A 57261-nucleotide genomic window follows, 5' to 3' on the forward strand; every position below is an offset into this window, starting at 1 on the left:
TCGCGTCGGGCCGTGGCGGCCAGGGCGCAGGACGGCAGAACCCCTACGGCGCCTCGCGCTTCGACAATGTCGGCGCGGAAAAATCCGGCGCCTTTTCCAACACCTATGCCACGCCCGGCTGGCAGCGCGCGCAGGCCAACCGCACCGAGGCCACCGACCGCAACTGGGGCTCGCGCTCCGGCCATCAGGTCGAGCGCATCGGCTATGGCGAGACCGACAGCGGCTACGGCGCCGGCCGCACCTCGGTCAAAGGCCGCACCATCGACGGCGAACTGGTCGCCAAATCCGTCGCCGACACGCCGTCAGCCTTTAGTGTCGGCGACCGCGTCTTCCACCAGAAATTCGGCAACGGCAACATTTCCAACATCGAAGGCAACAAGCTGACCATCGACTTCGACAAGGCCGGCCAGAAACGCGTGCTCGACGGGTTCGTCGCGGCGGTGTGAGCGCCCGCTTGTCCTGTTGTCCTACAAGCGACCACATTGTTGTAGTCTGGCGGAGCCCTCCCCGCCTCGTCATCCACGGGCGGAGCAAGGAGCGTAGCGACGCAGCGTAGACCCGAGGATCCATCCCGCGTCTTCAACGCGTTGCCACGGTGCGGAATCCTGCGCAGCTGCACTCCAAGGTCGCGGAATGGATTCCAGGGTCTACGCGACGGAGCTTCGCTCCTGCTCCGCCCTAGAATGACGAAGCGACGGGCGTCTGCCCAGTCGTCGGGGCATGCGGTCCGCAACATGAGCGTCCCCGTCAATTTAGCCCGCCCTCACCTGTACCGCGCCTGGTTCCACTTGTGCCCCAACAGCGACAGGATGATGATCAGGCCGTTGAAGAACTGGACGTAGAAGCCGCTCAAGCCCGCCGCCACGACGCCGGTCTGGATGAACGACACGGTGACCGCGCCGATGGCGCCGCCGGCAACCGTGCCGATGCCGCCCCAGGTCGGCGTGCCGCCCACGAACACCGAAGCCAGCACCGGCAAGAGATAGCCGTCGCCCGCGGTCGGCCACCAGGTGAAGTTGATCATCACCGAAAACGTGCCGGCGATCGCGGCCCCAATGCCGGTGAAGATGAACACTTTCACCCGCACGCGCTTGACGTCGATGCCCATCTGCTGGGCGCTGTCGGGGTTGTCGCCGACCACCCTCACCTGCGCGCCGAAGCGGTGCCGGTTGTAGAGCATTGCCGACAAAATGACGAAGGCGAGTGCCCAGAAGACCTGTACCGGAAAACCCCACACCTGACCGGAGAAGATGGTGTACGCCCAGCTGTCGCTGAGACCGGTCAATGCCGTCGATCTGCCCTCGTTGATGATCTGGATCAGCCCACGCAGCAGGAAATTCATGCCGAGCGTGGCGATCAGCGACGACAGCCCGCCATAAACGACGAGCGACCCAACGAGGAAGCCGAGCAGCGTGCCCGTGAGAATCGCCGCTGCGATGCCGAGAAACGGATCATAGCCGGCCTGCACCACCAGCGCGAACACCCAGGAGGCAAAGCCCATGGTTGCGGGAAACGACAGGTCGATCTCGCCGCAAGTGACGACGAACACCAGCGGCACCACCACGAACAGCGCAACGGGCAGCGTGGTCAGCACGGATCTGTAGAGATACCAGGTGGTGAACACGGTCGGGTTGGCGATCAGGAACGCCGCCATCATGATGATGAACACGGCGAGCGTGCCGAGCGCTGCGCGGTTGTCGATGACGAAACCGCGCAGCCAGTGGTCGGACGGGTGCTTCCACTCGGGTCGGGCTGCCTTGCCGCCGAGAGGGCTCTGCAGATCGGGTTCCATGGTCTTGCTCATCGTGCTGCCCTCTCCGCGTCGCCGGCCTCGTGCAGCCCCGGCAATCCGCCGGGATGCGCAACGTCTTCCATGAAGTTGATCAGCTCTTCGGCCGACTTGACCTCGGTGCGATCGGCGGTCAGCGCCACCTTGCCGCGGTCAATCACCACGAAGCGGTCGGCGATGTCGAAGACGTGATGGATGTTGTGGCCGATGAAGAGGATCGAGCGCCCGCTCGCCCGCACCTGGCGCACGAAATGGAAGACCTTGGCGGTCTCGGTCAGCGACAGCGCCGTCGTCGGCTCGTCGAGGATGATCAGCTCCGCCTGCTTGTAGATGGCGCGCGCGATCGCCACGCCCTGGCGTTCGCCGCCGGAGAGCTGGCCGACGATCGAATGCGGCGTGAACACTTTCGAGGTAAAGCCGATCTCGCGCATCAGCCGGCTCGCCTCCTCTATCTCTTTATTGACCTTCAGAAAGCCCATGAAGCCGGTGAGTTCGCGGCCCATGAAGATGTTGCGCACGATGGTCTGCTGCACGGCCAGCGCCCGGTCCTGGAAAACCGTCTCGATGCCGGCGTCGCGCGAGCGTGCCGCACTCCAGCCGGTCACCGGCTTGCCGCGCACCAGGATCTCGCCGCTGGTCGGCTTGACGACGCCGGACAGGATCTTGATCAGCGTCGATTTGCCGGCGCCATTGTCACCGATCAAGCCAACCACCTCGCCGCGGTCGACCGAGAGATTGACCCCGCCCAGCGCATAGACCTGGCCATAGGATTTGCTGATGTCGCGCAGTTCGATGATGCGTTCGGCCATGGCGATCCTCGCTCCTGTGGTATCATCCCGGCCTGGTGCCGGCGGTCCTGCCGGCCGGGCTTGCGCCCAGCCGGCAGTTTGGGAGGTCAGCGCAGCGCCTGCTTGGCGAGCTCGGCGACGATCTCGTAATTCTGCGGCGTGACGAAGCCCGCCCCGGTGTCGACATTCATCGGCGCCAGGCCCAGCACCACCTGCTGGCAAAGGCTGAGGATCGGCAGATAGCCTTGCAGAAACGGCTGCTGATCAGCCGTCAGCTGCACCCAGCCGCCCTTGAACGCCTCGACGATCTGCGGGCTGGTATCGAAGCCGAAGTTGAAGATGTCGCCGGGCTTGCGTCCTGCCGCCTGCATGTAGGTGGCGACGTTGCCCAGCATCTGGCCGCCGGGATAGCCGACCGCCTTGACGTCGGGATTGTTGAGCAGGGCCGCGGTGATCACCGGTATCGCCAGATTGGGGTCGGACGCCCATTCGCCGCTCGGCGGCGACGACAGCTGGATGACCTCGACGCCGGCTTCCTTGAGTGCTGCCACCGTGCCGCGCTCTCGCGCGCCGCGGGCCTCGTTCTCGAACGGACCGATCATGATTGCCTTGTCGCCGGACTTGAGCTTCCCGAGCTTGAACGCCTCAGTGCCGAGCGCGCGGCCCTGCTGCTCCTGCTGGGCGCCGACATAGCCGCCGCCGAACGCGTCCACCACCTTCGGCACCGGCACGTTCTGGTACATCATCTTGATGCCGTCCTTATGCGCCTGTTCGGCCAGCGGCATGATCGCGGCGTCGCCCGGATGGCCCATCATGGCAATGCCGTTTGGCTTCACGGCGACGGCCTCACGCAATTGCTGCACCATCTTCTCGACGTCCCACTGCGAGAAGATGTAGTCGACCTTCGGCCCGAGATCGGACGCCGCCTGCTTGGCGCCATTGTAGACGATGGTGCCGAAAGCGTCGCCCTCGGCGCCGCCGACGAAAAAGCGGATGTGGACATCCTTGCACCACTGGGCGTCGAGCGCCTGCGCCGGCAGAGTGGAGATGGCAGCGCACAGCGCCGTGGCGGCGGCCACGACGGTCGAGCGCAGAAGTGTCGTTCTCATTGCGATGCTCATGCACGTTCCTCCCTTTTGTCCTCGGTGAGCCGAGGGGTTCGTCGTTCGCTTTTCGGCAGTGCTTGTCGGCAGTGCTTGGCAATCTGTCAGGCCGGCTCCTCCCACCGGCCCTCGGTCACGCTGGGTTCGGCAGGTAGGTCGCTCCTCCCCGGCATTGCTTGAGGTATTCCAGCCCGCGCACCTGGCCTGTGATTTCGAGATCGCCGCGATAGACCGGGTCGTGCCAGCCCTCGATGTCGATGGCGCCCTTGTAACCGGCCAGCCGCAATTCGCTGATCACCCGCGTCCAGTCGCTGTCGCCAAAACCGGGCGTGCGCATCTGCACGAAGGGCAGCTTGCCGAACACGCCATGCTCGCGGATCACATCCCAGCGCACCGTCGCGTCCTTGCCGTGGACATGGAAGATGCGCGGCGCCCATTTGCGGATCTGCGGCATCGGGTCGATGAGATAGACCAGCTGATGGCAGGGCTCCCATTCGAGGCCGAGATTGTCGTCGGGCAATTCGTTGAACATCAACTCCCAGGCATCGGGATTGTGGGCGATGTTCCAGTCGCCGGCCGCCCAGTTGCCATCCATCGCGCAATTCTCGAAGGCGATGCGCACGCCCTTGTCTGCGGCGCGCCTGGCCAGCGGACCCCAAATCTCACGGAAGCGCGGCAGGCTGTCTGTCAGCTTCTTGCCACGCAGACGTCCGGTGAAGCCGCTGACGATCGAAGCGCCGAACAGATGCGCATTGTCGATGACGGTTTCCCAGGCCGCGAGCACGCCGCGATCGACCTCGCCATCCTCCAGCGGATTGCCGAACACGCCGATCGACGACACGGCGACATCGGCATCGCCGATCGCCTCGCCAATCTCACCGGCGAGCCGCGCCAAATCCTTGCCGCCCAGCGTCTGCCAGAAGAAGGGCTGGATGCTCTCGAAACCGAGCGGCAGAATCTCTTTGATGTAGGCGGCGGGGTCTTCGAGATTGGCCCGCACCATGGTGCCGATCCGGATGTCGAGAAGCGGGTTTGGCATCATGATGCTTCCTGTGTGATTGCGACGCGCCGTCCGGTCTCGGCGCTTTCGATGGCGCCGAAAACCATGGCCAGGCTTTTGATGTTGTCGCTGCCACGCGTTTCCGGCTCGCTACCGGTCTCGATGGCGTGGATGAAATCCTTGATGACGCCGAGATGACCGCCGATGCGGTCGGCGGGATCGAGCGGCGGCACGATGATGGGCTGGGTCAGGTCGAAAAGGCCGTCGCGGACCGACAACACAACTTCGGCCTTCAGCCCGTCCTCGCCGTCCCAGACCAGGCTGCCGTGCTCGGCGACGATGCGCCATGTGCTCTCCCAACTGGTGCGGAAGCCCGCCGCGCACCAAGAGCCTGCATAGGTGAACCGCTTGCCGCCACCGAGATCGAAGATAGCGCTGGCCGAGGAACCCTGCCGGTACCAGGAATTGGCCGGCTCCCATTCCTGGCAAAAAACACCGGCGGGATCGCCTGCGACCATGTAGCGGGCGGCGTCGAATGTGTGGATCGCCATGTCGAGCAAGAGCACATGCGCCATCTCCTCGCGAAAGCCGCCGAAATGCGGCGCGACGAAGAAGTCGGCATGGATGCTGGTTGGCTTGCCGATGGCGCCGGAGTCGAGAAAGCGCCTGATGCGCCGGACATTGGCGACGTAGCGGCGGTTCTGCACCACGGCATGAACGCGCCCTACCTGGCGCGCCGCGTCGACAATGGCGCGGGCATTTTCCGGGGTGTCGGCGAGCGGCTTTTCGGTGAGCAGATGGCAATTATGGGCAAAGGCGGAAAAGGCGACGTCGCGGCGGGCGCCAGGAACCACGACATCGAACACCGCGTCGGGCTTGGTCTGGTCGAGCACCGCGTCGAGGCTGGTGCCGATTACCGCGCCGTCGAGCCCGTATTCGTGCGCCCTCGCCTTCGCCCGTTCGGCGTCGAGATCGACAAGGCCGACAATGGCCAGCCCGTCGATCTGCCTCGCGGCATCGAGCCAGGCCTTGCTCATCGCACCACAGCCGACGAGGACGGCATTCATCATCCGGCATTCCTCCCGTCCGGCCCCTCCAGACCGAATGTCACGGCATTGACGGCACCACCGTAAACGTTTCTCCGTAAACGTTTACGAGAACACACCCGATGGCCTAGAATGTCAATCGGCTGCCCGCGAAAATCATCCCGAAGCCTTGGCCTGAGCGGCAGCCGGTGCTAGCCAAGGGTCGGGGGAGAGAAGTCCTTGGCGTCCAGCATCCATGACCTCGCGCGTCACCTGAACATTTCGATCGGCACCGTGTCGCGGGCGCTGAACGGCCGCGCCGACGTCAATGCCGACACCCGCCAGCGCGTGCTCGCCGCCGCCAAGCAGCTGAACTATTCACCCAACCAGTCCGGCCGCAGCCTGCGGCAAGGCGCCACCCATTCGATCGCCTTCATGCTGCAACCGCATCCGGGGGACCAGCAATATGGCGAACCGTTCTTCATCCCGTTCCTGATCGGTCTGCAAGGCCGGCTTGCCGAGTATGGCCTGGATCTGATGGTCGTCATGGGTGAGCCCGGTCAATATCAGCAGGACAGGCTGCGCCGAGTGGTTGAGACGCGCCGGGCCGACGCGGTCGTGTTGGCCAACACACGGCGGGAAGACGATCGGATCGACTATCTCAGCAAGGCCGGCTTTCCCTTCGCCACGCTTGGCCGAAGTCAATCCGGCGACGACACCTATCCTTCGCTCGATATCGATTTCGAGAGGGCGGGTGATGAAGCCGTCGACCGGCTGGTCGCGCGCGGCCACCGCCGCATTGCCGCCATCCGCCCTTCGCTTGATCTCAACTTCGGCTACCTGTTCCTCGACGGCTACCGCAAGGCGCTGAAGCGGCATGGTATCGAAGTCGACCCCGGCCTGATCGCCGACGGCTTCATCAACGAGGCCGGAGGCTACCAGGTGACGCCGCGCGTGATGCTCTCCAAGGACCGGCCCACAGCCATCATCTTCAACAATGACGCAATGGCGCTCGGCGGCTGCAAAGCACTGGCCGAGATGGGCATCAGGCCCGGCCACGACATCGCGGTGATCGTCATCGTCGACACGCCGCTCTGCCGTTATTTCTCGCCGGCGCTGACCGCCTTCCGTCCGTCGCTGGAGCCGATGGGCCGGCGGCTGGCCGAAATGCTGCTGGCCTCGCTTCCCGCCTTTGCCGGCCCGGAAGGTCCGCGCATCATCCGCGAAGTCTGGCCGCTGGAGCTGATCGCCCGCGACAGCGATTGATCCGCCGCGGAGGAAGGCCGGCGGGCCTCAATCCACCTTCTTCTCGCCCCGCTCGCCGCCTTGACGATGTCGCCGGTGGTGAACAGGATTTCCTTCAGTTCCGTGCGCCAGTCTTTCTTCTGGCGCAGCAGGAATTCCAGATCCATGCCGAAATGCTTGAACTCCTCGCCTTGCGCGTTCTTCATGATCGCCTTGGCCTGAGGGTCTTTCTCGACCGACATGCGCTGTTCGTACCAGCTGATCGCCTCGGCCTCTTCGATCAACGAGGTGATCATGCGGGCAAAGGTCCGCACCTCCTGCGTCAGTTCTTCCGGTGGCTCGTGATACTGATCGAAACCCATTTATCCCTCCTGGGCCCGGGGCTCGACCGGCCATCGCAGGCGACGCTTGGGCTCGCGTGCAACGGATCAGGCTGGAAAATGGTTCCGGAGCGCGTGCGACACGGTCTGTCACGCAACTATCATCTTCGCGTCCTAGACCGCTCATCGGTGGGCGCGGCATCGTCGATTGCGGCGGCTTCGTCATCCGGCCGTTCCGGCCCGTTCCGTCACAAAGAGGTTATCCCATGAAAAATCTGCACCGAACCGTGTCGCTCGGCGCCGCATTGGCGCTGTTTAGCGCCCTGACCCCTGCCCTTGCCGACAGCACCGCCACCGTTGGCGGCTTCGTCAACAAGGGCCTGGTCGGCGTCGGCCGCATTCCGGCCGATCAGAAGGACAAGTTCGGCGAGACCTTCGGCTCCGGCTCCGGCATGTCGATCGACGCCGCAAGCTGGACCCATGGCGCGGATGGCTACAAGGGTTCGCTGTGGCTGCTGCCGGATCGCGGCTACAATGTCGTCGGCACCACCGACTACCGGCCGCGGCTCAACACTATTCGCATCGAGTTCACGCCGACCGCACTGGGCGCCACGCCCACCGCCGGCCAGGAAAGGACCGGCGTCAAGGCGACGCTAGCCGATTCCCTGCTGCTCACCGACGACAAGGGCGCAGACGCCACCGGTCTCGATCCGCTCAACGGCTTGCGCGCGGCCAATGGCGACCTGCCGATCCTGCCCGAGGCCAATGGCAAGCTGGCGCTCGACAATGAGGCGATCGCGCGGCTGCCCGACGGCACCATGTTCATCTCTGACGAATACGGCCCCAACATCTACCGCTTCTCGGCCGACGGCCATCTGTTGTCGGCAACGCAGCCGCCCGCCGCTTTGGTGCCGATGCGCAAGGGCGCGCCGAACTTCGCCTCCGACAATCCGGGCCCCGGTGCAGCCGAACCCGATCCGAAGGATCCCGAAACCGGCCGCCAGAACAATCAAGGCCTCGAAGGCATGGCGCTGACGCCGGACGGCAAGTCGCTGATCACTGTGCTGCAGTCGGCGCCCCGCCAGGATGGCGGCGATTCGCCCGCGACGCGCCAGAACACCCGCGCGCTGGTCTACGACGCCTCCGACCCGGCCCATCTCAAGCTGGTGCATGAATATGCCGTGCCGCTGCCGGTGTTCAAGGACGCCAAGGACAAGACCAAGGTCGCCGCGCAGAGCGAAATCGTGGCGCTGTCCGACAAGACCTTCCTGATGCTGGCGCGCGACAGCGGAAACGGCCAGGGGGTGAAGGGCGATACTTCGCTGCTGCGCCAGATTTTCGTCGTCGACGTCTCTGGCGCCACCGACATTGCCGGCGGCGCCTTCGATGCCGCCGACAAGCCGCTGGCGCCCAAGGGCGTGCTCGACCCCTCGGTGACCCCGGCCAAGCTGACGCCGTTCATTGACATCAACGACAACAAGGAACTCGGCCGTTTCGGCCTGCATGACGGCAAGCCGAACGACAAGAACAATCTCTCGGAGAAGTGGGAAGCAATGTCTGTGGTCAGCCTGCTCGATCCGGCGCTGCCCGACGACTATTTCCTGTTCGTCGGCAACGATAACGACTTTCTCACCCAAGACGGTTTTCAGGTCGGCGCGCCCTACAAGGCCGATGACGGCGCCGATGTCGACACCATGTTCCTGGTCTATCAGGTCACGCTTCCGGGCCTCGCCAACAAGTAGCCGTATACGGAAAGGCGGACGCGCCCGGCGCGGCCGCCTCTAACCGTTTGTCGGCGATCAGCGATGCCGTGAAGGCACCTATTTCAAAATCTCCGCATCCCTTGGCACGCCGGCATCGATCGGCTCGGCGGTCCGGCTCGACACAGCCATGATCTTGCCCGCGGCCGACAGGTTCGGGCGCACATAGACCTGGGCTACGCCGTTGACCCGGCTGTAGAGGTCGATGATGTCCTGGTTCATGAAGCGCACGCAGCCTGACGACGCGTTCTTGCCGATGGAATCCCATTCCGGCGTGCCGTGCAGCCGGTACATCGTGTCCTTGCCGTCGCGGAACAGATAGAGCGCGCGCGCACCGAGCGGGCTCTGCGGTCCGGGCGGCATGCCGTCCTTGTATTTCGCCAGTTCCGGCCGGCGCTGGATCATTTCGGGCGGCGGCGTCCACACCGGCCATTTCTTGCGCGCCTGGATCACGGCGCTGCCGGTCCAGCCAAACCCGGCCTTGCCGAGGCTGACGCCATAGCGCATTGCCTTGCCGCCGTCGCGCACCAGATAGAGAAAATGCTCGGATGTATCGACGACGATCGTGCCGGGTTTTTCGCCGGTCGGATCGTCCACGATCTGGCGCACGAATTTCGGATCGAGCTTGGCGACGGGGATTGCCGGCAATGAAAAGCCCTCATCGACGCGCGCCGAATACATGGTGGCGGCATCGCCGAAAGCGGGCTCGGGTGCGGGTGCCGGCGCCGGCGTCGGCGGTACTGCCACATCAGTGGTTGTGCAGGCCGAAAGTGCCAAGGCAGCGGCACCCAAAGCGGATGCTCCCAGAAACGCGCGCCTATTCAGGCGCTCGGAAAATAATGGATTGTCGGACATGATCCCCCCGGTTTGCGGCCCCTCGCGGCGATGACCCATAGCCCATTACGCAAGCTTTGAGAACCTGATCGCCTCAGCCGCGTTAAGCGTGATGTTCCGATGCCGCATCGACCTTGTCCGTTAAATCGGCGATCATTGCCGGGCGGACTTTGAGATGAACCTTCGCCGAACAGCCCATGGACGAAAAAATACCACCGCGCCGGCGCACCGGCGATCTCACCAGCGGCCCAATCCCTCGCACGCTGCTGTTGTTCGCGCTTCCGGTGCTCGGTTCCAATGTGCTGCAGTCGCTCAACGGTTCGATCAACGCCGTCTGGGTCGGCCGCTTCCTCGGTGAATCGGCGCTGACGGCGACCTCAAACGCCAATCTGGTGCTGTTCCTGATTCTCGGCACCGTGTTCGGGATCGGCATGGCCGCGACCATCCTGGTGGCGCAATCGGTCGGCGCCCGCGACCTGCCCGAGGCGCGGCGCATCGTCGGCACCAGCGCCAGCTTCTTCTTCCTCGTCTCGGCTATCTTCGCCGTCTGCGGCTGGATCTGGGTCGACGCCATCCTCAACACACTGGGCACCCCGCCCGATGCGCTGCCGCTGGCGCGCTCCTATCTGCGCATCATCTTCGTCGCCGTGCCGATGATGAATCTTCTGTCCTTCGTCATGACGGTGCTGCGCGGTGCGGGTGATTCGCGCACGCCATTTTTCTTCATGGCGCTCGCCGTCGTGCTCGACATCATCCTCAATCCGCTGCTCATTCGCGGCATCGGCCCCTTCCCCGAGCTCGGCATCGCCGGCTCCGCCACCTCGACGCTGATCGGCCAGACGGTGAGCGTGATCGCCATCCTCGTCGTGCTTTATGCCAGAAAGCATCCGTTGCGGCTCGCCGGCGCGAACCTCGCTCTGCTGCGGCCGGATCCGGCGCTGCTCAGGATCGTCGTTTTCAAGGGCGTGCCGATGGGCCTGCAGATGATCGTCATTTCGGCGGCGGCGCTGACCGTCATGGGCATCGTCAACTCCTACGGCTCGCAGGTCGCCGCCGCCTATGGCATCGCGGCGCAGCTGTGGACCTATATCCAGATGCCTGCACTGGCGATCGGCGCCGCAGTCTCGTCGATGGCGGCCCAGAATGTCGGCGCAGGGCGGTGGGACCGCATCGGTCGCATCGCGGCGTCCGGCGTCGGCTTCAACCTGGTGCTCACCGGCGCCCTGGTGGCGCTGCTGTTCTTCTTCGACAGGCCGGTACTCGGCCTGTTCCTTAGCGGGGACAGCACCGCAATCGACATTGCAGCCCACATCAACAAGGTGGCGTCCTGGTCGTTCATCCTGTTCGGCGTCACCATCGTGCTGTTCGCGACCGTGCGCGCCACCGGTGCCGTGATGCCGCCGCTGATCATTCTGGTGATTTCCGTGATGGTCGTGCGTACCGGCTTTGCCTACTTCTTCAGGAGCTACATCGGCGAGGAAGCGCTGTGGTGGAGTTTTCCGGCGGGATCGATCACCTCGCTGGTGCTGGCCGCCGCCTATTATCGCTTCGGCCGCTGGCGCACCATGCACATGATCGAGGACCGGCCGGCCGCCGGCGAGCCGCCCGACACCGGCCTCGGCATCCCGCGCGGACGGGCAAACATGGCGCCCGGGACGCCAAACGGGTGAGGCTCAGCGCGCGTATTTGACGCCGAACCCCAGCGCTACGACAGAGAACAGCGTGATCATGCCGGCGAAGGCCAGGCTTGCCGTCGTCGGAGTGGCCCAACTCGACAGCAGCCCAATGCCGATCACCGGCAGCGCATTGCCGCAGAAGCAGCAGATGAAGAACGCCGACACCAATTCGGCGCGACGCTCGGCAGGTGCGATCTGGTTCACCACCTGCAGGCCGCCGCGATAGCCGAGCGCCGCCGCCACGCCGCACACAGCGGTGGCGGCAACCATCAGGGACATCGACGCGAAAAACTGAGCAGCAACCATCAGCCCTACGGCCGGGATCATCAGCGCCAGCGCGGCCAGCATGCCGGCGCCGCTGGACAGTCGGGTCGTGGCCAGAATGGTCGCGGCCGCAACGATCGACAGTTCAAAGAACAGCGCGCCGGCCTCGGCATGGTTGGCCACATGCAGCTGCTGCACCAGGATGCTCGGCGCCAGGGCTGCATAGAAGCCGACCAGCGCCATGGCGCCGAAGCCGGTGACGGCCGGCGCCACGAAAGCGGCGCGGATATCAGCGGGCACCGACAGCCGCGGCCGCAACGAAACGTCGGCCAGCCTTCCCGGCCGCGAAACGGTTTCCCTGGTGCGCCAGATCAACAGCGTCACCGCCACGAGCAAGGCAAGATAGACCGCAAACGTTAGTCTCAACGGCCAGGGCGCATATTCGGCGAGCAGGCCCGATGCCAGCGCGCCGAGGCCAAGGCCAACGAAGTTGGTGCTGGTGGCGATGATTGCCGCGCGCGATTTGTCCTTACCCTCGATCAACTCGGCAAGCCAGGCCGTGCCGGTTCCCGCGCCGATGCCGATGCCAAGGCCGCTCAATATGCGGGCGACATCGAGCCATGCGACATTCTCGGCCAGCAGGAACACCACCGCGCTGACCACCGCTATGGCCATCGACGCCAGCGCCGCAGGACGGCGGCCAATGCCGTCGGACAAGCGCCCGAACATCAGCAATGCGCCGAGATTGCCGACGACATAGACGGCGTAGACCAGCGTCAGCGTGATCTGCGAGAAACCGAAGGCCTGCTTGTAGATGACGTAAAGCGGCGTCAGCACCGTGCTGCCGGCGAACAGAGCGGCGATCATGGCGGCAACCGCGGCCATCGCGGGCCGGCCATCGAATCCGTTGTCGCGCGTCGTGGTCTCGGCATAGCTGGTCATGGCAACCTCCGGCCAATCGCCCAACGCCCAATTGCGCCCCAACGTCCATGTAATGGCGGCCGTTCCACGTGCCGAACTTCATCCTGACAACCTTGTCAGGATGGTCTTGCCCGAAATCCTCGCTTAACGTCTTTCCATCCAGAGGGAGAATCCATGGGAAAAGGCAGAGTCGAGGCATTCACCGATGGCGTCGTCGCCATCATCATCACCATCATGGTGCTGGAGCTGAAAGTGCCGCATGGCCAGGATTTTTCAGCGCTTCTGCCGCTGTGGCCGATCTTTTTCAGCTATGTCTTGTCGTTCATCAATGTCGGTATCTACTGGAACAATCTGCACAACATGTTCCACACCGTCCAAAGGGTCGACGGCCGCGTGCTGTGGGCCAACCTCAACCTTCTGTTCTGGTTGTCGCTGATGCCGGCAACGACGGCCTTCATGGGCGAGAACCATTTCGCGCCGGTCCCCGTCGCCGTCTATGGCATCGACCTGGTGCTGTGCGCGGTCGCCTACACCTTTCTCGCCACCAAGCTGCACCATTTGCACGGCAACGACACCGCCTTCGCCAAGGCGCTGGGCAATGACCGCAAGGGCAAGATCTCGGTGGCCCTCTACGCCGCAGCCGTCCCGCTTGCCTTCGTCAACCAATGGATCGGGGTTGCGATCTTTGTGCTGGTGGCCGCCGTCTGGTTCGTGCCGGACACGCGTTTTTCGCGGGTGCTGGAAAAGTAGCGTAGGACGTCTCTACTTGCGCATCGCCTTCAGCTTTTCGGCAACCGACGCCGCAAGGTCGGCATAGCGCTCCTCCAGCCGCTCGGCCGCCTTGATGATCGAAAAATCATGGCCGAATTTTTCCAGCGCCATGCGCAATTTCTCGACGAACTCGGCCTGTTTTTCGAGTGCCGAAAACAAGGTCTTAACCTGCGCTTCGCTTATGTCCGGATTGGCAAGCATCTGTGGCACCTCGCGGCCCATCTGGTCGCCGGTGGCGGTCTGCTCCTTCAGGATCGCAACCCAGTCGGTCAATCGGCAATCTCCCTGTTCGGCCGCAGCATGCACGGCCGCCGTTGATGCGGTCAACCCGAACACGCGGGACGGCCTTGCACGATGCGCGTCCCGCGCTAAGTTCGGCGCCACCCGAACCCTAGGAAAAAGATCATGACCTCCGACTCCGAAATCCAATCCGCTTTGCCCGCCCTCAGCCGAGGCAACGTCGCCGTCGTCACCGGGGGCGCCAGCGGCATCGGGCTTGCCGCCGCCAAAAGGCTGGCGGCTATGGGCATGAGACTGGTGCTGGCCGACATTGGCGGCGCGCGCCTCGATGCGGCCCGCCAGGCAGTCGCCGCGATCGCCGGCGAGAATGCCGTGCTTGCGGTCGCCACAGACGTCTCGAAGGCCGACGAACTCGGCCGGCTGGCGGAAAAGACGCATGCCGCTTTCGGCGCCGTATCGCTGCTGATGAACAATGCCGGCGTCGGCAACAATCCGGGAAAACCGTGGGAGAACGGCGACGCCTGGAAGCGGCTGATCGACATCAATTTCTGGGGCGTCGTACATGGCGTCGAGGCCTTTGCGCCGGCCATGCTGGCCTCCGGAGAGCCGGGCCTGATCATCAACACCGGCTCCAAGCAAGGCATCACCACGCCACCCGGCAATCTCGCCTACAACGTATCCAAATCGGCATTGAAGACGTTCACCGAAGGCCTGGCGCACGCATTGCGCAACGAGCCGGGCGCGAAGGTCGCGGCGCATCTTCTCATTCCCGGCTTCACCTTCACCGGCCTCACCGAAGGAGCGGTCGAAAAACCCGCTGGCGCCTGGACCGGCGAGCAGGTGGTCGACTTCATGCTGGCTTCGCTGGCGCGCGGGGACTTCTACATCCTGTGCCCCGACAATGAGGTGATGCGGCCGACCGATGAAAAGCGCATGGCCTGGGCGATCGGCGACATCATCGAGAACCGGCCTGCTCTCTCGCGCTGGCACCCCGACCATAAGGACGCTTTCGCGGCCTTTATGGGAAACTGATCGTCGAACTCAGCCAAAGCCGAGACTCAGGCGGGCGCGCGTTTTTTCGCGGTGCGCTTTTGCGCGACGGCCTTCTTGCCCGCCAGTTCGGCGAGCTCGTGGTCATGGCGTTTTGCCGCCCGCTCGCATTTGTCTCTGATCTCCTCGACCTCGGATTCGGTCAGGTGCTCGATGCCGATGAAATGATTGTGGCCCTCGCTGACGCGGATCAGTTCGTCGAGCTTGGCCTGAACCGCGGCGCCGTCGCGGTTCTGGGTGTTCTGAATCAGGAACACCATCAAAAAGGTGATGATCGTCGTTCCCGTGTTGATGACGAGCTGCCACGTATCGGAGAAGCCGAAGAATGGCCCGCTTACCGCCCAGACGATAACGATGGCGCAACAGGCGATGAAAGTCGGCGGCAGGCCCGCCAAGTGCGAAACGGTGTTGGCGATTCTGGTAAACAGCTTTTCGATCATTCACATCCTCAACCGTTCAAAGCGCGACGAGCTGACCAAGGCCGCATTCATCGCTCCAACAATAAACAACCGGCAGCCGCTTCCGGTTCCCTGTCGCAGAGGGCATCGCTGGTGCAATTGTATGCACGCCAAAGGCGCAGCGCCGTGAAAAGCCGCCTTATCGGTTTGTTGCCATTAGTCACCATGCAGGCCAAAACCTGTTCGTTCCGCTTCACGGCGGATTTGTCTCCAAGCCCCTTCCGCTGCGCCACCCCCGCATGGCGGAAGGGGTCCGTTGCGTTGCCGCAGACCGGCGGAACTCTTCCCGACACGTGCCGTTCAGAATTTTGGCGCCAGGATTTCGGCCAGCCAGTCGATGAAACCGCGCACGCGCGGCGAGCTCTCAGGAATGCTCTTGCTCCCAACGATCGAGGAAATCCTCAATCGGCAAGGCCTGCATGTCGGGAACCGCTTTGGCGAGTTTCTCCGGCGGCCAGTCCCACCAGGCAAGGCTTTCGATCCGCGCCGCGATCTCGGAGGGAAAGCGCATGCGCAACGGCTTCGCCGGTACGCCGGCGACGATTGTGTAGGCCGGCACATCCCGCGTCACCACCGAATTGGCGCCGACGATCGCGCCATTCCCGATGCTGATGCCGGGCATGATGACGGCGCCATGGCCGATCCAGACATCGTTGCCGATGCCGACCGCCTTGGCCTGCCGCCGCGCGCGGAACGCCGCGTCGACGCCCAGCCAGCGGAAATACTCGTTCGGCCGGTAGCTGAGCTTGTGCTGCGTGATCCGCTCGATCGGATGCTCCAAGGCATTGATGCGGCTGTTGGCGGCGATCGAGCAGAATTTTCCGATCGTCGTGTAGATCGCCTCGGCGTGGCGCTCGAAATAGGAGAAATCGCCGACACTGACCTCGCGCAGCACCACCCGTTCGCCGATCGAGGCATAGCGGCCAAGCTTGCACGCTTTCAGCTCCGCGGTCGGATGGATGCGCGGCTCCGGATCTTTCAGGACGAGGTTTTCAGTACGGTCCATGCGGCGGATTTACCCCCGCGCAATTGCGGAAGCAATTGTCGCGTCGCGATCGGACCCGCAGGCGGGTGGATCGTGCGTCGGCTCCGACCGGCTATTTCGGCTTGCCGCCGGTCCACACCACGTTCTGGCCGAACAGCGGCACGGTCGTCACCGACATTTTTGCCGAGCCGTCCTGCACCTGGCGCGAATGCGAGAGATAGATCAGCGTCTCGTTCTTCTTGTCGTAGATGCGGTTCACCACCTGCTTCTTCCAGATCAGGCTGATGCCTTGCTTGAACACCTCTTCGCCGCCCTCGCTCATGTCGATGTCGCCGATGGTTATCGGTCCGGTCTGGCGGCAGGAGATCGAGGAATCCGATGGATCCTCGAACCAGTTGCCCTTGTGCAAGCGGTCGATGACGCTGCGGTCGAAATAGGAGACATGGCAGGTCACGCCGTCGATCTTGGGATCCTTGATCGCCTCGACGATGATGTCGTTGCCGACCCAATCGACGCCGACCTTGCCGACCTCCTCTGCCGCGGCGGCACCGGCGCCAAGGGCAATGCATGCGGCCAGCGCGCCGCCGATCAGTTTCTGCCCAATCCGTCTCTGCCCAGTCCGTCTTTGCAAGGGAGCCTCCTCAGGTTCGGTTTGCCAGTCTCAGGTGGGATAAGGGCCAGCTGTTTGCAAGGTAGCGTCCAGCCCGGTTGCGGCAACGCGGCATCTTTGCCAAAGCGATCTTGAGCACTATGGTCTGCTCGTCATGAAATTGGAGGGCACTCAGCATGTCGTCGTCTTTGGACCCACATTCTTCGTCGCTCTTCAGTTCAAAGGCAGCACGCTAGATGTACAGCGACGCGTCCCCTCTGATGCGCTTTATCCTTGTTGGCATCATCGTTGCGATGGTCGCCGGGCTTGGTGCAATGACCGTCTTGTCGTACAGGCCTTTCCAGAGTGGCGAACCGTATGGCGCGCCATTCACGCTGGTCGACCAGAAAGGCGCGCCAATCACCGAAGCCGCCTTCCGGGGAAAACCCAGCATCGTCTTCTTCGGCTTCACCCATTGCCCGGAAGTCTGCCCGACCACTTTGTTCGAAATGGCCGGCTGGCTGAAGACGCTGGGCAACGACGGCAAGAACCTCAACGCCTACTTCGTTACCGTCGATCCAGAGCGCGACACGCCGCCGGTGATGAACACTTACGTCAGCAATTTCTCCGACCGCATCGTGGGCATATCGGGCGATCCCGACAAGGTGCACGCCATGGCGAAGTCCTTCAACATCTACTGGAAGAAGGTCGACACCGGCGACGGCGATTACACGATGGACCACACCGCCTCGGCGCTGCTGCTCAATGCCAAGGGCGAGTTTTCGGGCACCATAGCCTATGGCGAAAGCGCCGATACCGCGATCGCCAAGCTGAAGCGGCTGGCGGCAGGCTAGGCATGATCCCGAAACGTGGATTCCGCTTTTCTCGGACAAAAAAGTGTTGTCCGGAGATCATGCTCGAACAAGAGACCAGCTGATGGGTCAGACCAGGCTCCACTTCATCGCTGGAAAGACCGAGGCCGACCGCATCTTTGCCGCGCTCGAACCGGCTTTCGAGGATGAAGGCCTGCCGATCGCCGTGCTCGAAGTCGATGAAGACCGCGACATCTACGAGGTTTCGCTCTACACCGACGGCAATGTCGACGCGGTTGAGGCGCGGCTAAGGGACAGCCTTGCCGGACTGTCCCTGTCGAAGCCGATCGAGCGCGAGGTTCTGCCCGACATCGACTGGGTGGCGCGCTCGCTGGAGGGACTGAAACCGGTGCGCGCCGGACGTTTCTTCGTCCATGGCGCGCATGACCGCCGGAAGCGCCACAGCGGCGAACTCGCCATCGAGATCGAGGCCGGCCTTGCCTTCGGCACCGGCCATCACGGCACCACGGCCGGCTGCCTCGAAATGCTGGAACGGGTCGTGCGCCGCGAACGTCCCAGGAATGCCCTCGACCTCGGCACCGGCAGCGCGGTGCTGGCAATCGCCGTCGCCAAACTGGCGCATATTCCGGTGCTGGCGACCGACATCGATCCGATCGCCGTCAGGGTCGCCGCCGCCAATGCCCGCCTCAACCACGTCAAGGCGCTGGTTGAAACGGTGACGGCGCCCGGCTTCCACCACCCGATCTTCGGCAAGCGCGCGCCTTTCGACCTCATCGTCGCCAACATATTGGCGCGGCCGCTGATGCGGCTGGCGCCTGAGATGGCCAGGCACATCAGCCTCGGCGGCTCGATCGTGTTGTCCGGCATCCTCGAGCGCCAATGCAATGCGGTGATCTCGGCCTATGTCGGCCAGAATTTCCGGCATGTCAGGACCCTGCATCGCGAAGGCTGGGTGACGATCCACCTGAAGCACTGAGACGCAACGCGCTTTGGACCAATCCGAGCCTGTTGCGATTGGCGAAAATCGATTCCGGTTTTCCGAGTCATGCGCTACGGTCGCGCCCGATACAGGAGGCATACCATGTTCCAGACCTTCGATTCCGCAGGCGACCCCAGCGTCGGCAAGCCGCGCGTGACGTTGCTGCGGCGATGGCTGGCGGATAATGGCCTCGACGGTTTCCTGGTGCCGCGCGCCGACGAGCACCAGGGCGAGTATGTCGCCGATCGCTCGGCGCGGCTGAAATGGTTGACCGGCTTCAGCGGCTCGGCGGGCGTAGCACTTGTGCAGCGTGACCGCGCCTTCATGTTCGTCGATGGCCGCTATACCTTGCAAGTGCGCCACGAGGTCGATCTCGACATTTTTGCGATCGAGAGTCTCGTCGACAACCCGCCGGCCTCCTGGATCAAGGACAATCTCGGCAAGGGCGCCAGGCTTGGCTTCGACCCGTGGCTGCACACGATCGCTGAGGTCAAGGCGCTGAAAACCTCGGCCGAGCAATCCGGCGCGACGCTGGTGCCGCTCGACAGGAACCCGATCGACATCATCTGGAAGGATCAGCCGGCGCCGCCCGTGGCGCCGGTCGAAATCCACCCGATCGGCTTTGCCGGGGAACTCGCCAAGGACAAGCTGGCGCGGCTGGTGGCGGCAATCGGCAAGGAGGGCGCGACGCACGCCGTGCTCACCGACCCCTCCTCGATCGCCTGGGCCTTCAACATCCGTGGCGGTGACGTGCCGCACACGCCGCTGGCGCTCGGCTTCGCGATCCCTGCCGCCGACGGCAAGCACCAGCTGTTCATGGACCAGCGCAAGTTTTCGCGCACGGTCGCCGCCTATCTCACCCAACTCGCCGATCTGCACGAGCCCGGCGAATTCGAGGCGGCGGTCGTTACCCTTGCCAAGGGCGGCGCCAAGATCGCGCTCGACCCGGTGCTGGCGGCGGAGAAGCTGAGAATGCTGGTCGAGGACAATGGCGGCGCATTTGTTTCAGCGGCCGATCCCGCCCGCATTCCGCGCGCCACCAAGAACCAGGCGGAAATCGCCGGCAGCCGCGCCGCGCACCGCCGAGACGGGGCGGCCGTGGCGAAACTGCTGTGCTGGCTAGAACGGCAAAAGCCGGGCACGCTCGACGAAATAACCGTTGTCACCAAGTTGGAGGAGGTGCGCCGGCAGACCGGCGAGGAAACGCAGATGCCGCTGCGCGACGTCTCCTTCGACACCATTTCAGGCAGCGGTCCGAACGGCGCCATCATGCACTACCGCGTGTCGCGCGCCACCAACCGCGAGCTGGCAAAGGGCGAGCTGTTCCTGCTCGATTCCGGCGCCCAGTATCAGGACGGCACCACCGATATCACCCGCACGGTGCCGATCGGCCAGCCGACCGAGGAGATGCGCGAGCGCTTCACACTGGTGCTGAAAGGTATGATCGGCATTTCCACGCTGCGCTTTCCCGCCGGCACGCGCGGCTCGGAAATCGACGCGGTGGCGCGCATGGCGCTGTGGAAGCATGGCTGCGACTTTGCCCACGGCACCGGCCATGGCGTCGGCTCCTATCTGGCGGTGCACGAAGGGCCGCAGCGCATCGCCCGCACCGGCACCGAAAAGCTGCTGGCCGGCATGATGCTGTCCAACGAGCCCGGCTATTACAAGGAAGGCTCCTACGGCATCCGCATCGAGAACCTGATCCTGGTGACACCGGCTGAACAGGTGGAGGGCGGCGACATCGCCATGCACGGTTTCGAGACGCTGACGCTGGCGCCGATCGATATCAGGCTGATCCGCACCGACCTGTTGACGCGCGAGGAGTTGCACTGGCTGGATACTTACCATGCCTGGGTGCTGGCCGAGATCGGCCCGATGCTCGACGGCGAGACGCTGGCTTGGCTGGAGAAAGCGACAGCGCCGCTGCCGCACGACGCCAAGATCTGAAATGAGCTTCTTTCTCCCCGTCACTATACGGGGAGGTGAGGAGCGGTCCGCGAAGCGGACGAAAAGCCAATTGCTTGGCTTTTCGAGTGACGAACGCCCGCCAGGGCAATGAGCGGCGGCGCCGACAGTTCGAAACTGTTCCGCGCGCAGGCGCCCTATGCCACAAACTGCCGCGCGAGGACCAGCACCACCGCCCCGGCCAGAAACACCGCCATCAGGCCGCCGCGCAGCGAGACCACAGCGGCGACGACCAGCGCCGCCCATTCCGCCGGTCCGGCGCTAAGTGCGGCGGGCGCCACCAGCGTCGTCAACACTGCGGCCGGCACGGCATTCAAACCCGCCTCGACGCGTGGATGGATGTGGTCGAAGCGCGAGATCACCAGATGGCCGCCGACGCGGGTGAGATAGGTGGCGATCGCGCCGGCAATGATGATCCACAAGGTCGCGCTCATCGTTTTGCCTCCACACCGCTATGGTGCGGCGGCAGGATGACGGCCAGAAGCACGCCTGCAACGGCGCCGATGGAGACGTGCCATGGCGATCCCACAGTTTTGTAGGCAATGATCGACGCCGCGGCGCTGGCGATCACCACCGGCAGCCACAGTGGCCGGTTGCGAAAGCCCATGACCAGCCCGAGGAAATAGATCGGCAGCAGGAAGTCGATGCCGAGCGCATGCGTGTCCGGGATCAGCTTGCCGAACACCGCGCCCAGCGCGCTCTCGATCCCCCAGAACACATAGACCGGCAGGCCAAGCCCCATGTACCAGGCAAAGCCAACGGTCTCGCCGGCTTCGGCCTTACGCTCGGCCACCGCGAATTGCGGATCGGTGAGCACGAAATAGCCCAGCGCTTGGCTGATAACCGGCCAGTGCGCGATTCGCCGGCCGATGCTGGCGGAGTAAAGCACGTGACGGAAGTTTACGGCGAAGATCGACAGCACGATCAGCCATGGCGCGACATGCTGGCCGAACAATTCGATGCCGACCATCTGGCTGGCGCCGCCGAAGATCAGCGCGCTCATCAAGAAAGCTTCGAGAACGGAAAAGCCGTTGTCGACGGCGATGGCGCCGAACAGCAGCCCAAATGGCGCCGCGGCGACAACCACCGGCATCGACAGCCGCACGCCGTCCCAGAAGTCGCTGGCCACGGAATTTTCGCTTAAGGTCTCTGCCGACATGTCACATTCCCATCTCGCGCTGCTATGTAGGAGCCGGCGTTTGAAAAGTCAGACGAATTCGCTTGAGCCAACAAATCAGCGAAACTGATGTTGTAAAAACAAATGAGGGGGTTCGGATGATCGCTTATGACTTCACCGGCAGGCACGCGGTCGTCACCGGCGCCGGTGGCGGTATGGGCGAGGCGATCTCGCTGGCGCTGCTCGATGCCGGCGCCTCGGTCACCGCCATCGACGTCAAGCCGCGTCCGGCGTCGCTTGCCGCCTATGACGACCGGCTCACCTTTGCCCAGGGCGACCTCACCGACGCCGCCTTCGTCGAGCAGACCATCAATGCCGCGGGCCGCGAGCGCGGCGGCATCGATTATCTCGCCAATGTCGCAGGCGTGCTCTGGTTCGGTCGCGACAAATCGGCCCTCGAGATGGACCTCGATGTCTGGGATCAGGTCTTCAACATCAATCTGAAATCCTTCGTCCACACCGCGCGGGCGGTGGTTCCGCATATGCGGGCCGGCGGACGCGGCGGCGCCATGGTGCACTTCTCCACCATCCAGTGGTATCGCGGCGATCCGACCCCGCAGGATGCCTACCAGGCATCGAAGGCCGGCGTCTGTGCGCTGTCGAAGTCGCTCGCCATGCAGTTGGCGGGCGATGGCATCCGCTCCAATTCGATCTGCCCGGGAATGGCGTTGACGCCGCTGCAGGCGCGCTGGGACACCGAAGAGAAACGCGCGGCCGTTGCCAATTATGCGCCGCTCGGCCGCATCGGCACGCCGCAGGACATGGCCAATGCCGCGCTATTCCTGCTTTCCGATGCGGCAAGCTACATCACCGGCATCGAACTGGCAGTCGACGGCGGTCTTTTGATGCGGATGTAGCCGTGCAGTGCGCCGGGCTGATTTAGCTCCGCGGTGCCGTGCCCTGGATCGCCCTGCCCCAGTCAAGCAGCGGCTTGGCGCGCAAGGCGAAATCGACAAGCTCGTCGACCAGCGTCGGCGCGTGAATTCCAGCCGGATCGATCATGTGCTGGACATAGAAGTGCCGGTTGCGGATGGCGTCGACAAGATCGGGTTCGTTGACCTGCTCGAAGCCGCGCGGCGTGCGCTTCATGCGGCCCTCGGTTTCAAGTTCGAAGCCGTTTTTCTTCAGCGTTGAGAGCAGTTTTCGGAACTCGGCCGGCCGGGCGACGATCGCCTTGCGCATCGCCAGCAGCAGGGACGGCTCCGGATTCCACCAGGCGACATCGGCAAAGCAGCGGTCGATCCCGACATAGACGAAGAACACGCCCTGCTCCATCTTGGTGCCATCCGGCGACAGCATGGCCGACAAATGCTGGTTGTAGGGCCGCTTGTCCTTGGCGAAGCGCACGTCGCGGTTGATGCGAAACAGTGACTTCTTGCGGTCTCCGCGCAAGCCCAGACCCGCCGCCGCGAAGCGCTCGGTCAGCGTCTCGACCAGATCGCAGAACGGCTCATGCAACTCGCTGTCGTAAAGCGCGCGGTTTTCCTGGAACCATTCACGGCTCTGGTGGAAGTCGAGCGCCTTGAGGAACGGTATGGCCTTTTGCCCGAACCCTTTGAACGAACCGGCGGTCATGCCTTGCCGACCCGTTGCAGCCATGTGTCCTCGTCGATGACTTCGACGCCGAGTTCGCTGGCCTGCTTCAGTTTGGAGCCAGCGCCCGGCCCGGCCACCAGCAGATCGGTCTTCGCCGACACCGAACCCGCCACCTTGGCGCCGAGCCGTTCGGCCATCGCCTTGGCTTCGGAGCGTGTCATCTTTTCCAGCGTGCCGGTGAAGACGATGGTCTTGCCGGCAACCTCGCTGTCGGTCGACACGGTGACGACATACGGCTTCGGCCTGACCTGTTCGAGCAGTCTGTCGAGCACGTCGTCATTGCGTTCATTGCCGAAGAAATCGCGCAACGCGTCGATCACCGTGTCGCCAATGCCGTTGATGGAGGGGAAGACGCTGTGCGGATCCTCAGCCGCCGCCGTTTCCTTGCCGACGCGGATCAGCTCCTCGATGGTCGAAAACGTCCGGGCAAGCACGGCCGCCGTCGTTTCGCCGATATGGCGGATGCCGAGTGCGAAGATGAAGCGGTCGAGCTCCGGCTCGCGGCGCGAATCGATGGCCGCGAACAGCTTGTCGAGGCCTTCATAATTGCGGTTCTCGACACCGCGCACATTCTTGCGCGCCTTGCCCGATGCCGCCTCGCGCTGCCTAGCCTGCTCCTCGCGCCGCTCAGCCAGCGCCCTGGTGACGGCCGGGCGGCGATCCCTGAGGGTGAAGATATCGGCGGCGGTCTTGACCAGTCCCGAATTGAAGAACAGGTCGATATTCTCGGCGCCCAGCCCCTCGATGTCGAGCGCGCCGCGCGACACGAAATGACGCAGCCGCTCCACGGCCTGCGCGGCGCAGATCAGCTCGCCGGTGCAGCGCCGGCGCGAATCCTCCTTGCCGGTCTTCTCGTTGATTTCGCGCGTCGCCGGCGAGCCGCAGACCGGACAAATGTGCGGGAATTCGTAAGGCACCGCATCAGCCGGCCGCTTGTCGACGACGACGCTGACGATCTGCGGAATGACATCGCCCGCCCGTTGTATGACAACCGTGTCACCGATGCGGACATCGATGCCGTCGCGAATCGGCAAGCCGTTGCTGTCAAAACCCTTGATGTAGTCCTCATTGTGCAGCGTGACGTTTTCGACCACCACGCCGCCGACCGTGACCGGCGCTAGCCGCGCCACCGGCGCCAGCGTACCGGTACGGCCGACCTGGATGTCGATCTTCTGCACCGTCGTCATCGCCTGTTCGGCCGGGAATTTATGCGCAACCGCCCAGCGCGGCTCGCCGGTGACAAAGCCCCAGCGACGCTGCAATTCCAGCTGGTCGACCTTGTAGACGACACCGTCGATGTCGTAGCCGAGCGACGAACGCAGCTCCTCGATCTTGTGGTAGTGCGCGATCAGCTCCTCGACAGACTTCGCCCGCACCATCAATGGGCTGACCTTGAACCCCCATTCGGCGAATTTCTGCACCGAATCATATTGGGTCGGCGCCGGATCCGCTGTCGTATAGCCCCAGGCATAGGCAAAAAATTTAAGATTGCGGCTGGCGGTGACGGACGCATCCTTCTGTCGCAAGGAGCCCGCTGCCGTATTGCGCGGATTGACATAGTCCTGGCCGCCCACCGCCGCCGAGCGGGCCTTCAGTGCCTCGAATTCCGCATAGGTCATGTAGACCTCGCCGCGGATCTCGATGGTCTCGGGCCAGCCCGATCCTTTCAGCTTGGCGGGGATGTCGGCGATGGTCCTGAGATTGGCGGTGATGTCCTCGCCTACAGTGCCGTCGCCGCGCGTAGCACCCTGCACGAACACACCGCGTTCATAGCGCAGCGACGCCGACAGGCCGTCGATCTTCGGCTCGGCCGTAAACGCGATGTCGAGGTCCTTGTCGCGGTCGAAGAAGCGCCGGCCACGCTCGATGAAATCGGTGACGTCCTCGTCTGTGTAGGCCTTGGCGAGGCTGAGCATCGGCACCGCATGGCGCACCTTGGCAAAGCCTTCCGCCGGCGCGGCGCCGACCCGCAGCGAGGGCGAATCCTCGCGCACCAGACCGGGAAAGCGCTCCTCGATGGCAAGATTGCGCCGCCGCAGCGCGTCATATTCTGCGTCCGTAATCGTCGGCGCGTCCTCGGCATGATAGCGCCGGTCATGACCGGCGATCTCCTCGGCCAGCCGCTGGAGCTCATCCGCGGCTTCGCTTTCGCTCAACGATTCGACTGGTTTTTCAGACATGCAGCGGTCCCTGGACAGTGGCGAGGCACCATAAATCAGGATTTCGGAAAAAGCATTCCTGAACAGCGGGATGGAGCCATATCCTGACTCAGTCCGAAAGCCTTGCGACGACTACGCTGCAGCAATATTCTCGCGCAGCAGCCGTTCCGCGGCTGCGCGCGCCTCGTCGGTGATGGTAGCGCCGGCCAACATGCGCGCGATCTCTTCCTGGCGCGCCGCCCGGTCCATTTCGGCGATGCCGGTGGCGACCTTGTCCGAGCCGCCGGATTTGGAGATCAGGAAATGCGTCGCAGCACGTGCCGCCACTTGCGGAGCATGCGTGACCGACAGCACCTGCACGCGCTTCGACAGCCTGGCCAGCCTTTGGCCGATCGCATCGGCCACGGCGCCGCCGACGCCGGTGTCGATCTCGTCGAAGACCAATGTCGGCGCCGAGCCACGGTCGGCCAGCGCCACCTTGAGCGCCAGCAGGAAGCGCGACAGCTCGCCGCCGGAGGCGACCTTCATCATCGGCCCAGGCCTGGTGCCGGGATTGGTGCGCACCCAGAACTCGACCTGGTCGATGCCTTCTTCCATGCGGTTCTCGCCATCGCTGGCCAGTTCGACGATGAACTCAGCCCGTTCCAGCTTCAGCGCCGGCAATTCGGCCATCACAGCCTTGGTCAGGCCGACCGCGGCCGCATGGCGAAGGGCGGAGAGCTGGGCTGCGGAAATATCGTAGGCTTCTCGCGCCGCTGAGGCCTGCTTTTCCAGGACATGCAGGCGCCCCTCGCCGGCATCAAGATCGGCGAGATCGGCGGACATGGTGTCGCGCAGTTGCGCCAAATCGTCAACGGCCACACTGTGCTTACGTGAGGCCGCACGCAGCGAAAACAGCCGCTCCTCCGCCTTCTCCAGCCTCTGCGGGTCGTATTCGGTGGCGCGCAGTGCCGCCTCGACGCCCGATTGCGCTGCATCCAGTGACAGCATCGCCTCGTCCAGCGACTTCACCACATCCTCGAGCAGTCCCGGCGCTTCGCTGGCCTTGCGCTGCAGGCGCCTCAGCAGGCTGGCCAGTTGCGGCAGTGGCGAGGACGGGCCTGACAGCACATCCTGCGCATCGTGTATTTCCGAGGCGATCTTTTCGGCCCGCATCATCGTGGCGCGCAATTCGGCCAGTTGCGTCTCTTCGCCGGGCTGCGGATCGAGCTTTGCCAGTTCCGCCACCGAGGCCCTGAGATAATCGGCCTCGCGCGCCGCCGCCTCGACCTTGGCGCGGTGCCTGACGAACTCCTGCTCGGCGCCACGCCAGTAGCGCCACGCCTCGCCGGTCGCGCGGGCAGCGCCCAGATGGCCGCCAAAACTGTCCAGCAATTCGCGATGGGCGCCGGGATCGACCAGAGCCCGCTCGTCATGCTGGCCGTGGATCTCGACCAGCGCGTGGCCGATGTCGCGCATCAGGGTGACGCTGGACGGCTGGTCGTTGACGAAGACACGGGTGCGGCCATCCGCGGTCTGCAGCCGGCGCAGGATGATGTCGCCGTCATCCTCGATGGCGTTTTCGGCCAGCAGCGCGCGCACCGGGTGGTTGCGCGGCACATCGAAGACGGCAATGACCTGGCCCTGTGCCGCGCCGTGGCGCACCAGCGAGGCGTCGCCGCGCGCGCCAAGCGCCAGCGACAGCGCGTCGAGAAGGATGGATTTGCCGGCGCCGGTTTCACCGGTCAGCACGGAAAGGCCGGGCTGGAAGTCGATATCCAGCTTCTCGATCAGGACGATATCGCGGATCGACAGTCTGGAAAGCATCAGAACCCGGACCTCAAGCAATTCCGGGAAAAGTGCGTAGCGGTTTTCCGTCCGGAATTGCGTAGAACAAAAAGTTAGGACGGTTCAGCGCCTCAATCAAACCACTGAACCGCTGTGAAGCGGCATGCGACCGATGGAGTCGCAGCGCCGCACTATCTTTTTGTTTGAGCGTCGGATCAATCCGAAAAGCGCGTTCCGCCTCAGTCGATGCTCGGGCGTCAGGCGCCGGTGATCAGCTTGCCGGCCTTGGATATCCACGATCCGGCATTCTCGCGCGGCTCAAGCCCGTTGCTCTGCAACAGCTTGTAGGTATCCTTGTACCATTGGCTGTCGGGATAATTGGTGCCGAGCACAGCAGCGGCGGTTTGCGCTTCCGAGGTCAAGCCCATGGCGTAATAGCTTTCGGCCAGACGCGCCAGCGCCTCTTCGACATGGCGGGTGTTGGAATAGTTCTCGACAACGTTGCGGAAGCGCTTGACGGCAGCAATGTATTCGCGCCGCTCGAGATAATAGCGGCCGATCTGCATCTCTTTGCCGGCCAGCTGGTCGTTGGCGAAACGGATCTTTTCCTTGGCGTCGTCGACATATTCCGACGTCGGCCAGCGCGTCACCAGATCCTGCATCGTCTGCACGGTCTGGCGTGCTTCCTTCTGATCCTGGGTGACGTCCTTGATCTGCTTGTAGTAGCTCAGCCCGATAATATACTGGGCGTAAGCCGCGTCGTCGGTCGACGGATAGAGCGTGAGATAGCGCTTGGCCGAGCCGATCGCTTCGTCATAACGGCCGGCGCGATAGTCGGCGAAGGCGCCCATCACCATCGATTTGCGGGCGAATTCCGAATAGGGGTGCTGGCGGTCGACGGCGTCGAACTTCTTGCTCGCCTCATCCAGGCGGCCGGCATTGAGATTGGCAAGGCCTTGATTGTAAAGGACGTCGGCCGGTTCGGTCTGGTCGACATAGGTCGACAGGTCGACGTCTTTCTCGGACGACATGCAGGCCGAGAGGAAGAGCGATGGCACAACCACCGAAAGCGCCAGGAAAACAGCCCGATACGGCGCTTTCGATTGACCAACTCGCTTGAAGAACATGATTGGATTGCGCCCTTTCGGCGTTAGTTCAATGCCTTTCGCATGGCGTTCCCTCAAAACTGATCCCCACTTTTGAGCGACATGCGCCTAACAGACGGCAGCAGCCATAAACCATAACTGCCTTGCCCAGCAACGCTATGTCTAGCCAATCGCACATTTTTGTGGCGGCTTGGTGTTGCCCCGAATGCTACGCACTTTCACTGGCCGGTGATGCTTTCGTGCAACACCGGCCAGCGTTCAGAGAGCCAGAAAATCGTTAAGAATCAGATCACCCAGGGCGCAAAGACAGGGCCGGTGACGGCGCTCATCTCGGCGGTGCGGCCGCGCTCGCGGCGCGTGGTCTCGACGACCTCGAAGGCCGAACGGTCGGACAGAAGCCGCCGCAAAGCAGCCGCATTCATCCGGTGACCGCCGCGATAGGAGCGGAAGCAACCGATGAAACGGGCGCCGGCCAGCGCCAGATCGCCCATCGCGTCCATCGTCTTGTGGCGAGCGAACTCATTGGGGTAGCGCAGGCCGCCCATGTTGATCACCCGGTTGTCGTCGCCGATCACCAGCGAGTTCTCCAGCGAGGAGCCCAGCGCATAGCCGGCCGCCCACAGCCGCTCGACATCCTTCATGAAGCCGAAGGTGCGGGCGCGCGCGATATCCTGGCGAAAGATGTCGGGGTTGATGTCGGAGGCGAATAGCTGGCGGCCGATCGCCGGGCTTTCGAAATCGATCTCGACCTCGAAGCGCGTGCCGCTATAGGGCCTGAACTCGGCCCAGGACGCGCCATTCTCGATGCGGACGGGCTTGACCACCCTGATGTAGCGGCGCTTGACCGCCAGCGTCTCGATGCCGGCTTGGTCGATGGCTTCCACGAACGCCACCGCACTGCCATCGAGGATCGGAACCTCATGACCGTCGATCTCGATGACGATGTTGTCGATGCCGAGCCCGAAAAGCGTCGCCATCAGATGTTCGACGGTGGCGATATGCTCGCCTGCCGGATCGCCGAGCATGGTGCAGAGATCGGTCGCGCCGACTTCAGCAACCAGCGCGCGGAACTCGCGGCTCTCGCTTCCGTTCGAAAGGTGGAAGAGCACGCCGGTGTCGGCGTCCGCAGGGAGGAAATTGACGGTGACCGGTTTGCCGCTGTGAACGCCGGTACCGGTCAGCGTTGCACGCGATTTCAGTGTCGTCTGATAGTCTTGCAAGACAAACCCCATAGCCCAAACGCCTAAGTCCGCTTTAACCCAAAAGGCGCGGCTCTTTTTTATCGGCAGGCAGGGCCACTTCCCCGAATCCCAGCACACCGAAAGTGCTGCGGCAAAGATAATGGTCTGTCAGGGAGACTCCAAATCACGGTTTCTTACTCTGTGTAACCGCGACAGACCTTGAGCGTCACATCGTAACGCCTTGTTATTAAACCCCTTTAAACGTTAACAGGCAGACAATCTCTCGTCTGCCTGTTAACAAGTGTTACATACCGTTAACGGCTCAGTTGGCCTGGCGGCGCAGGAAAGCCGGTATCTCCAGCTGGTCGTCTTCCTGGGTCGACCTGGTCTGCGGCGTCAACCGGCCCTGATCGTCGAGCTGGCCGCGGCGCGGCGCGTAAAGCTGCGGATCCTGGCTGGCAAGGCGGCGCATTTCCGGCGCCGCCTGGCGCAGTTTCGGTTCGCGCGGCTGTGCCGGCTGCAACCGGGCCGGCTCTTCTTCGCGGCGCGTCAGTCCGTTGGTCAGCCGCTTGAGCAGCCCCATCGGCCCGCTGTTTTCATGGTCGGCCGGACGGCCCTTGGCTTCCACCTCGGCCCGCACCACCGGCGGAAAATCCTCCACCCGCGGCATGCGCTGCGGTGCGGCAGCCACCGGCTGCGGCATTTCCCGCAGCGGCGCCGGTTGCATCACCTGCTGCACGACAGGCTGCGGCTGGGCAGGCGGGGCCTGGAAGATCTTGCTCTGCGGGCGGAAATCTTCCGCCTGGGCCATCGGCGCCGGACGAGCCATTGCCGCCGCATTGGCCTCGGCAAGCTGGATCGCCTCGGCCACCGGATCGGCCGCGCGCTGCTCATAGGTCTGCTGCTGGACCGGTGCCGGACGGCCTTCCGCCCCCGAAGCCGCTGGGCGGCTGACCGGCTTCTGCTGCGGCGGCACGGCCCGGATCGAGATCGGCGCCGCGGCAATTTCAGCTGCCGATTTGTCGATGCCGGTGGCGACCACCGAGACGCGGATGACGCCTTCGAGTTCCTCGTCGAAGGTGGCGCCGAGGATGATGTTGGCGTCCTGATCGACTTCCTCGCGGATGCGGGTCGCGGCCTCGTCGACTTCGAACAGGGTCAGGTCGCGGCCGCCGGTGATCGAGATCAGCAGGCCCTTGGCGCCCCTCATCGAGGTCTCGTCGAGCAACGGATTGGCGATCGCCGCCTCGGCGGCGGCCATCGCGCGGCCCTCGCCCGAAGCTTCGCCGGTGCCCATCATCGCCTTGCCCATTTCGCGCATCACCGAACGCACGTCGGCGAAGTCGAGATTGATCAGACCTTCCTTGACCATCAGGTCGGTGATGCAGGCAACACCGGAGTAGAGCACCTGGTCGGCCATGGCGAAGGCGTCGGCAAAGGTGGTCTTGTCATTGGCCAGCCGGAACAGGTTCTGGTTGGGGATGACGATCAGGGTATCGACACATTTCTGCAGCTCCTCGATGCCGAGATCCGCCGTCTTCATGCGGCGCTGGCCTTCGAAATGGAACGGCTTGGTGACGACGCCGACGGTGAGGATACCCCGTTCGCGCGCCGCGCGGGCAACCACGGGAGCCGCACCGGTTCCGGTGCCGCCACCCATACCGGCGGTGACGAAGCACATATGGGTGTTCGAGAGATGATCGATGATCTCATCGATGCACTCTTCCGCCGCCGCACGGCCCACTTCAGGCTGCGAGCCGGCGCCGAGCCCCTCGGTGACATGCGCGCCGAGCTGGATCAGCCGCTCGGCCTTCGACATGGTCAGCGCCTGTGCATCGGTGTTGGCCACGACGAACTCGACACCGCGCAAGCCCGCGGTGATCATGTTGTTGACGGCATTGCCGCCGCCGCCGCCGACACCGAATACGGTGATCCGCGGCTTGAGCTCGGTGATGTCCGGCTTTTGCAGATTGATCGTCATTGTCTCCGTCCTTTGCCTTTCCCGCCGCTTCGCCGCCGCGGCCGCCTATGGGGCTGTCCCCGTCAATTAGAAACTGTCTCTCAACCACTGACTCATGCGATGCAGTTTTCCGCCCGTCCCGGTCATCCTGAGACCGGAAATTCCTTTCGCCGGATGGCTCTCGAAGCTCGCCATCTGCGGATAGATCAGCAGCCCGACCGCCGTCGAGAAAGCCGGCCCCTTGGCAGCTTCCGGCAGGCCCGCCACGCCGAGCGGGCGTCCGATGCGCACATTGCGTCCCAGAATGCGGCGCGCCGCCTCGGGGAGACCCGCAAGCTGGCTGGCGCCGCCGGTCAGCACGACGCGTTTTCCCACGGCATTGCCGTAGCCCGACTTGTTCAGCCGGTCGCGCAACAGTTCCAGCGTCTCGTCGATGCGGGCGCGGATGACGCGCGTCATCACCGAGCGCGGGATCTGCAGCGGCATCTCGCCGTCTTCGCCGATCGGCTGGATCGAGACCAGGTCGCGATCGTCGGCACTGCCAGGCAGCGCCGAACCATGCATCACCTTCAGCCGCTCCGCGGCGTCGAGCGAGGTCGACAGGCCCTTGGCCATATCGAGCGTCACATGATTGCCGCCGATGGCAATGGCATCGGCGTGGACGAATTTGCCTTCCGAAAACACCGAGATGGTCGTCGTGCCGCCGCCCATGTCGATGCAGGCCGCACCCATTTCCAGTTCGTCGTCGACCAGGGCCGCAAGCCCGCTGGCATAGGGCGTCGCCACCATGCGCTCGACCGAAAGATGCGAGCGGTTGATGCAGAGCTCCAGATTGCGCAGCGGCGCGGCATCGCCCGTCAGCACATGCATATCGACGCCGAGTTGGTCGCCGACCATGCCGCGCGGATCGCGCACGCCGCGCTCGGCGTCCAGCGAAAAGCCGACGGGCAGCGAATGGATCACGTCGCGTTCGGCCTTGAGCGCCTGCTTGGCGCCGGCGGCAAGCACGCGCTTGATGTCGGCTTCGTCGGCCTGATGGCCACCGAGATTGATCGTGGCCGAATAGGTTTCGCTCTTCAGCCGGCCCGCCGTCATGTTGACGATCAGCGAATCCACCGTCAGTCCCGCCATGCGTTCGGCGGCGTCGACGGACAGGCGAATGGCGTGCTCCGCGCGGTCGAGATCGACGACCACGCCCGACTTCACGCCTTGCGATTTCTGGTGGCCGATGCCGATCACCTGGATGCGGTGCGAGCGGCCGCGCAACAGCTTGCCGTCCTCGCGCGGCTTCAGTTTCGCCACCACGCAGCAAACCTTGCTCGAGCCGACATCCAGCACGGTGAGCGTGCCGGAACGCCGCGAAGAGGCATCGCTGTTGCCGCCAAGCCAGCTCATATCTTCGTCCCCGACTTGCGCTTCAAATTTTGCGGCTTTTCATTGAGCGCGGCCTGGCGCTGCGTCGCCGCTTCCGGCGTCAGCTGCACCACCAGGCGATCGGAGATGCGCATGTCGACGGCGGCGATATCGCGCGTCAGAAGGCCGTTATCGTGGTCCATCCGAACCAGGTCGGCAATCGCCTGATCCTCGCCATCCTCGGGCAGCTTGATCGTGATGCCGTTTTCCAGCTTCAGGTCCCAACGCCGTTCGCCGATGCGGATATAGCCTTTGACCCGAGCCGCGAGCTCGGGAAATTTCTTGATCTTGGCCACGAAGTCGGGCGCCTTGGCCGGTGCGCCGGTGCCGATGATCAGCGGCAGCAGCGCCTGCTTGCCGCCGGAGAACGGCGCGATCACCGCGCCGGAGCGTTCGATGACCGAAAGCTCCGCGCCCTGCTGCCAGAGCGCGAAGGGCTCGCGCTCCTCGACACGCACTTCCAGCGTATGTGGATAGACCTTGCGCACCGCCGCCACTTCGACCCAGGGCAAGGTATCAATACGTTCACGCGCGGCCTCGGCATCGAAGCCGATCAGTGACGTCCAGCCGTCGAGCTCGAGCCGGTCCAGTATGTCGATCTCCGAAGTCTGGCGGTTGCCGACCACCTTGATCTGGTCGACGGCAAAGCCGGTCCGGGCGGTGATGCTCTGGACGATGTCGTCGGCATGACCGCCGAGAATGGCGCCATAGAGGCTGCTTGATGCAATGAGCGAAGCCGACAGGATGGCCGCGGAAAAGCGCGGCGCGACGAAGTCGCCGCCGCCCAGTCGCGCCAGCACGCGCACCGGCCGGCGCAGCACGCGCGGCAGCACGAAATGGTCGAACGACAACGGCATGCCGAACAGCGCCGGCCCGGCGCCGCCCCTGCCCTTGTCCTGTCCCCATTTCAACGCAGACACGAAGCGTCCTCCACCATCCAACTCAACAATTCGCCAAACGAGTGCCCGGCCTGGGCGGCGATTTCAGGCACCAAAGACGTCGGCGTCATGCCCGGCTGAGTGTTGATCTCGAGCCAGACAATCTCGCCGTTTTCGGAGTGACGGTCGTCATAGCGGAAGTCCGATCGGGAAACGCCCCGGCAGCCGATAGCCAGATGTGCCTTGAGCGCCAGTGTCTGTATTTTTTGGTAAATATTTGATGAAATTTTAGCAGGGATTTCGTGTTTTGATCCGCCGGCGACGTATTTTGAATCATAGTCGTAGAAGGAATGGCCGGTCGGAATGATCTCGCAGACGCCGAGCGCCACGTCGCCCATGACGGCGCAGGTCAGCTCGCGCCCATGGATGTAGCGCTCGACCATGACGGTCTCGCCATATTTCCATTCGGACGAGCCGATGACCTGCGGCGGATGCGACTGCCCTTCATGCACGATGACGACGCCGAAGCTTGAGCCTTCATTGACCGGCTTGACCACGTAGGGCGGCTTCATCGGATGCTTGTTCTGGATGGCAAAGCGGCTGGCAACCTTCGATTCCGCCACCGCGATGCCGGCAGCCTTGGCGACCTTCTTGGCTTGCTCCTTGTTCATGGCGAGCGCCGAGGCGAGCACGCCCGAATGGGTGTAGGGAATGGCCAGATATTCGAGGATGCCCTGGATAGTGCCGTCTTCACCGAACGGGCCGTGCAGTGCGTTGAAGACGACATCGGGCTTGAGTTCGGTGAGCACGGCGCCGACATCGCGCGCAACATCGACGCGGGTAACCTGGTAGCCTTCATTCTCAAGCGCATCCGCACACGCCTTTCCCGAAGACAGAGACACGGGCCGCTCGGACGAGAATCCGCCCAGGAGGACAGCCACATGCTTGTTCTTCATATCCCGTCATCCCTCTCACGGCGGGCCCGCAACCACGCATTCAGCGACCAGATTGAGTCCGAGTCTCCCGGCAGGTTGCCCCCCAGACGGAAAACGCGGTCGACGCGTCGAACGACTCAAATCAGGAAACGCTTTAAGGCAGAGAATCAGAGAGTTGATTCGCTGGCAAGTGCTTATGATTCCGACAGATTCACTTTCCGCGAAAACGGCCCGAAAAAGCGTGTTGTGAGTCTTTGGAGCAACGGTGGCGCTGTTGTTTCAGACCGTTTGAAGTTCAAGCATCACATGAACTTCAGCTTGCGCTAAAGAAGCTGTCCGAGGAATTCCTGCACGGCATGGCCGGGGCGGAAATTGCCGAGCCGCTTGATTTCCCACTGCAGGCGGATGCCTGAATTTTCAAGCACGCGGGCGCGCACCGTCTCGCCGAGATATTCGAGGTCGTATCCGGTCGCTGTTCCGGTGTTGATCATGAAGTTGCAGTGCATCGGCGACATCTGCGCGCCGCCGATCATCAGCCCGCGGCAGCCGGCCTTGTCGATTTCCTTCCAGGCCGAGGTGCCTTCCGGATTCTTGAAGGTCGAGCCGCCGGTCTTCTCGCGGATCGGCTGCACCGTCTCGCGATGCGTCTGGACGGCGTCCATAGCCGCCTTGATCGCCTCCTGATCTTCCAGAACACCTTCGAAAACCGCGGAGGTGAAGATCAGCCCGGCAGGTGCGGCCGAGTGACGATAGGCATAGCCCATGTCTTCATTGCTGAGGGTGTGGAGATTGCCCTTGCGGTCGAGCGCCCGAACCTCGACGACACGTTCCCGCGTCTCGACGCCATTGGCGCCGGCATTCATCCTCAGCGCCCCGCCGATGGCGCCGGGAATGCCGTGATAGAAATGAAAGCCGCCAATACCGGCCTCATAAGCGACGGCCGCGACGCGCTTGTCGGGCGTCGCAGCACCGGCCTTGATGACGGTCGGCGAAACCACCTCGGCCTCGCCAAAGCCCTTGGCCGAAAGCCGGATGACGAACCCTGGAATGCCGCCGTCGCGCACCAGGAGGTTGGAGCCGACACCGACGATGGTGAGCGGGATGTCCTCCGGCACGGCGCGCAGGAAGGCAGCCAGATCCTCCTCGTCGGCCGGCTGGAACAGGGCGTCCGCCAGACCGCCGGCGCGGAACCAGGTGATCTTGTCCATCTCGGCATTGGGCGTGATGCGGCCGCGCAGGCCGGCAAGCCGGTCGCCAAGTTTGTCGAGCAGGTCCTGGCCGCGCATCATGAGACGGTACCGCCGAGTTCCCCAGGCAGCGCATAGGCCCATTGGGTGATGTTGCCGGCGCCCAGGAAGATGACGAAGTCGCCCGGTTTCGCCAACGCGCGGATGACGGGCGAAATCGCGGCAGGGGTTTCGACGTAGCGCGCATCGCGATGGCCCCCGGAGCGGATGCGCGACACCAGCGCCTCCGAGGTCACGCCGTCGATCGGCTCCTCGCCCGCCGCATAGACCGGCGCCACCATCACCGTGTCGGCATCGTTGAAACAGACCGAAAATTCGTCGAACAGATCGTGCAGCCGGGTGAAGCGGTGCGGCTGCGCAATGGCGATGACGCGGCCCTTGGTGGCGCTGCGCGCCGCTTTCAACACCGCCGTGATCTCGACCGGGTGGTGGCCGTAATCGTCGAAGATGTCGACGCCGTTCCACGAGCCGGTGTGGGTGAAGCGCCGCTTGACGCCGGCAAAGGACGACAGCCCCTTCTTGATCGCTTCGGCCGACAGGCCGAGTTCATGCGCGACCGCAATTGCGGCGGTGGCGTTGGAGACGTTGTGGCGGCCGGGCATCGGCAGCCGCAGATCCGATATCGTCGTCTGGCCGCCGGTCTTGCGGTCGCGGATCACCACGTCGAATGCCGAGACGGCACCGGCCATGCGGTGGTTGGTGAAACGCACATCGGCCTGCGCGTTCTCGCCATAGGTGATGACGCGGCGGTCCTCGATGCGGCTGACCAGCGCCTGTACTTCCGGATGGTCGGTGCACATCACGCCAAAACCGTAGAACGGCACGTTCTCGACGAATTGCCGGAACGCCTCGCGCACCTTGTCGAAACTGCCATAATGGTCCAGATGCTCGGGATCGATGTTTGTGACGACGGCGATCTCGGCCGGCAGCTTGAGGAAGGTGCCGTCGCTTTCGTCGGCTTCGACCACCATCCACTCGCCATCGCCCATACGGGCATTGGTGCCATAGGCATTGATGATGCCGCCATTGATCACCGTCGGGTCGAGCCCGCCGGCATCGAGCAGCGTCGCCACCATCGACGTGGTTGTGGTCTTGCCATGCGTGCCACCGATCGCGACCGCCTGGCGGAAGCGCATCAGTTCGGCCAGCATCTCGGCCCGGCGCACGATCGGCAGCAGTTTTTCGCGCGCGGCCTTCAGCTCGGGATTGGATTTCTTGATCGCGGTGGAGACGACAACCACTTCGGCCGCGCCGATATTCTCGGCCTTGTGGCCGACAAAGCATTCGATGCCCTTGTCGCGCAGCCGCTGGACATTGGCGCTGTCGGCCTGGTCCGAACCCTGCACCTTGTAGCCGAGATTGTGCAGAACCTCGGCGATGCCGCTCATGCCGATGCCGCCAATGCCGATGAAATGCACAAGGCCGATGGTCTGCGGCATCTTCATCAATGCGTCCCTTTCCTGAAATCCGAAACGGTTTTTCTGGACGCAATAGCCTCTGTGAGATCAGCGAGCAACCGTGCCGCGTTCGGCCGGCCAGCCGACTTCGCTCCGGCAGCCATGGCCGTCAGCCGCTCGGGATTGTCCATCAGCCCGCCAATGAGAGCCGCGATGCGCTCCGGCGACAGTGACGATTGCGGATGCACCTCGCCGCCGCCCGCCGCGGCAAGGGCGGCTGCGTTCGCCGCCTGATCGTGATCCAGCGCATAGGGATAAGGCACCAGCAGCGCCGGCCGGCCGATGACGGCGATCTCCGAAACTGTCGAGGCGCCGGAGCGCGAGATCACCAGATGCGCCGCGCCCATGCGCTGTGCCATATCGGTGAAGAAGGGCGAGACCTCGACATGGACGCCGAGTGCCGCATAGCCGGCCTTCACCCGCGCCACGTCGTCGGCGCGGGCCTGCTGGGTGATCACCAGCCGCTTGCGCTGCGCCTCCGGCAGAAGTGCGATCGCCGCCGGCATGGCATCGGAAAAGAACTGCGCGCCCTGGCTGCCGCCGAACACCAGGAGCCTGAACGGATCCGCCCCTTGGGATGCCTTATAGGGCGTCTTTGCCGCCTCCAGGATTGGCGGCCTGACCGGATTGCCGGTCGTCACCGTCTTGGCGCCTGTGGCACTTTCATCTTGCGGCAGGAAGCCGCCGGCAATCGCATCGACACGCCCGGACAGCGCCCGGTTGGCGCGGCCCATGACCGCGTTCTGCTCATGGATCAGCGTCGGCAGCTTGCGCCGCGTCGCGGCATAGAGCGGTGGCAAGGTCGGATAACCGCCAAAGCCGACGACCGCATCAGGCTTGATCCTGGCGATGACGGCGGAGGCCTGGCGCACGCCGCGCCAGATCTTCCAGAACGCTCCGAGCAGAGCGACGGGGTTTTTCGAGCCCATCGTCGCCGACTGGATCGGATGGATGGCGGCGGCCGGGAAATGGCCGGCAAAGCGCTCGGCGCGGTCGTCCGTCGCCAGATGCACGCCCCAGCCGCGCTCGATCAGCTCATGCGCCAGCGCCTCGGCCGGAAACAGATGTCCGCCGGTTCCGCCAGCCGCGAGAAGGATGACACCCCGCGCCATATCACTCCGCCGGCAGGGCGCGCTGCGACAGGGCAAAGCCCATCTGCTTGCGCTTTTCCGGTCGCTTGCGCGTCAGCGCCAGCACCATGCCCATCGAGATGGCAATGGCGATCTGCGAGGAGCCGCCATAGGAGATGAAAGGCAGCGTCATGCCCTTGGCCGGCATCAGCTGCAGGTTGACGCACATGTTGATGACCGACTGCAGGCCGAACACGGTGACCAGACCGCCGACGGCATAGCGGGTGAAATCATCATGTTCCTTCAATGCCGTGCTCAAGCCGCGCAGCACGATGAAGGCGAAGATCGACATGATGAAGAAGCACATGATCAACCCGAACTCTTCGCCGGCGACCGAAAACACGAAATCGGCATGCGCGTCGGGAATGACCCGCTTGACCGTGCCCTCGCCCGGCCCGACGCCGAACCAGTGGCCGTTGATCAGCGCCTCGCGGCCCATGTCGACCTGGAACGTGTCGCCTTCGCCGGTCAGGAATTTGTCGATGCGGGCGGCAACGTGCGGGAACACAGTGTAGGCGGCAAACAGGCCGCCGGCGCCGGTGGCGCCAAGCGCGATGATCCATAGCCAGGGCAGGCCGGCCATGAAGAACATGACGCCCCAGGTGCCGGTCACCAGCATGGTCTGGCCGAGATCGGGCTGCGCCACCAGAAGCGAGATGACCAGGATTAGCAGCAGCATGGCAAACAAATTGCCCGGAATGTCGGGCTGGCGCTTGTGTTCTGCGAACAGCCAGGCGCAGACGATGACGAAGGCGGGTTTCAGGAATTCCGACGGCTGGATCGACATGCCGACAAACGACACCCAGCGCCGTGCGCCTTTCACTTCGACGCCGATATAGAGCACGGCCACCATCAGCACCAGCATGATGCCCAGGATGATCAGCGCCATGCGCCGGATCTGCCGCGATTCCAGGAAGGACACTGCCAGCATCACGCCGAGCGCCGGCACGGTGAAGATGATCTGCCTGGTGGCAAAGTGGAAACTGTCGAGGCCGATGCGTTCGGCCACCGCCGGGCTTGCCGCAAAGGACAAGACGATGCCAAGCCCCATCAGTGACAGGAACGCCGCCAGGAACCAGCGATCGATCGTCCACCACCAGGTTGCAACCGGGCTTTTGTCGAGACGGCTTTGCATTATCGTGCCCCTCCGATGGGTTTCACGCCCTCGATAGCATTCGCAGCTTGCCTGAAGGCTTCGCCGCGAACTTCGAAATTCTTGAACTGGTCGAAACTGGCGCAGGCCGGCGACAGCAGCACCACCGCCTCGCCGCTGTCATCCTTGGCCGCGTCTTTCGCGGCATGGTCGACCGCGGCGGCCAGCGTGCCCGAGATTTCATAGGGCACGGCTTCGCCGAGCGTCGCCGAGAACGCGGGCGCCGCCTCGCCGATCAGATAGGCCTTGGCGATGCGCGGGAAGAAACCGCGCAGCGGCTCGATCCCGCCTTCCTTGGGCAGTCCGCCGGCGATCCAGTAGATGCGCAGGAAGCTCGACAGCGCGGGTGCCGCCGCATCGGCATTGGTCGCCTTGGAATCGTTGACGAACAGCACATGATCCTTGCGGCCGACCTGCTCCATGCGATGCGCCAACCCGGGAAAGCTTTCCAGTCCCGTCTGGATCTCGCCGAGGCTCAAGCCGACCCTGAGGCAGGCGGCGACGGCGGCAAGCGCGTTCTGCGCATTGTGCTGGCCGCGCAACGAACCGATGCCTTCGAGGAAGGCGACGCGGCTGTAACGGCCATGCACGGCTTCCATCAGATCGGAGCCATCGGCGAAATAACCGTCGGTCAGCGGCAGCCGCTTGGAGATGCGGATCACCTGTCGGCCCGCCCTCTCCAGCCGGTCGGCGATCTGCGCGCACCAGCTATCGTCGACGCCGACAATGGCTGTCTCGCTGCCGGCGACCAGCCGCTCCTTGATCGAAGCGTAGTGCTGCATGGTGCCGTGGCGGTCGAGATGGTCGGGCGTCAGGTTGAGCAGGATGCCGGCCGTCGGGTTGATCGAGGGCGCGAGATCGATCTGGTAGGACGAACACTCGACGACATAGTCCCGGTCAGCCTGCGGTGGATCGAGCGTCATGATGGCCCGGCCGATATTGCCGCCCATCTGCGTGTCGCGCCCTGCCGATTTGAGGATATGCGCGGTCAGCGCCGTGGTCGTCGACTTGCCGTTGGTGCCGGTGATAGCGATGAACGGCGCATCAGGCGCGCGCGCAATCCGCTCGCGGCAGAACAATTCGATATCGCCGATCACCTCGACGCCGGAGCCACGCGCCAACTCCACCGTCCAGTGCGGCTTGGGATGCGTCAGCGGCACGCCGGGCGAGAGCACGAAGGCCGAGAATTTCGACCAGTCGGCGCCGCGCAGATCGGCGGTCGCAATGCCTTGGCCAGCGGCCTTGGCGACGCTATCGGGATTGTCGTCCCAGGCGAGCACGTCGGCGCCGCCCTCGATCAGCGCGCGCGCCGTGGCGATCCCCGAGCCACCGAGCCCGAAGAGCGAAACGCGTTTGCCCGAAAAGGATGCGGCGGGGATCAAGCGGGTTCCTATCTCAGCTTGAGGGTCGACAGGCCGACCAGCGCCAGGATGACGGCGATGATCCAGAAGCGGATCACCACCTGGCTTTCGGTCCAGCCGAGCTTTTCGAAATGATGATGGATAGGCGCCATCAGGAAGACGCGCTTGCCGGTCATCTTGAAGTAGCCGACCTGGATGATGACCGACAGGATTTCCACGACGAACAATCCGCCGACGATGACCAGCACGATCTCGTGCTTGGTGGCGACCGCGACCGTACCGATCAGGCCACCCATGGCCAGCGAACCGGTGTCGCCCATGAAGATCGCTGCCGGTGGCGCGTTGAACCAGAGGAAGCCGAGGCCGGCGCCGATGACGGCGCCAAGCACGACAGCCAGTTCGCCGGTGCCGGGCACGAAATGAATCTGCAGATATTCGGCGAACACCGCATTGCCGGAGAGGTAGGCAATAACGCCGAAGGATGCCGCCGCGATCATGATCGGCACGATCGCCAGCCCGTCGAGGCCATCGGTCAAATTCACCGCATTGCCGGCGCCGACAATGACGAAGCAGGAGAACGGCACGAAGAACCAGCCGAGATTGATGATGAATTCCTTGGCGAAGGGGAAAGTCAGCGACGATGAGAACGGCGCCTGGCCATTATGCATGATCGCCCAGGCGGCGATGCCGGCGATGACGAATTCCAACGCCAGCCGCGCCTTGCCGGAAAAGCCGAGATGCGACTGCTTGGTTACCTTGAGATAGTCGTCGTAAAAGCCGATCGAACCGAAGCCCAGCGTCACCAAGAGCACCACCCAGACATAGATCGAGGAGAGGTTCGCCCATAGAAGCGACGAGCCGACGATGCCGCACAGGATCATCAGCCCGCCCATGGTCGGCGTGCCGGCCTTCTTGAAATGCGTCTGCGGGCCATCGGCGCGGATCGGCTGGCCCTTGCCTTGCCGCAGCCTAAGCGAATTGATGATGGTCGGCCCGAAGATGAAGACGATCAGCGCCGAGGTGATCAGCGCACCGCCGGTGCGGAAAGTTATGTAGCGGAAGACATTGAAGACCGAGACCTTGTCCGCAAAATCGACGAGCAATGTAAACATACGATTCCGTTCCCCGGACTAGTTCTGTTTCGTGCCTGCGGCTTCCGCCGGATATTTGCCGAGCAAGGCCTCGACCAGCTTTGAAAAGCCGATGCCTTTCGACGATTTGATCATCACCACGTCGCCGGCCTTCAGCGTCGACAACAGCAGCGGCTTCAATTCCTCGGCGCCGGCGCGGTATTCCGTTTTGATCTCGTCGGGCAGGATGTCTGCCAGCGCCCGCATTTCCGGACCGCCGAGAAAGACCGTGTTTGTGCCGGTGCCGACGATCAACTCGGCAAGGGCTGCATGGAGCTTGGCCGAATGGTCGCCGAGCTCGAGCATGTCGCCGAGCACGGCGATGCGCCGGCCCTCGCCCGTGACAGGCGTCGCGTTGAGCAGCGCCATGGCAGCAGCCATCGAGGCCGGATTGGCGTTGTAGCTCTCGTCGATCAGTGTGATCGGTCCCTTGGGGTGGCGAAGCATATGTCGCTTCCCACGGCCACGCTCGGCCGACAGATCGGCCAGTGCCAAGGCCACCTTGCCGATGTCGGCTTCAACCAAATGCGCGGCGCCGAGCACCGCCAGGACGTTCTGTACCATGTGGCGGCCGGGCGCGCCGATGCGCGCCGTCACATCCTGCCCGCCGATCCTGGCGGTGATGTCGGAATGATCGGCATGCAGCTCGCATTTGGTCAGCTTGTAGGTCGACCGTGCATTCTCGCCGAAGCCAAAGACATGTTCGACGCCGGCGGCTCGCGCCATCTTGTCGAGCAGCTTCCAGCGCGCATCGTCGCGGTTGAGCAAGGCCGCACCGCCGGGCTCGATGCCTTCGAAAATCTCGGCCTTGGCCTTGGCGATCTCGTCGAGATTTCTGAAGAAGCCGAGATGCGCGGCGGCAATCATCGTGACGATGGCGACCTGCGGGCGGACCATCTTGACCAGTGGCCGGATTTCGCCGGGATGGTTCATGCCGATCTCGAACACGGCGTAATCGCAATCGTCGGGCATGCGCGCCAGTGTCAGCGGCACGCCCCAATGGTTGTTGAACGACTGCGCCGACGCGTGCACCTTGCCAACGGCCGACAGCACATGACGCAGCGCTTCCTTGGTGGTGGTCTTGCCCGCCGATCCGGTGATAGCGATGATTTTCGCCTTCGAACGCGCGCGCGCGGCGACACCGAGTTTTTCCAGCGCCGCCAGCACGTCCTGCACCACGATCATCGGCGCCGTCAGCCGCCCGAGCGACGGCAACTTGCCCTCAGCAACGACCAGCACGCCGGCGCCGGCCTTGATCGCCGCGGTCGCGAAGTCATGGCCGTCCATCGCCTCGCCCTTGATGGCGAAGAAGGCGTCGCCCGGCTGCAGGCTGCGGCTGTCGATCGAGATCCCCGAAATTCCCTCCGGCATCGGCCCGAGCGGCCGACCGCCCATGGCGTCGACCAGCGCCTCGGAAGTCCAGAGCACGCTCATGCGGCCCGCTCCCGCAGCGCCGAGCGGACTTCCTCGTGGTCGGAGAAGGGAAACGTCTCGGCGCCGATGGTCTGGCCCTCTTCATGGCCCTTCCCGGCAACGATCAGCGTATCGCCCGCTTTGAGCATGGCGACCGCTTCGTGGATCGCCTTGCGGCGGTCGCCGATTTCAATCGCGCGGGGCGCGGCTGCCAGGATCGCGGCACGGATCGTTTCCGGCACTTCCGAGCGCGGATTGTCGTCGGTGACGATGACGACGTCGGCCAGCCGCGTGGCGATTCCGCCCATGATCGGCCGCTTGCCCCGGTCGCGGTCGCCGCCGCAGCCGAACACGACGATGACGCGGCCGGTGGTGAACGGGCGCACCGCGGCCAGCACATTTTCCAGCGCATCCGGCTTGTGGGCATAGTCGACATAGACGGGCGCGCCATTGGCGGTGGCGCCGACAAGGTCGAGCCGTCCCGGTGCCCCCTGAAGTTTCTCCAACGCCATCAAAGCTTTGGCGACCGGCGTTCCGGTGGAAATGGCCAGCCCGGCCGAAACCAGGGCATTGGCGATCTGGAAGTCGCCGGCGAGCGGCAGGTCGATCTCGTAGAGCACGCCGTCAGCTTCGACCTCGGCGCGCTGGCGGTGGCGCTCGTGCTCGACCCGCTTCAGGCGCAGGAAATCGCCATGGCGGCCGACAGTCAGCACATTGAGCCCCGCGGCCTGCGCAGCCTGGATGGTCGGCGCCGACCACGGATCGTCGGCAAAGATGACCGCCGGCGCGCCTTTCGGCAGCAGCGTGTCGAACAGGCGCAATTTGGCGCGATGGTAGTCCTCGACCGTCGGATGATAGTCCATATGGTCGCGGCCGAGATTGGTGAAACCGCCAGCGGCGAGCTTGACGCCATCGAGACGGCGCTGGTCGAGACCATGGCTGGAAGCCTCCATCGAGGCGTGTGTGACGCCGGCCTCCGCCAATTCCTTGAGCAACTGGTGCAAAGCCACTGGATCGGGTGTGGTCAACGAACCGTAATCGTTGCGGCCCGGCGCCACCACGCCGGTGGTGCCAATGGACGCGGCGGCAAAGCCGGCCTGCTCCCAGATCTGCCTGGTGAAGGCGGCGACCGAGGTCTTGCCTGCGGTGCCGGTAACCGCGACCATGGTCTCCGGCTGGCTGCCGAAGAAACGTGCCGCGCTCAGCGCCAGCGCCAGGCGTGCGTCGTCGACACTGAGCACCGGGACGGACAGACCGGAAACGGCGCTGGCCTTGCCAACGACAACCGCCGCTGCGCCGCGCTTTGCCGCATCGGCGGCATAGGCCGAACCATCCGCCTTGCTGCCGGCGAGCGCGAAAAAGACCACGCCGGTCTTGACCGTGCGGGAATCCGACGAAATCCCGGTTACCTCCACATCGCGGGAAGATGTTCCCTCGACAGGCAGGATACCGGCTAAATCTCTCAGGTGCATCGAACCCCGTTTATCTCAACAAAATGGCGCGCAGTTGCCGGCGCGCCCTAAGAATCACTGATAGGAAACCAGCGTTGCGCCATTTTCATGGCTGAAATCTGGCTTCACGCCAAGCATGGCGGCTGCCCGCCTGATGATGTTTCCGGCCATGACACCCGCATTGTTGGCGGCGACGTCGGTCATCCCGGGCTTTTCCGGGTGCGGAGCGTCAGCGATCGTAAACACCAGATATTGCGGATCGTCCATCGGGAAGGCAGCGACGAAGGTGTTGAAATTCAGTTCCTTCGAGTAGCGGCCATTGATCACCTTCTCGGCGGTTCCGGTCTTGCCGCCAACGCGGTAGCCGGGGGCCCTGGCGTTTCTGGCCGAGCCTTTCTCAGCATTGAGCGTGTAGAGGTAGCGCATGCCCTCCACAGTCTTTTCGCTGACCACTCTCTTGGCCACCGCCATGGCATCCTGCTCGCTGCGGACCAGGAAAGTCGGCGGGATCAAATAGCCCTGCATCAGCGCCGCGCAGCCGACGGCGGCCTGCAGCGGCGTCGTCGACACGCCATGGCCGAAGGCGATGGTGAAGGAGTTGACCTGTTTCCAGACCTTCGGTTCGGTCGGGCGCGCGACCTCAGGCAGTTCGGTCTGCATCCTGTCCAGAAGGCCAAGGCGATGCAGGAATTCGCGGTGCCCCTCGATGCCGACCATTTCGGCCTCACGCGCCGATCCGATGTTGGAGGAGTAAAGGAACACCTCCGGCAATGACAGCACGCGGTTCTTGCCGTGGAAATCGTGAATGGCCTGATGGCCGACCCGGATAGGATGCGAGGCGTCGAAACGGCTGTTCATGTTCGCCTTGCCGGAATCGAGCGCCATGGCCGAGGTAAAGCTCTTGAAGGTCGAGCCCATCTCGTAGAGGCCGGCCGACATGCGGTTCAGGCGGTCCTTGTCCTGCGCATTGAAGGGATTGTTCGGATCGAAATCCGGCACCGAGGCCATCGCCACCACTTCGCCGGTCTTGATGTTGAGCACGACGGCGCCTGCGCCCATGGCGCGATAGCGCTCGAGGCCGGCGGCAATCTCGTCGCGCACCACATGCTGGACGCGCAGGTCGATCGACAGCTGAACCGGCTTCAGATCCTTGGCGATCGCCAAGCCTGAGGCCTGCAGGTCGCTCAGGCCCTGCTCGTCAATGTATTTCTCCATGCCGGAGATGCCCTGATTGTCGATGTTGGTGAGGCCGACAATGTAGGATGAGGTCACGCCGGCCGGATAGAAGCGGCGCTTTTCGGTGCGAAAGCCGATGCCGGGAATGCCGAGCTGCATGATGTCGGCCTGCTGCTTGGGCGTCAGCTGCCGCTGCAGCCAGACGAAGCCGGCGCCGCTTTTCAGCTTGTGATAGGTCTGCTCGGGGTCGATATCTGGCAGAATGGTCGACAGCTTTTCGATCGCCTCGTCGGCATCGACGATGCGGCGCGGCTCGGCAAACAGCGATGCCGTCTTGATGTCGGTCGCCAGCACCTCGCCGTTGCGGTCGACGATGTCGGGACGCGACGCCGTCACCCGGCTTTGCGGCCCATTCGACATGTCGGGGGACTGGAAACCGAGATAGACCAGCCGCCCGGCGATGGTCGAATAGATGCCGAAGAACACCGCCATCGTCATCACGATGCGGGTCTTGGCCTTGCCGCCGGTCGCCTTGCGCGCGCCTTCGACCACGATGGAGCCGTCCTCGCCGGTCCGTGCGCGGCGCTTCAGCAATTTGCCGACCGACGGAAGTTTGGCGCGCATTGGAAATCCAGCGATCATTGGACGATGGCTCCGGTGACCACGGGATCCTTGTCGGCTGGTCCTTTGCCGGAATTGTCGGCCATGCCGCCAAGCCGCTGCGACGACAGGTCCTCGATGTTGAGCGGTTTTGCCGGCAGGTCGTCGAGCCCGACGATCTGCCGCGCATTGACCGGCTCGAGTGCGAGCTGCGATTTGTAGATTTCAGCCAGCTTCTGCAGGCGCGACGGCTGGGTCAGCAGGCTCCAGTCGGCCTTGAGCAGGTCGATCGTGTCCTCCTCATAGCGGATCTGCGCCTCGATCTTCTGCACCGAAGCCAGCTGTTCCTCGGCCTCGCGCTTGGCCTTGTAGGTCAGGGCCGCGGCCGAGACCATGACGGCGATCAGGACTATGTCGCTGGTTCGAAACACGTATTCACCTCTCTCGCGGCGCCTGGATGCCGGGAAGCTTTGGAAGGCCGAAAATGGTGAGATCACCGGCGCGCGCCGGCGCCTCGGTGCGGATGGCGGTACGCAGCCTGGCCGAGCGCGCCCGCGGATTGGCAGCGACCTCGGCATCGCCTGCCGTCACGCCGCCACCGGCCTTGCGGAAGGTCGCAGTGCGCGCGTGCGCCTCGGGCAAATGACGTGAGCCGGTGGCGACGTCGGCGCGGTCGGCGATGAAGCGCTTGACGATGCGGTCTTCCAGCGAATGGAACGTCACCACCGCAAGCCGCCCGCCGGGCTTCAATACCCGCTCGGATGCCATTAGGGCTTTGGCCAATTCGCCCAGCTCGTCATTGACGAAAATGCGCAGCGCCTGGAAGACGCGGGTGGCCGGATGAATCTTGTCCTTCGGCGCGCGGCCGATATGCGTCTCGATGGCGTCGGCGAGATCAAGCGTACGCTCAAACAACCGTTTTTCGCGGCGGCTCTCGATCATGCGGGCAATGCGCCCGGCGTTACGCTCTTCGCCGAGGAAGCCGAAGATGCGGGCAAGGTCGCCTATCTTGAACGTATTGACGACGTCGGCAGCACTCAAACCCGCCTGCGCCATGCGCATGTCGAGCGGCCCGTCCGTGCGGAACGAAAAGCCGCGCTCGGGCTGGTCGACCTGCATGGAGGAAATGCCGATGTCGAGGACAACGCCGTCGGCGCTTTCGACCTGTTCGTCCAGCGTCGAGAACGGCGCCTGCACCAGCCTCAGCCTGCCGCCGGATTGCTGTTCCAGGCCGCGCCCGGCGGCAATCGCATCGGGATCGCGATCGATCGCCACCACCGAGGCGCCGCTCGCCAGGATCGCCTTGGTGTAGCCGCCGGCGCCGAACGTGCCGTCGACGATCACATCGCCTTCTTTGGGTGAGAGCGCCTCCAGCACTTCGGCGAGGAGGACCGGAATGTGGCGGACCGGTCCGCCAACGGCGCTGAGATCATCGCCGTGATCCGCCATCATTCCGGCCGCTCCCCAGCCTTGGCCTCGTGAGCCTTCGTCCCCTGCCGAAGCTGCAAAAGCCGAGCGCGCGCCTGCGCCCCATAGGCGCCCAGCCGTCCAGGCTCCCAAACTTGAAAGAAATTGCCACGGCCGACAAAGGCCACTTCGCTCGTGATGCCCGTATGCTCGCGGATGAAATCGCTCATCGTGATGCGGCCATCCTGATCGAGCTTCAGGAACGTCCCGTCGCCATGGCAGAAGAACGACATATCGTCCGCCGTCTGCAAAAAAGGGTCTTCCAGCGCGATGCGCTGCTCGTAGCGGTCGAGCAGATCGAGCCCGCCGACATCCATCGCAGGCACGTCCAGGCCGCGCAGCGCATAGAGTTCCGAATAGCCGCGCTTCTGCACGACCGCGCGGAAATGCGCCGGAACGGAGACCCGCCCCTTCGCATCGATCCTGTTCACCGCGCTTGACAGAAACCGGTCCATGACACGCTGCAGCCGCTTCCGCCGCCGCACCCCTCTCCATGTTTTCGTCCGCGCCGAAGCGCGTCCCCTGCCGAAAATCCGCTTCGGTCCCAGCGGCAAAACCCCGCAAACGCACAGCCGCCGCGGCTGCCCGATTGGCGTACGCTTTACCCTGACGCGGAACGAAGGCTTTGGTATCGAAATGGGATATCATGGGGCACTATGGGCGTCAACGGGAACAGGCTTCACAAACGCGCGCGCCACAACCGGTGAGAGCAGCTCTGACAACACTCCCGTCTTTATCTCCCATTAAGCCTAACGAACCGTTTAGAGCGGGCTGGCCCAAGCGGAAGCGGCTTGCCGCGCATCACTGCCGCGAATAGCGTCGTCAGTCTTTTCGCTGAGCAACAAGGTCAGAAATCCATGTCCGAAACAGCAAGGTCCCGCGCGGCCTCCCTTGCCCATCTGCGGCGCGACGGACTTGCCAAAGGCGACCCCATCCCATTGCCGCTGACCATGGCCGCTATTTTCCACAACCCGGGCGACGGCGCCGGCTACAGCCAGTACGGCCGCTACAGCAACGCCACCTGGGATGCAGTCGAGCACATGCTGGCGCATCTCGAAGACGCGCCATGCGTCGGCTTCCCCTCAGGAATGGCGGCAATCTCGGCGGTGTTTTTCGGCCTGTTGAAATCCGGCGACCGCGTGCTTTTGCCTTCGGACGGCTACCATGCCACACGCGCGCTGGCCGAACGTTTCCTCAAGCCCTTCGGCGTCGCCTATGATCTGCGGCCGACAGCTACATTCCTCGACGGCGGCTTCGACGGCTACCGCCTTGTCTACGTTGAAACCCCGTCAAATCCGCGATTGGACATTTGCGACATCACAGCGGTCGCCGAGGCCGCGCACCAAGCGGGCGCGATCGTCGTCGTCGACAACACCACGATGACGCCGTTCGGCCAGCGCCCGCTCGATCTCGGCGCCGACATCGTCGTTGCTGCCGACACCAAGGCGGCCAACGGGCATTCCGACGTGCTGTTCGGCCATGTCGCCAGCCGCAATCCAGACATCATCGCGGACGTCACCGGCTGGCGCGAGACCGCGGGCGGCATTCCCGGCCCGTTCGAGGCTTGGCTGGTGCATCGCGGCCTGGAGACGCTGGAGGTACGCTTCGACCGCATGTGTACTTCTGCCGAGGTGATCGCGAAGCGCCTGAAAAACCATCGCGCCGTTAGCGGCTTGCGCTACCCCGGGCTGGAGGGCGACCCGTCGCACAACCTCGCCCGGGCGCAGATGGAGCGCTTCGGCTTCCTCATGTCCTTCGAACTCCTCTCCCAGGAAAAGGCCGAGGATTTCATCAACAACTGCACGCTGATGCAGGCGGCAACGTCGTTCGGGGGTGTCCACACCTCCGCCGAGCGGCGGGCCAAGCGAGGAGATTCGGTTCCGCCCGGCTTCGTGCGCCTGTCGGTGGGCTGCGAGCCGGTGGAAGAACTCTGGCAGGCGATCGAGGCATCGCTGGACAAGATCGGCATCTGAGCTGGCGGTTAGGTCACCAAGTCATCGGCGCCAATATCGCGCCTGCCGTGCAAAACGCGGACGATCTCGATCGCGTCTTCGCCCATGCGATACAGAGTGACATATTCGCCGACGATCAGATGACGAATGCCGGGCGCGATATCATCGCGCGGCGCACCTGAGAACGGGTGCAAGGTGAGCAGTGTCCAGCGCCTCTCCAAAGCGTCCACAAGGCGCATGGCTCCCTTTGGGCTATGTTCCGCAATGTAGTCACCGATGCCTTCGACATCTGATATCGCCTGAGGAAGCAGCCGATATTTCACTCTTCCGAGCCTGCAGCTTCCGACATCCTGTGATATTTGGCTCGCAGCCGGTCCATGAAGGGCTGGCCGTCCACCGCCGGTCCGCTGTCGATCCCCTCCTGAACCAGCCTGCGCAATTCCTCGACCGTGTAGCCGAGAAGATCGCGGCGGTCTTTCCATTGTCGCAGCGCATCACGGATGACTTCGCTGGCCGAGGCATATTCGCCGGCGGCCACGACATCGTCGACCGCCGCCGCCAGTTCCGGCGAAAGCGTGATGCTGCGTTTGTCGACGTGACCCATGATGCGCTCCTGATCAAACCATGACAATCATGGTACGATTAAATCGTACCAGCTTCAAGGATGCGTTTGTCTCGACCCCAGCATGCGTACTTGATTCAATCGCTCAAGCACCTGAATCGCCAGCTGCGCCCGAAGGCGCAGACTGCTGATCCAAAGGATTAATCCCGATATGGGGGAGAAATTGCCAGCTGGCCTGTAAGCCGGGTTTTGTATGGCCCTCGCCCCTTTCGGGGCGAGAACGTGGCGGCCATTCATCTTGGGCGCATGTTGCCATGCGCCTCACGCAACCTACCCGGACGGTGAGCCGGAAACAGCCCTCGAAGGTTTCCCCTCGCACCGTCCCTATTCGGTCTTGCTCCCGGTGGGGTTTACCGTGCCGCTCCTGTTGCCAGTCGCGCGGTGGGCTCTTACCCCACCCTTTCACCCTTGCCCCGATAAATCGTGGCGGTTTGCTTTCTGTGGCACTTTCCCTGGGGTCGCCCCCGCCGGCCATTAACCGGCACCGTGTTTCCATGGAGCCCGGACTTTCCTCACCCGCAGCCTTTCGGCTTTGCGGGTGCGGCCGCCCGGCCAGCTGGCAGAGCGTATAAAGGGGTTCACGTTCCAAAACGCAAATGAAAAAGCAGACTTATGCCGGCGATCCCAATGCCGCCAACTGCACCTTGACCTTGCCGCAATAGGCCGCCGACACCGGGTTCATCCTCGTCGCGGCATGGCCGGCATTGTATTTCAGGATCGTGCCGCAGGTGGTGCCGCCGCCGAGATTGCGCGCCATGGCAAGGTACTTCATGCCGTATTTGATGTTGGTGTCGGGATCGAACAGACCCTTGGCGGAGCCGCTATACCCCATCATCCGCGCCGTTGCCGGCTTGATCTGCATCAGGCCGATTTCACCCGCGCTGCCGACGATGTTCGGCCGGTAGTTGCTCTCGATCTTGATGACCGCCTGGGCCAGCGACACCGGCACGCCTTCGGCCGCAGCATAGCGGGCAATGATTGCCGAATACTGGCCGCCAAGCGCGGCTGCCGCAGTCGACTCCGCAGCGGTGCTTGGGCGGATCGATGCGGTCGTCGTCAGGTCGACGCTCTTCCTGTTGCGCTTAAAATGCCTCTTGGCCGTGGCTTTTCTGGCCTTCACCACGGCTGCTTTGCGCACTTTCGCGGTGGTTGCCCTTTTTGCTTTCGGGTTTGCCTTCGTCATGGTGGCCTTGGCGGGTGCGGCGATGAAGCCCTGGTCTGCCCTCTGGCTCAGTGGTGCGGCATCGGCCGTGCTGAAGGCAAAAGTCATTACGCCGGCAGCAATAGCTGCCGTTACAACGGTCAATTTCTGCATGTGGTCCTGTTCTGTTTGGCCGCGCGAAGATCTTCACGCAGCAAGGCCTAATCAATATCGGAGCATCCGGGGGGCTGGAGGTCCGATAACTTGCACGAACTGCCTTTGAGGGCGGAATTTGTGTCGAACAAGGCGAGGCAATTCACTTTCAGTGACAGGCTGTAACTTGAATATTAGGAAAAGATTATTTAGACGCAACTGACCTAAGGGAAGTCAGCAGGCTTTGCAGCGTGCTAGACGTAGAGCCGTCGGCGACGCCATCCACCAGGCGTGGTCGGAAATGCCGCTGAAAAGCTTCGACGACGATTTCGGTCTGGCGGTCGAAGACACCTGATATCTCGACGCCATAGCCATAGAGCGCCAGCATCGACTGCAGTGCCTCGACCTCGGCGCCGGTATCGCCGGCTTTCAGCACAGCGCCGCGCCGGACCGGCGCCGCAGGCACGAGATGGCCGACCCCGGCCGCAAACAGCGCCTTCCAGGGGAATTTCTCGCCTGGGTCGATCTTGCGCCCCGGCGCGATGTCGGAATGGGCAAGCACCCTTTGCGCCGCAATGGAATGGCGTTCGATGATACCAAGGCAAAGCCCGATCACCGCTTCCACCTGCCGCTTGGGAAAGGCCGAATAGCCGAGCGAATGGCCGGGATTGACGATTTCGATGCCGACCGAACAGGAGTTGATGTCGCGACGACCGAACCAGGAACTTGCACCGGCATGCCAGGCGCGGTCGCTTTCGCGCACCATCTGGATGATGCGGCCATCCTCATGGACGAGGTAGTGCGACGAGACTTCGCTTGCGGGGTTGCACAACCAGGCTTCCGCGGCAGCACCAGTCGCCATGCCGGTATAGTGCAGCACGATCATGTCGGGCCTGAGCGTTTCGCGCCGCGGGCCGAAATTCGGCGATACCCTGACCTCCGCGCTTGGCTCGTCGGGCGAGAAGCCGGTCATGCGTGCCTGAGGCCCCGCTCGATCATTTCATAGGCCGCGTTGATCGCCGCGACCCTGGTCGTTGCAATCTTGATGAATTCCTGCGGCAGGCCGCGCGCGATCAGCCGGTCCGGATGATTGTCGGAGACCAGCTTGCGGTATCGCTTCCTGACCTCCTCGAACGGCTTGCCGCGCTCAATGCCGAGCACGATATAGGGATCGCCGGCGCCGAGATTGACGTGCCTGGCCAGGATGGCTTCGTAGTGCACCTCGTCGATGCGGAAAATCTCGGCAATACGGTGCAGGAAAATCCCTTCGCGCTCATGCACCAGCCCGTCCGCCTTGGCGATATGGAACAGACCGTCGAGTATGTCTTCCAGCATGACGCAGTTCGAATGGCCCGAGCCGCACATCTGCGCCATACTCTCGGCATAGGTCTCGAACCCGGCGACGTCGCGCTTGGCCAGATCGTAAAGCCGCGCCACATTGCGGGTCTGTTCTCGCGGCACCTCAAATATTTCCTGGAACGCGCGAACCTCGTCCTGGGTGACGATGCCATCGGCCTTGGCCATCTTGGCTGACAGCGCAATCATCGCCACAGAGAAGGCAACGCGCCGGCGCAGATCAGCGTCACCCGAGAAAACCGTGCGCACGGCCTCGACCACATCGGCGACGCCGGACGTGGCTGAAGATGAAACGCGGGTGATGAAGTCGCCGAGGCGATCCCAAATCGACATGAGCGCTTATTAGGGCCGCCGGCCATTGCTATCAAGCCAAGACAGCGCCGCAGAGTGGATCGAATTTACGCGAGCAACCGACGCGCCAGATCCCAAACCGTAGGAAAGAGCCGGTTCAAGGCCCTTGAGCCCCGAATCGACCTAAACGCAGGAAGGCCGGCGCGAAGCCGGCCTCCTCTCTCGTCACGTCAAAGTGACCGGGACTGCTGCTACTGCGCGGGGGCAGGAGCAGGTGTTGCCGGAGCCGGTTCTGCAGGCTTCGGTGCATCCGGCGTCGCCGGCTTCATGGGCTCGGCGGCTGGCGGATTGGTGCTCTGGGTGGTGGTGTTATCCGTACCGCTGTCGCTGCAGGCGGCAACGCCGAACAGGGCCAGGGCGGAAACGGAAGCAAGAATGAGCTTTTTCATGACATCTCTCCTTCAACACACGCTCACGTTGCGGTGAACGGTCGAAGGCAAAATGCATCAAACGGCCATGAGTTTCGTAACGTTGCGTTTCCTGATGTAACATCCGCGCACTACCGATTGCGGGCCGGGCGATGCCGAACTAACAGTCTGGACCCAAATGCAATGCCGGAGTTCTGCGTGGACAAGAAATGGGATTTTTGGATCGACCGCGGCGGCACCTTCACCGACGTGATCGGACGTGATCCGCAAGGCGGTTTGCATCCCAGGAAATTCCTGTCGGAAAATCCCGAAGCCTATCCCGACGCGGCCATAGCCGGCATCCGCGAGCTTCTGGGGCTGAAATCCGGCACCGCTATTCCTCCGGGCCTGGTCGGTGACGTCAAGATGGGTACCACCGTTGCCACCAACGCGTTGCTGGAGCGCAAGGGCGACCGTGTGCTTTTGCTCATCACCAAGGGCTTTCGCGACGCGCTGAAGATCGCCTATCAGGCGCGGCCGGACATCTTCGCCAAGGAGATCATCCTTCCGGAACAGCTCTACGAGCGGGTCATCGAGATCGACGAGCGTGTGCGCGCCAATGGCGATGTCGAGCGCCTGCTCGACATCGCCGCCTGCCGCCCCGCCATCGAACAGGCGAAGGCTGACGGCATCGATGCGGTGGCCATCGTCTTCATGCATGCCTGGAAATATCCCGACCACGAGAAGGCGGTGGCGAAAGTCTGCCGCAAGATCGGGTTCAGCCAAGTCTCGGTCAGCCATGACGTCTCGCCGCTGATCAAGCTGGTCGGCCGCGGCGACACCACCGTGGTCGATGCCTATCTGTCGCCGATCCTGTCGCGCTATGTGCAAAGGGTGGCGGGAGAACTGGGCGCGACGCCAATCTCCCCACTTGTGGGGGGTGAGGAGCGGTCGGCCAAAGGCCGAGAAAAAGCCGACGATTTGGCTTTTTCAGCGACGAACGCCCGGAGCCATAGCGAAGGGCAGTCGGCAAAGCCGACAGAGGGGGTTCTCTCAGGAGGCACCACCAAAGCGTCGAGCACTGCCGCGGCGACCCCACCCGGCGGCTTCGCCGCCACCCTCCCCTCGAGGGGGAGGGAGAACCCTCGCCTGATGTTCATGATGTCCTCTGGCGGGCTCACCGCCGCCGACATGTTCCAGGGCAAGGACGCGCTGCTGTCCGGTCCGGCCGGCGGCGTTGTCGGCATGGTCGAGACGGCGAAGCTCGCCGGCTTCGAGAAAGTCATCGGCTTCGACATGGGCGGCACCTCCACCGATGTCGCCCATTTTGACGGCGAGTATGAGCGCGCCTTCGACACCGAAGTTGCCGGCGTGCGCATCCGCGCGCCGATGATGCGCATTCATACGGTCGCCGCCGGCGGCGGCTCGATCCTGCACTACGAAGCCAGCCGCTTCCGCGCCGGGCCGGATTCCGCCGGCGCCAATCCAGGCCCAGCTGCCTATAGGCGCGGCGGCCCGCTCGCCGTCACCGACGCCAATGTCATGCTGGGCAAGCTCCAGCCCGATTTCTTCCCGGCAATTTTCGGCCCAGGCCAGGACCAGCCGCTGGACGTCGCCGCCGTGCATAAAAGATTCGCTGCGCTCGCCGCCGAAATCGGCGATGGCCGCACGCCGGAAGCCGTCGCCGAAGGCTTCGTTACCATCGCGGTGGAAAACATGGCAAATGCCATCAAGAAGATCTCCGTGCAGCGCGGCTACGACGTCACCGAATATCTCCTGAACTGTTTTGGCGGCGCCGGCGGCCAGCATGCCTGCCTGGTTGCCGACGCGCTCGGCATGGAGGCGGTACTGATCCACCCCTTTTCCGGTCTGCTCTCAGCCTATGGTATCGGCCTGTCGTCGGTTTTCGCGTCGCGCCAGCAGGCGCTGCTCAAGCCACTTGCCGAAGAATCCAGGACCGAGATCGGCAGCCTCATCGGCACGTTGAAAAAAGCCGTCATCGCCGAATTGGCAGCGCAAGGCATCGCCGAGGACAAGATTGCGGCAAAGCCGGTGCTGCACATCCGCTATGACGGCACCGACACCACGCTGCCGGTTAATTTCGAACAGGACTCGATCTTCCAGGCCAGGCGCGATTTCGAAATCGCCCACAAGGCGCAGTTCGGGTTCGTCTATGATGACAAGCCGATGATCGTCGAGACCGTTGGCGTGGAAGGCGCCGAGATCGTCGAGACCACGGCCGAAGCCGTTGCGCCCGCCGGACCGGCAATGGTTGAAGCGGGTGCGTCCGGAACGCGGCGCATCTATACCGAGGGCCGCTGGCATGAGGCCGGCATCCATCGCCGCGAAAACCTGCGCCCATCCAATCTGGTCCCGGGCCCCGCTTTGATCATCGAGCCGAACCAGACCATCGTCGTCGAGCCGGGCTGGCAGGCCGAAATCACTGATGTCAATCACGTCGTCATCCGCCGCACGGAACGGAAAGTGCGCACGGCTGCCCTCGGCACCGAAGCCGATCCGGTGATGCTGGAGGTCTTCAACAACCTCTTCATGTCGATCGCCGAGCAGATGGGCGTCACGCTTCAGAACACCGCCTATTCCGTCAACATCAAGGAAAGGCTGGACTTTTCCTGCGCCGTCTTCGACCGTCATGGCGCGCTGGTCGCCAACGCGCCGCACATGCCGGTGCATCTCGGCTCCATGGACCGCTCGGTCGAAACCATTATCCGGCTGAACTCCGGCGACATCCATCCCGGCGACGTCTTTGCGCTGAACGCCCCTTACAATGGCGGCACGCATTTGCCTGATATCACCGTGGTGACGCCGGTGTTTTCCCTCCCCCTTGAGGGGAGGGTGGCCGCGCAGCGGCCGGGTGGGGTCCTCTCAGAAGGCACCACAAGAGCGTCGAGCACTGCCGCAACGACCCCCTCCGGGGGGGTCGCCGCCCCCCCGGGTGCTTTTAACCTCAGGAGGCGGGCCCCCCCAGG

The 57261-nt window shown here is 63.7% G+C and carries 52 protein-coding genes, 1 other RNA gene and 1 pseudogene (1 of these 54 only partly in view); 12 read left to right on the plus strand and 42 right to left on the minus strand.

Annotated elements, in window-relative coordinates:
• Positions 1-446, plus strand: partial view of an ATP-dependent helicase gene (locus tag NKI10_RS07825; protein WP_352859408.1) — the end only. It extends 2269 nt beyond the left edge of the window; the window shows 446 of its 2715 coding nt (coding positions 2270-2715); its start codon lies beyond the left edge, outside the window; its stop codon occupies positions 444-446.
• 317 nt (positions 447-763) lie between these two features.
• Here the strand turns inward: NKI10_RS07825 and NKI10_RS07830 are convergent, their stop codons facing one another.
• The 5 genes from NKI10_RS07830 to NKI10_RS07850 form a co-directional block, all read right to left on the minus strand.
• Entirely contained in the window at positions 764-1804 is a 1041-nt protein-coding gene (locus tag NKI10_RS07830; RefSeq protein WP_023668309.1) for an ABC transporter permease, read from the minus strand.
• A complete protein-coding gene (locus tag NKI10_RS07835) occupies positions 1801-2598 on the minus strand; it encodes an ATP-binding cassette domain-containing protein (protein ID WP_023668308.1) in 798 nt (265 codons plus the stop codon). The genes NKI10_RS07830 and NKI10_RS07835 overlap by 4 nt, the downstream gene beginning before the upstream one ends.
• A gap of 86 nt (positions 2599-2684) precedes the next feature.
• On the minus strand, positions 2685-3698 hold the full coding sequence (locus NKI10_RS07840) for a substrate-binding domain-containing protein (RefSeq protein ID WP_023699592.1): 1014 nt from the start codon (positions 3696-3698) through the stop codon (positions 2685-2687).
• A gap of 115 nt (positions 3699-3813) precedes the next feature.
• On the minus strand, positions 3814-4722 hold the full coding sequence (locus NKI10_RS07845; protein ID WP_352859410.1) for a sugar phosphate isomerase/epimerase family protein: 909 nt from the start codon (positions 4720-4722) through the stop codon (positions 3814-3816).
• Entirely contained in the window at positions 4719-5750 is a 1032-nt protein-coding gene (locus tag NKI10_RS07850) for a Gfo/Idh/MocA family protein (RefSeq protein WP_352655746.1), read from the minus strand. Before NKI10_RS07850 ends, NKI10_RS07845 begins: the two co-directional genes overlap by 4 nt.
• 195 nt (positions 5751-5945) lie before the next feature.
• Between NKI10_RS07850 and NKI10_RS07855 the strand changes: the two genes are divergently transcribed.
• On the plus strand, positions 5946-6971 hold the full coding sequence (locus NKI10_RS07855) for a LacI family DNA-binding transcriptional regulator (protein ID WP_023746909.1): 1026 nt from the start codon (positions 5946-5948) through the stop codon (positions 6969-6971).
• Positions 6972-6998: 27 nt separating this feature from the next.
• Here the strand turns inward: NKI10_RS07855 and NKI10_RS07860 are convergent.
• Positions 6999-7312, minus strand: a pseudogene (locus NKI10_RS07860) (ferritin family protein).
• Between the two features lie 224 nt (positions 7313-7536).
• Here NKI10_RS07860 and NKI10_RS07865 point away from each other — a divergent pair.
• Positions 7537-9012, plus strand: coding sequence for an esterase-like activity of phytase family protein (locus tag NKI10_RS07865; protein WP_352655748.1), 1476 nt, complete (start codon positions 7537-7539; stop codon positions 9010-9012).
• A 78-nt stretch (positions 9013-9090) separates the two neighbouring features.
• On the opposite strand, the gene NKI10_RS07870 is transcribed toward NKI10_RS07865, so the two are convergent.
• The gene (locus NKI10_RS07870; protein ID WP_352655750.1) at positions 9091-9885 is read right to left on the minus strand and encodes a L,D-transpeptidase; all 795 of its coding nucleotides are present in this window, start codon (positions 9883-9885) and stop codon (positions 9091-9093) included.
• Positions 9886-10061: 176 nt separating this feature from the next.
• On the opposite strand from NKI10_RS07870, the gene NKI10_RS07875 reads away from it, so the two are divergent.
• Positions 10062-11534 carry an MATE family efflux transporter gene (locus tag NKI10_RS07875; protein WP_352655752.1) on the plus strand — a complete coding sequence of 491 codons (1473 nt, stop codon included), beginning with the start codon at positions 10062-10064 and terminating at the stop codon, positions 11532-11534.
• 3 nt (positions 11535-11537) lie between these two features.
• Here the strand turns inward: NKI10_RS07875 and NKI10_RS07880 are convergent, their stop codons facing one another.
• Positions 11538-12746: an MFS transporter gene (locus NKI10_RS07880; RefSeq protein WP_352655754.1), complete on the minus strand. Its 1209-nt coding sequence runs from the start codon at positions 12744-12746 to the stop codon at positions 11538-11540.
• Between the two features lie 153 nt (positions 12747-12899).
• Here NKI10_RS07880 and NKI10_RS07885 point away from each other — a divergent pair, with 153 nt between their 5' ends.
• Positions 12900-13475: a TMEM175 family protein gene (locus NKI10_RS07885; RefSeq protein ID WP_023668299.1), complete on the plus strand. Its 576-nt coding sequence runs from the start codon at positions 12900-12902 to the stop codon at positions 13473-13475.
• A 12-nt stretch (positions 13476-13487) separates the two neighbouring features.
• Here NKI10_RS07885 and NKI10_RS07890 read toward each other — a convergent pair whose 3' ends face one another.
• Positions 13488-13769 carry a hypothetical protein gene (locus NKI10_RS07890; RefSeq protein WP_023668298.1) on the minus strand — a complete coding sequence of 94 codons (282 nt, stop codon included), beginning with the start codon at positions 13767-13769 and terminating at the stop codon, positions 13488-13490.
• A 132-nt stretch (positions 13770-13901) separates the two neighbouring features.
• Between NKI10_RS07890 and NKI10_RS07895 the strand changes: the two genes are divergently transcribed.
• Positions 13902-14768, plus strand: a complete 867-nt coding sequence (locus NKI10_RS07895) for an SDR family NAD(P)-dependent oxidoreductase (RefSeq protein ID WP_352655756.1) — start codon at positions 13902-13904, stop codon at positions 14766-14768.
• 26 nt (positions 14769-14794) lie between these two features.
• On the opposite strand, the gene NKI10_RS07900 is transcribed toward NKI10_RS07895, so the two are convergent.
• From NKI10_RS07900 to NKI10_RS07910, 3 genes are all read right to left on the minus strand, one after another.
• Positions 14795-15226, minus strand: coding sequence for a low affinity iron permease family protein (locus NKI10_RS07900; protein WP_023750938.1), 432 nt, complete (start codon positions 15224-15226; stop codon positions 14795-14797).
• Between the two features lie 382 nt (positions 15227-15608).
• The gene (locus NKI10_RS07905; protein WP_352859414.1) at positions 15609-16250 is read right to left on the minus strand and encodes a DapH/DapD/GlmU-related protein; all 642 of its coding nucleotides are present in this window, start codon (positions 16248-16250) and stop codon (positions 15609-15611) included.
• A gap of 91 nt (positions 16251-16341) precedes the next feature.
• A complete protein-coding gene (locus NKI10_RS07910) occupies positions 16342-16860 on the minus strand; it encodes a CreA family protein (RefSeq protein ID WP_023753104.1) in 519 nt (172 codons plus the stop codon).
• A 236-nt stretch (positions 16861-17096) separates the two neighbouring features.
• Here NKI10_RS07910 and NKI10_RS07915 point away from each other — a divergent pair, with 236 nt between their 5' ends.
• The 3 genes from NKI10_RS07915 to NKI10_RS07925 all read left to right on the plus strand — a co-directional run bounded on the left by NKI10_RS07915 (position 17097) and on the right by NKI10_RS07925 (position 20577).
• The gene (locus NKI10_RS07915; RefSeq protein WP_352859454.1) at positions 17097-17672 is read left to right on the plus strand and encodes an SCO family protein; all 576 of its coding nucleotides are present in this window, start codon (positions 17097-17099) and stop codon (positions 17670-17672) included.
• Positions 17673-17754: 82 nt separating this feature from the next.
• Positions 17755-18627 (plus strand): 50S ribosomal protein L11 methyltransferase, encoded by an 873-nt coding sequence (locus tag NKI10_RS07920; RefSeq protein WP_352803495.1) that lies wholly within the window; start codon positions 17755-17757, stop codon positions 18625-18627.
• 105 nt (positions 18628-18732) lie between these two features.
• Positions 18733-20577, plus strand: a complete 1845-nt coding sequence (locus NKI10_RS07925; RefSeq protein ID WP_023753103.1) for an aminopeptidase P family protein — start codon at positions 18733-18735, stop codon at positions 20575-20577.
• A gap of 155 nt (positions 20578-20732) precedes the next feature.
• Here NKI10_RS07925 and NKI10_RS07930 read toward each other — a convergent pair whose 3' ends face one another.
• On the minus strand, positions 20733-21029 hold the full coding sequence (locus NKI10_RS07930) for an AzlD family protein (protein WP_352859416.1): 297 nt from the start codon (positions 21027-21029) through the stop codon (positions 20733-20735).
• The gene (locus tag NKI10_RS07935) at positions 21026-21754 is read right to left on the minus strand and encodes an AzlC family ABC transporter permease (RefSeq protein ID WP_023668289.1); all 729 of its coding nucleotides are present in this window, start codon (positions 21752-21754) and stop codon (positions 21026-21028) included. The genes NKI10_RS07930 and NKI10_RS07935 overlap by 4 nt, the downstream gene beginning before the upstream one ends.
• A gap of 116 nt (positions 21755-21870) precedes the next feature.
• Here NKI10_RS07935 and NKI10_RS07940 point away from each other — a divergent pair, with 116 nt between their 5' ends.
• A complete protein-coding gene (locus NKI10_RS07940; protein WP_023682129.1) occupies positions 21871-22629 on the plus strand; it encodes an SDR family NAD(P)-dependent oxidoreductase in 759 nt (252 codons plus the stop codon).
• Positions 22630-22651: 22 nt separating this feature from the next.
• Here the strand turns inward: NKI10_RS07940 and NKI10_RS07945 are convergent, their stop codons facing one another.
• The 21 genes from NKI10_RS07945 to mraZ form a co-directional block, all read right to left on the minus strand.
• Positions 22652-23347 (minus strand): DUF2461 domain-containing protein, encoded by a 696-nt coding sequence (locus NKI10_RS07945; RefSeq protein WP_023682130.1) that lies wholly within the window; start codon positions 23345-23347, stop codon positions 22652-22654.
• The gene (ligA, locus tag NKI10_RS07950) at positions 23344-25548 is read right to left on the minus strand and encodes an NAD-dependent DNA ligase LigA (protein WP_352859417.1); all 2205 of its coding nucleotides are present in this window, start codon (positions 25546-25548) and stop codon (positions 23344-23346) included. The genes NKI10_RS07945 and ligA overlap by 4 nt, the downstream gene beginning before the upstream one ends.
• A 111-nt stretch (positions 25549-25659) precedes the next feature.
• The gene (gene recN / locus NKI10_RS07955) at positions 25660-27333 is read right to left on the minus strand and encodes a DNA repair protein RecN (RefSeq protein WP_352859419.1); all 1674 of its coding nucleotides are present in this window, start codon (positions 27331-27333) and stop codon (positions 25660-25662) included.
• Positions 27334-27551: 218 nt separating this feature from the next.
• Positions 27552-28421, minus strand: a complete 870-nt coding sequence (locus tag NKI10_RS07960) for an outer membrane protein assembly factor BamD (RefSeq protein WP_023668284.1) — start codon at positions 28419-28421, stop codon at positions 27552-27554.
• Positions 28422-28684: 263 nt separating this feature from the next.
• Positions 28685-29632, minus strand: coding sequence for a UDP-3-O-acyl-N-acetylglucosamine deacetylase (gene lpxC, locus NKI10_RS07965; protein ID WP_023668283.1), 948 nt, complete (start codon positions 29630-29632; stop codon positions 28685-28687).
• Between the two features lie 271 nt (positions 29633-29903).
• A complete protein-coding gene (gene ftsZ, locus NKI10_RS07970) occupies positions 29904-31562 on the minus strand; it encodes a cell division protein FtsZ (RefSeq protein ID WP_023744605.1) in 1659 nt (552 codons plus the stop codon).
• Positions 31563-31628: 66 nt separating this feature from the next.
• Positions 31629-32936, minus strand: a complete 1308-nt coding sequence (gene ftsA, locus NKI10_RS07975) for a cell division protein FtsA (RefSeq protein ID WP_023688034.1) — start codon at positions 32934-32936, stop codon at positions 31629-31631.
• A complete protein-coding gene (locus tag NKI10_RS07980; RefSeq protein ID WP_023725356.1) occupies positions 32933-33874 on the minus strand; it encodes a cell division protein FtsQ/DivIB in 942 nt (313 codons plus the stop codon). The genes ftsA and NKI10_RS07980 overlap by 4 nt, the downstream gene beginning before the upstream one ends.
• Positions 33862-34788 carry a D-alanine--D-alanine ligase gene (locus NKI10_RS07985; RefSeq protein ID WP_023668279.1) on the minus strand — a complete coding sequence of 309 codons (927 nt, stop codon included), beginning with the start codon at positions 34786-34788 and terminating at the stop codon, positions 33862-33864. The genes NKI10_RS07980 and NKI10_RS07985 overlap by 13 nt, the downstream gene beginning before the upstream one ends.
• A gap of 302 nt (positions 34789-35090) precedes the next feature.
• Positions 35091-36056, minus strand: a complete 966-nt coding sequence (murB, locus tag NKI10_RS07990; RefSeq protein WP_027050618.1) for a UDP-N-acetylmuramate dehydrogenase — start codon at positions 36054-36056, stop codon at positions 35091-35093.
• Positions 36053-37459 carry a UDP-N-acetylmuramate--L-alanine ligase gene (gene murC, locus NKI10_RS07995; RefSeq protein ID WP_023668277.1) on the minus strand — a complete coding sequence of 469 codons (1407 nt, stop codon included), beginning with the start codon at positions 37457-37459 and terminating at the stop codon, positions 36053-36055. The genes murB and murC overlap by 4 nt, the downstream gene beginning before the upstream one ends.
• Positions 37459-38583 carry an undecaprenyldiphospho-muramoylpentapeptide beta-N-acetylglucosaminyltransferase gene (gene murG, locus NKI10_RS08000; RefSeq protein ID WP_352859421.1) on the minus strand — a complete coding sequence of 375 codons (1125 nt, stop codon included), beginning with the start codon at positions 38581-38583 and terminating at the stop codon, positions 37459-37461. Before murG ends, murC begins: the two co-directional genes overlap by 1 nt.
• A 1-nt stretch (position 38584) precedes the next feature.
• Positions 38585-39736, minus strand: coding sequence for a putative lipid II flippase FtsW (gene ftsW / locus NKI10_RS08005; protein WP_023668275.1), 1152 nt, complete (start codon positions 39734-39736; stop codon positions 38585-38587).
• Positions 39736-41136, minus strand: a complete 1401-nt coding sequence (gene murD, locus NKI10_RS08010; RefSeq protein ID WP_023826600.1) for a UDP-N-acetylmuramoyl-L-alanine--D-glutamate ligase — start codon at positions 41134-41136, stop codon at positions 39736-39738. Before murD ends, ftsW begins: the two co-directional genes overlap by 1 nt.
• Before the next feature lie 8 nt (positions 41137-41144).
• Positions 41145-42227: a phospho-N-acetylmuramoyl-pentapeptide-transferase gene (gene mraY / locus NKI10_RS08015; protein ID WP_023668273.1), complete on the minus strand. Its 1083-nt coding sequence runs from the start codon at positions 42225-42227 to the stop codon at positions 41145-41147.
• Positions 42228-42245: 18 nt separating this feature from the next.
• On the minus strand, positions 42246-43679 hold the full coding sequence (locus NKI10_RS08020) for a UDP-N-acetylmuramoylalanyl-D-glutamyl-2,6-diaminopimelate--D-alanyl-D-alanine ligase (RefSeq protein ID WP_023829245.1): 1434 nt from the start codon (positions 43677-43679) through the stop codon (positions 42246-42248).
• Positions 43676-45130 (minus strand): UDP-N-acetylmuramoyl-L-alanyl-D-glutamate--2,6-diaminopimelate ligase, encoded by a 1455-nt coding sequence (locus tag NKI10_RS08025; protein WP_352859423.1) that lies wholly within the window; start codon positions 45128-45130, stop codon positions 43676-43678. Before NKI10_RS08025 ends, NKI10_RS08020 begins: the two co-directional genes overlap by 4 nt.
• A 54-nt stretch (positions 45131-45184) precedes the next feature.
• Entirely contained in the window at positions 45185-46909 is a 1725-nt protein-coding gene (locus NKI10_RS08030) for a peptidoglycan D,D-transpeptidase FtsI family protein (protein WP_023682141.1), read from the minus strand.
• A gap of 14 nt (positions 46910-46923) precedes the next feature.
• Complete coding sequence (gene ftsL / locus NKI10_RS08035) at positions 46924-47316, minus strand: cell division protein FtsL (protein ID WP_023682142.1); 393 nt, start codon at positions 47314-47316, stop codon at positions 46924-46926.
• Between the two features lie 4 nt (positions 47317-47320).
• Positions 47321-48337, minus strand: coding sequence for a 16S rRNA (cytosine(1402)-N(4))-methyltransferase RsmH (gene rsmH, locus NKI10_RS08040; protein ID WP_352859425.1), 1017 nt, complete (start codon positions 48335-48337; stop codon positions 47321-47323).
• Positions 48334-48807 carry a division/cell wall cluster transcriptional repressor MraZ gene (gene mraZ, locus NKI10_RS08045; RefSeq protein WP_352859427.1) on the minus strand — a complete coding sequence of 158 codons (474 nt, stop codon included), beginning with the start codon at positions 48805-48807 and terminating at the stop codon, positions 48334-48336. Before mraZ ends, rsmH begins: the two co-directional genes overlap by 4 nt.
• 402 nt (positions 48808-49209) lie before the next feature.
• On the opposite strand from mraZ, the gene NKI10_RS08050 reads away from it, so the two are divergent.
• Entirely contained in the window at positions 49210-50325 is a 1116-nt protein-coding gene (locus NKI10_RS08050) for a cystathionine gamma-lyase (protein ID WP_352859429.1), read from the plus strand.
• Positions 50326-50333: 8 nt separating this feature from the next.
• On the opposite strand, the gene NKI10_RS08055 is transcribed toward NKI10_RS08050, so the two are convergent.
• The 7 genes from NKI10_RS08055 to NKI10_RS08085 all read right to left on the minus strand — a co-directional run bounded on the left by NKI10_RS08055 (position 50334) and on the right by NKI10_RS08085 (position 54316).
• Entirely contained in the window at positions 50334-50627 is a 294-nt protein-coding gene (locus NKI10_RS08055) for a type II toxin-antitoxin system RelE/ParE family toxin (RefSeq protein WP_023668265.1), read from the minus strand.
• Entirely contained in the window at positions 50624-50908 is a 285-nt protein-coding gene (locus NKI10_RS08060) for a type II toxin-antitoxin system ParD family antitoxin (protein ID WP_023668264.1), read from the minus strand. The genes NKI10_RS08055 and NKI10_RS08060 overlap by 4 nt, the downstream gene beginning before the upstream one ends.
• A gap of 180 nt (positions 50909-51088) precedes the next feature.
• An RNA gene (gene rnpB, locus NKI10_RS08065) (RNase P RNA component class A) lies at positions 51089-51486 on the minus strand.
• Between the two features lie 50 nt (positions 51487-51536).
• Positions 51537-52241, minus strand: a complete 705-nt coding sequence (locus NKI10_RS08070; protein ID WP_352859430.1) for a lytic transglycosylase domain-containing protein — start codon at positions 52239-52241, stop codon at positions 51537-51539.
• Positions 52242-52425: 184 nt separating this feature from the next.
• Complete coding sequence (locus NKI10_RS08075; RefSeq protein ID WP_352803516.1) at positions 52426-53193, minus strand: N-acetylmuramoyl-L-alanine amidase; 768 nt, start codon at positions 53191-53193, stop codon at positions 52426-52428.
• Complete coding sequence (locus NKI10_RS08080; RefSeq protein WP_023699613.1) at positions 53190-53909, minus strand: J domain-containing protein; 720 nt, start codon at positions 53907-53909, stop codon at positions 53190-53192. The genes NKI10_RS08075 and NKI10_RS08080 overlap by 4 nt, the downstream gene beginning before the upstream one ends.
• Before the next feature lie 209 nt (positions 53910-54118).
• Positions 54119-54316: a hypothetical protein gene (locus NKI10_RS08085; RefSeq protein WP_023668260.1), complete on the minus strand. Its 198-nt coding sequence runs from the start codon at positions 54314-54316 to the stop codon at positions 54119-54121.
• 177 nt (positions 54317-54493) lie between these two features.
• Between NKI10_RS08085 and NKI10_RS08090 the strand changes: the two genes are divergently transcribed.
• The coding region (locus NKI10_RS08090; protein ID WP_352859433.1) for a hydantoinase/oxoprolinase family protein at positions 54494-57261 on the plus strand (2768 nt) is incomplete at its 3' end.

This window comes from Mesorhizobium sp. M0802 (assembly GCF_040320115.1).
Lineage (GTDB): Bacteria > Pseudomonadota > Alphaproteobacteria > Rhizobiales > Rhizobiaceae > Mesorhizobium.

Coding starts and splice junctions, on each gene's coding strand:
- NKI10_RS07840 (WP_023699592.1), bottom strand. CDS start 3,698: ATGAGCATCGCAATGAGAACGACACTTCTGCGCTCGACCGTCGTGGCC.
- NKI10_RS08085 (WP_023668260.1), bottom strand. CDS start 54,316: ATGAAAAAGCTCATTCTTGCTTCCGTTTCCGCCCTGGCCCTGTTCGGC.
- NKI10_RS07885 (WP_023668299.1), top strand. CDS start 12,900: ATGGGAAAAGGCAGAGTCGAGGCATTCACCGATGGCGTCGTCGCCATC.
- NKI10_RS07835 (WP_023668308.1), bottom strand. CDS start 2,598: ATGGCCGAACGCATCATCGAACTGCGCGACATCAGCAAATCCTATGGC.
- rsmH (WP_352859425.1), bottom strand. CDS start 48,337: ATGATGGCGGATCACGGCGATGATCTCAGCGCCGTTGGCGGACCGGTC.
- lpxC (WP_023668283.1), bottom strand. CDS start 29,632: ATGGGGTTTGTCTTGCAAGACTATCAGACGACACTGAAATCGCGTGCA.
- NKI10_RS08050 (WP_352859429.1), top strand. CDS start 49,210: ATGTCCGAAACAGCAAGGTCCCGCGCGGCCTCCCTTGCCCATCTGCGG.
- murB (WP_027050618.1), bottom strand. CDS start 36,056: ATGATGCGCGGCCAGGACCTGCTCGACAAACTTGGCGACCGGCTTGCC.
- NKI10_RS07960 (WP_023668284.1), bottom strand. CDS start 28,421: ATGTTCTTCAAGCGAGTTGGTCAATCGAAAGCGCCGTATCGGGCTGTT.
- ftsA (WP_023688034.1), bottom strand. CDS start 32,936: ATGAGCTGGCTTGGCGGCAACAGCGATGCCTCTTCGCGGCGTTCCGGC.
- NKI10_RS07930 (WP_352859416.1), bottom strand. CDS start 21,029: ATGAGCGCGACCTTGTGGATCATCATTGCCGGCGCGATCGCCACCTAT.
- NKI10_RS07985 (WP_023668279.1), bottom strand. CDS start 34,788: ATGAAGAACAAGCATGTGGCTGTCCTCCTGGGCGGATTCTCGTCCGAG.
- NKI10_RS07945 (WP_023682130.1), bottom strand. CDS start 23,347: ATGACCGCCGGTTCGTTCAAAGGGTTCGGGCAAAAGGCCATACCGTTC.
- NKI10_RS08030 (WP_023682141.1), bottom strand. CDS start 46,909: ATGCGCGCCAAACTTCCGTCGGTCGGCAAATTGCTGAAGCGCCGCGCA.
- NKI10_RS07925 (WP_023753103.1), top strand. CDS start 18,733: ATGTTCCAGACCTTCGATTCCGCAGGCGACCCCAGCGTCGGCAAGCCG.
- NKI10_RS08060 (WP_023668264.1), bottom strand. CDS start 50,908: ATGGGTCACGTCGACAAACGCAGCATCACGCTTTCGCCGGAACTGGCG.
- NKI10_RS07940 (WP_023682129.1), top strand. CDS start 21,871: ATGATCGCTTATGACTTCACCGGCAGGCACGCGGTCGTCACCGGCGCC.
- ligA (WP_352859417.1), bottom strand. CDS start 25,548: ATGTCTGAAAAACCAGTCGAATCGTTGAGCGAAAGCGAAGCCGCGGAT.
- ftsZ (WP_023744605.1), bottom strand. CDS start 31,562: ATGACGATCAATCTGCAAAAGCCGGACATCACCGAGCTCAAGCCGCGG.
- NKI10_RS08070 (WP_352859430.1), bottom strand. CDS start 52,241: ATGCAGAAATTGACCGTTGTAACGGCAGCTATTGCTGCCGGCGTAATG.
- NKI10_RS07880 (WP_352655754.1), bottom strand. CDS start 12,746: ATGACCAGCTATGCCGAGACCACGACGCGCGACAACGGATTCGATGGC.
- NKI10_RS07830 (WP_023668309.1), bottom strand. CDS start 1,804: ATGAGCAAGACCATGGAACCCGATCTGCAGAGCCCTCTCGGCGGCAAG.
- mraY (WP_023668273.1), bottom strand. CDS start 42,227: ATGTTTACATTGCTCGTCGATTTTGCGGACAAGGTCTCGGTCTTCAAT.
- NKI10_RS08020 (WP_023829245.1), bottom strand. CDS start 43,679: ATGAGCGTGCTCTGGACTTCCGAGGCGCTGGTCGACGCCATGGGCGGT.
- NKI10_RS07870 (WP_352655750.1), bottom strand. CDS start 9,885: ATGTCCGACAATCCATTATTTTCCGAGCGCCTGAATAGGCGCGCGTTT.
- mraZ (WP_352859427.1), bottom strand. CDS start 48,807: ATGGACCGGTTTCTGTCAAGCGCGGTGAACAGGATCGATGCGAAGGGG.
- murC (WP_023668277.1), bottom strand. CDS start 37,459: ATGAAGATGCCGCAGACCATCGGCCTTGTGCATTTCATCGGCATTGGC.
- NKI10_RS07935 (WP_023668289.1), bottom strand. CDS start 21,754: ATGTCGGCAGAGACCTTAAGCGAAAATTCCGTGGCCAGCGACTTCTGG.
- murG (WP_352859421.1), bottom strand. CDS start 38,583: ATGGCGCGGGGTGTCATCCTTCTCGCGGCTGGCGGAACCGGCGGACAT.
- NKI10_RS07895 (WP_352655756.1), top strand. CDS start 13,902: ATGACCTCCGACTCCGAAATCCAATCCGCTTTGCCCGCCCTCAGCCGA.
- NKI10_RS07865 (WP_352655748.1), top strand. CDS start 7,537: ATGAAAAATCTGCACCGAACCGTGTCGCTCGGCGCCGCATTGGCGCTG.
- recN (WP_352859419.1), bottom strand. CDS start 27,333: ATGCTTTCCAGACTGTCGATCCGCGATATCGTCCTGATCGAGAAGCTG.
- NKI10_RS08080 (WP_023699613.1), bottom strand. CDS start 53,909: ATGTCGATTTGGGATCGCCTCGGCGACTTCATCACCCGCGTTTCATCT.
- NKI10_RS07900 (WP_023750938.1), bottom strand. CDS start 15,226: ATGATCGAAAAGCTGTTTACCAGAATCGCCAACACCGTTTCGCACTTG.
- NKI10_RS08025 (WP_352859423.1), bottom strand. CDS start 45,130: ATGCACCTGAGAGATTTAGCCGGTATCCTGCCTGTCGAGGGAACATCT.
- NKI10_RS07905 (WP_352859414.1), bottom strand. CDS start 16,250: ATGGACCGTACTGAAAACCTCGTCCTGAAAGATCCGGAGCCGCGCATC.
- NKI10_RS07850 (WP_352655746.1), bottom strand. CDS start 5,750: ATGATGAATGCCGTCCTCGTCGGCTGTGGTGCGATGAGCAAGGCCTGG.
- NKI10_RS07845 (WP_352859410.1), bottom strand. CDS start 4,722: ATGATGCCAAACCCGCTTCTCGACATCCGGATCGGCACCATGGTGCGG.
- NKI10_RS07920 (WP_352803495.1), top strand. CDS start 17,755: ATGGGTCAGACCAGGCTCCACTTCATCGCTGGAAAGACCGAGGCCGAC.
- ftsW (WP_023668275.1), bottom strand. CDS start 39,736: ATGCAAAGCCGTCTCGACAAAAGCCCGGTTGCAACCTGGTGGTGGACG.
- NKI10_RS08075 (WP_352803516.1), bottom strand. CDS start 53,193: ATGACCGGCTTCTCGCCCGACGAGCCAAGCGCGGAGGTCAGGGTATCG.
- NKI10_RS07875 (WP_352655752.1), top strand. CDS start 10,062: ATGGACGAAAAAATACCACCGCGCCGGCGCACCGGCGATCTCACCAGC.